This is a genomic window from Sphingomonas hylomeconis (assembly GCF_025370105.1).
Classification (GTDB): domain Bacteria; phylum Pseudomonadota; class Alphaproteobacteria; order Sphingomonadales; family Sphingomonadaceae; genus Sphingomonas; species Sphingomonas hylomeconis.
This window is the reverse complement of sequence record NZ_JANQBK010000008.1, coordinates 112,022-169,692: the sequence shown is the minus strand read 5'-3', so window position 1 is coordinate 169,692 and position 57,671 is coordinate 112,022. Positions and strand designations below refer to the sequence as shown.

Annotated in this window: 42 protein-coding genes and 1 tRNA gene (2 of these 43 running past the window's edge); 28 read left to right on the top strand and 15 right to left on the bottom strand. The window is 67.0% G+C overall.

All coding sequences use genetic code 11. The annotated features are described in order from the left end of the window. Positions 1–83, bottom strand: the beginning of a protein-coding gene (gene nagA / locus NV401_RS11645; RefSeq protein WP_261294593.1) for an N-acetylglucosamine-6-phosphate deacetylase. Its footprint begins 1,078 nt before the window's first position; the window shows 83 of its 1,161 coding nt (coding positions 1–83); the start codon lies at positions 81–83; its stop codon lies beyond the left edge, outside the window. Then, entirely contained in the window at positions 83–1,105 is a 1,023-nt protein-coding gene (locus NV401_RS11640; protein ID WP_261294592.1) for an SIS domain-containing protein, read from the bottom strand. The genes nagA and NV401_RS11640 overlap by 1 nt, the downstream gene beginning before the upstream one ends. Positions 1,106–1,281: 176 nt before the next feature. On the opposite strand from NV401_RS11640, the gene ptsP reads away from it, so the two are divergent. The 3 genes from ptsP to NV401_RS11625 are packed head-to-tail and all read left to right on the top strand — an operon-like array spanning position 1,282 to position 6,359. Then, on the top strand, positions 1,282–3,822 hold the full coding sequence (ptsP, locus tag NV401_RS11635) for a phosphoenolpyruvate--protein phosphotransferase (protein ID WP_261294591.1): 2,541 nt from the start codon (positions 1,282–1,284) through the stop codon (positions 3,820–3,822). 5 nt (positions 3,823–3,827) lie between these two features. Next, on the top strand, positions 3,828–5,534 hold the full coding sequence (nagE, locus tag NV401_RS11630; protein WP_261294652.1) for an N-acetylglucosamine-specific PTS transporter subunit IIBC: 1,707 nt from the start codon (positions 3,828–3,830) through the stop codon (positions 5,532–5,534). Between the two features lie 60 nt (positions 5,535–5,594). Continuing rightward, a complete protein-coding gene (locus NV401_RS11625; RefSeq protein WP_380817347.1) occupies positions 5,595–6,359 on the top strand; it encodes a GntR family transcriptional regulator in 765 nt (254 codons plus the stop codon). 519 nt (positions 6,360–6,878) lie between these two features. Here NV401_RS11625 and NV401_RS11615 read toward each other — a convergent pair. Next, positions 6,879–9,521 (bottom strand): family 20 glycosylhydrolase, encoded by a 2,643-nt coding sequence (locus NV401_RS11615; RefSeq protein WP_261294590.1) that lies wholly within the window; start codon positions 9,519–9,521, stop codon positions 6,879–6,881. Between the two features lie 299 nt (positions 9,522–9,820). Here NV401_RS11615 and NV401_RS11610 point away from each other — a divergent pair, with 299 nt between their 5' ends. From NV401_RS11610 to NV401_RS11590, 5 genes are read left to right on the top strand one after another with little or no spacing between them, the layout of a single operon-like run. After that, positions 9,821–12,721, top strand: a complete 2,901-nt coding sequence (locus tag NV401_RS11610; protein WP_261294589.1) for a TonB-dependent receptor — start codon at positions 9,821–9,823, stop codon at positions 12,719–12,721. A gap of 55 nt (positions 12,722–12,776) precedes the next feature. Continuing rightward, a complete protein-coding gene (locus NV401_RS11605; protein ID WP_261294588.1) occupies positions 12,777–14,384 on the top strand; it encodes a tetratricopeptide repeat-containing sulfotransferase family protein in 1,608 nt (535 codons plus the stop codon). Next, the gene (locus NV401_RS11600) at positions 14,381–14,989 is read left to right on the top strand and encodes an aspartyl/asparaginyl beta-hydroxylase domain-containing protein (protein WP_261294587.1); all 609 of its coding nucleotides are present in this window, start codon (positions 14,381–14,383) and stop codon (positions 14,987–14,989) included. Before NV401_RS11605 ends, NV401_RS11600 begins: the two co-directional genes overlap by 4 nt. 24 nt (positions 14,990–15,013) lie before the next feature. Next, on the top strand, positions 15,014–15,457 hold the full coding sequence (secB, locus tag NV401_RS11595) for a protein-export chaperone SecB (RefSeq protein WP_261294586.1): 444 nt from the start codon (positions 15,014–15,016) through the stop codon (positions 15,455–15,457). Positions 15,458–15,493: 36 nt separating this feature from the next. Next, positions 15,494–16,414, top strand: a complete 921-nt coding sequence (locus NV401_RS11590; protein ID WP_261294585.1) for a sulfotransferase family protein — start codon at positions 15,494–15,496, stop codon at positions 16,412–16,414. A 104-nt stretch (positions 16,415–16,518) separates the two neighbouring features. Here the strand turns inward: NV401_RS11590 and NV401_RS11585 are convergent, their stop codons facing one another. Next, entirely contained in the window at positions 16,519–17,196 is a 678-nt protein-coding gene (locus NV401_RS11585; protein WP_261294584.1) for a nitroreductase, read from the bottom strand. Between the two features lie 268 nt (positions 17,197–17,464). Here NV401_RS11585 and NV401_RS11580 point away from each other — a divergent pair, with 268 nt between their 5' ends. After that, positions 17,465–18,868 (top strand): MFS transporter, encoded by a 1,404-nt coding sequence (locus tag NV401_RS11580; protein WP_261294583.1) that lies wholly within the window; start codon positions 17,465–17,467, stop codon positions 18,866–18,868. Positions 18,869–18,960: 92 nt separating this feature from the next. Further along, on the top strand, positions 18,961–19,659 hold the full coding sequence (locus tag NV401_RS11575; protein ID WP_261294582.1) for a TetR/AcrR family transcriptional regulator: 699 nt from the start codon (positions 18,961–18,963) through the stop codon (positions 19,657–19,659). Here the strand turns inward: NV401_RS11575 and NV401_RS11570 are convergent. Continuing rightward, a complete protein-coding gene (locus NV401_RS11570) occupies positions 19,654–20,544 on the bottom strand; it encodes a TetR/AcrR family transcriptional regulator (RefSeq protein ID WP_261294581.1) in 891 nt (296 codons plus the stop codon). The two genes, NV401_RS11575 and NV401_RS11570, sit on opposite strands and share 6 nt — an antisense overlap. A 219-nt stretch (positions 20,545–20,763) precedes the next feature. Here NV401_RS11570 and NV401_RS11565 point away from each other — a divergent pair, with 219 nt between their 5' ends. From NV401_RS11565 to NV401_RS11540, 6 genes are all read left to right on the top strand, one after another. Continuing rightward, on the top strand, positions 20,764–23,157 hold the full coding sequence (locus NV401_RS11565; protein ID WP_261294580.1) for a TonB-dependent receptor: 2,394 nt from the start codon (positions 20,764–20,766) through the stop codon (positions 23,155–23,157). Continuing rightward, positions 23,154–23,786, top strand: coding sequence for a glutathione S-transferase family protein (locus NV401_RS11560; protein ID WP_261294579.1), 633 nt, complete (start codon positions 23,154–23,156; stop codon positions 23,784–23,786). Before NV401_RS11565 ends, NV401_RS11560 begins: the two co-directional genes overlap by 4 nt. Before the next feature lie 29 nt (positions 23,787–23,815). Continuing rightward, positions 23,816–24,796 (top strand): NADP-dependent oxidoreductase, encoded by a 981-nt coding sequence (locus NV401_RS11555; RefSeq protein WP_261294578.1) that lies wholly within the window; start codon positions 23,816–23,818, stop codon positions 24,794–24,796. A gap of 78 nt (positions 24,797–24,874) precedes the next feature. Further along, complete coding sequence (gene nhaA / locus NV401_RS11550) at positions 24,875–26,059, top strand: Na+/H+ antiporter NhaA (protein ID WP_261294577.1); 1,185 nt, start codon at positions 24,875–24,877, stop codon at positions 26,057–26,059. Between the two features lie 378 nt (positions 26,060–26,437). Further along, entirely contained in the window at positions 26,438–27,361 is a 924-nt protein-coding gene (locus NV401_RS11545; RefSeq protein WP_261294576.1) for a hypothetical protein, read from the top strand. Further along, complete coding sequence (locus NV401_RS11540; protein ID WP_261294575.1) at positions 27,358–28,185, top strand: Stf0 sulfotransferase family protein; 828 nt, start codon at positions 27,358–27,360, stop codon at positions 28,183–28,185. Before NV401_RS11545 ends, NV401_RS11540 begins: the two co-directional genes overlap by 4 nt. Here the strand turns inward: NV401_RS11540 and NV401_RS11535 are convergent. Beyond that, complete coding sequence (locus NV401_RS11535; RefSeq protein WP_261294574.1) at positions 28,182–30,077, bottom strand: asparagine synthetase B family protein; 1,896 nt, start codon at positions 30,075–30,077, stop codon at positions 28,182–28,184. The genes NV401_RS11540 and NV401_RS11535 overlap by 4 nt on opposite strands. Then, a complete protein-coding gene (locus NV401_RS11530; protein WP_261294573.1) occupies positions 30,074–30,343 on the bottom strand; it encodes a PqqD family protein in 270 nt (89 codons plus the stop codon). Before NV401_RS11530 ends, NV401_RS11535 begins: the two co-directional genes overlap by 4 nt. Positions 30,344–30,555: 212 nt before the next feature. Between NV401_RS11530 and NV401_RS11525 the strand changes: the two genes are divergently transcribed. Then, positions 30,556–31,572, top strand: a complete 1,017-nt coding sequence (locus NV401_RS11525; RefSeq protein WP_261294572.1) for a hypothetical protein — start codon at positions 30,556–30,558, stop codon at positions 31,570–31,572. Positions 31,573–31,657: 85 nt separating this feature from the next. Here the strand turns inward: NV401_RS11525 and NV401_RS11520 are convergent, their stop codons facing one another. Both NV401_RS11520 and NV401_RS11515 read right to left on the bottom strand, forming a co-directional pair. Then, entirely contained in the window at positions 31,658–32,860 is a 1,203-nt protein-coding gene (locus NV401_RS11520; protein WP_261294571.1) for an MFS transporter, read from the bottom strand. Between the two features lie 55 nt (positions 32,861–32,915). Continuing rightward, a complete protein-coding gene (locus NV401_RS11515) occupies positions 32,916–35,168 on the bottom strand; it encodes a beta-glucosidase (protein ID WP_261294570.1) in 2,253 nt (750 codons plus the stop codon). A gap of 222 nt (positions 35,169–35,390) precedes the next feature. On the opposite strand from NV401_RS11515, the gene NV401_RS11510 reads away from it, so the two are divergent. From NV401_RS11510 to NV401_RS11485, 6 genes are all read left to right on the top strand, one after another. After that, positions 35,391–38,408: a TonB-dependent receptor gene (locus NV401_RS11510; RefSeq protein ID WP_261294569.1), complete on the top strand. Its 3,018-nt coding sequence runs from the start codon at positions 35,391–35,393 to the stop codon at positions 38,406–38,408. A gap of 101 nt (positions 38,409–38,509) precedes the next feature. Next, positions 38,510–40,069 carry a tryptophan halogenase family protein gene (locus NV401_RS11505; RefSeq protein ID WP_261294568.1) on the top strand — a complete coding sequence of 520 codons (1,560 nt, stop codon included), beginning with the start codon at positions 38,510–38,512 and terminating at the stop codon, positions 40,067–40,069. Continuing rightward, entirely contained in the window at positions 40,069–40,782 is a 714-nt protein-coding gene (locus NV401_RS11500) for a SapC family protein (protein WP_261294567.1), read from the top strand. The genes NV401_RS11505 and NV401_RS11500 overlap by 1 nt, the downstream gene beginning before the upstream one ends. Continuing rightward, positions 40,775–41,803 (top strand): cupin-like domain-containing protein, encoded by a 1,029-nt coding sequence (locus NV401_RS11495; protein WP_261294566.1) that lies wholly within the window; start codon positions 40,775–40,777, stop codon positions 41,801–41,803. The genes NV401_RS11500 and NV401_RS11495 overlap by 8 nt, the downstream gene beginning before the upstream one ends. A gap of 14 nt (positions 41,804–41,817) precedes the next feature. Continuing rightward, positions 41,818–43,302 (top strand): tryptophan halogenase family protein, encoded by a 1,485-nt coding sequence (locus NV401_RS11490; protein WP_261294565.1) that lies wholly within the window; start codon positions 41,818–41,820, stop codon positions 43,300–43,302. 9 nt (positions 43,303–43,311) lie between these two features. Next, a complete protein-coding gene (locus tag NV401_RS11485; RefSeq protein ID WP_261294564.1) occupies positions 43,312–44,367 on the top strand; it encodes a LacI family DNA-binding transcriptional regulator in 1,056 nt (351 codons plus the stop codon). Between the two features lie 16 nt (positions 44,368–44,383). Here the strand turns inward: NV401_RS11485 and NV401_RS11480 are convergent. Next, positions 44,384–44,457, bottom strand: a tRNA-Gly gene (locus NV401_RS11480). A gap of 678 nt (positions 44,458–45,135) precedes the next feature. Here NV401_RS11480 and NV401_RS11475 point away from each other — a divergent pair. The 4 genes from NV401_RS11475 to glpX all read left to right on the top strand — a co-directional run bounded on the left by NV401_RS11475 (position 45,136) and on the right by glpX (position 49,147). Continuing rightward, on the top strand, positions 45,136–46,428 hold the full coding sequence (locus NV401_RS11475; RefSeq protein WP_261294563.1) for a methyltransferase family protein: 1,293 nt from the start codon (positions 45,136–45,138) through the stop codon (positions 46,426–46,428). A 98-nt stretch (positions 46,429–46,526) separates the two neighbouring features. After that, positions 46,527–47,192 (top strand): pyrimidine 5'-nucleotidase, encoded by a 666-nt coding sequence (locus NV401_RS11470; protein WP_261294562.1) that lies wholly within the window; start codon positions 46,527–46,529, stop codon positions 47,190–47,192. Further along, on the top strand, positions 47,189–48,013 hold the full coding sequence (gene dapD / locus NV401_RS11465) for a 2,3,4,5-tetrahydropyridine-2,6-dicarboxylate N-succinyltransferase (RefSeq protein WP_261294561.1): 825 nt from the start codon (positions 47,189–47,191) through the stop codon (positions 48,011–48,013). Before NV401_RS11470 ends, dapD begins: the two co-directional genes overlap by 4 nt. 165 nt (positions 48,014–48,178) lie before the next feature. Next, on the top strand, positions 48,179–49,147 hold the full coding sequence (gene glpX / locus NV401_RS11460) for a class II fructose-bisphosphatase (RefSeq protein WP_261294560.1): 969 nt from the start codon (positions 48,179–48,181) through the stop codon (positions 49,145–49,147). A gap of 135 nt (positions 49,148–49,282) precedes the next feature. On the opposite strand, the gene NV401_RS11455 is transcribed toward glpX, so the two are convergent. The 5 genes from NV401_RS11455 to NV401_RS11435 form a co-directional block, all read right to left on the bottom strand. Then, positions 49,283–50,053 (bottom strand): ABC transporter permease, encoded by a 771-nt coding sequence (locus NV401_RS11455; RefSeq protein ID WP_261294559.1) that lies wholly within the window; start codon positions 50,051–50,053, stop codon positions 49,283–49,285. Continuing rightward, positions 50,050–50,982, bottom strand: a complete 933-nt coding sequence (locus NV401_RS11450) for an ABC transporter ATP-binding protein (RefSeq protein WP_261294558.1) — start codon at positions 50,980–50,982, stop codon at positions 50,050–50,052. The genes NV401_RS11455 and NV401_RS11450 overlap by 4 nt, the downstream gene beginning before the upstream one ends. 197 nt (positions 50,983–51,179) lie before the next feature. Beyond that, the gene (locus NV401_RS11445; RefSeq protein ID WP_261294557.1) at positions 51,180–51,926 is read right to left on the bottom strand and encodes a DsbA family protein; all 747 of its coding nucleotides are present in this window, start codon (positions 51,924–51,926) and stop codon (positions 51,180–51,182) included. Then, positions 51,923–53,275, bottom strand: coding sequence for a M48 family metalloprotease (locus NV401_RS11440; RefSeq protein WP_261294556.1), 1,353 nt, complete (start codon positions 53,273–53,275; stop codon positions 51,923–51,925). The genes NV401_RS11445 and NV401_RS11440 overlap by 4 nt, the downstream gene beginning before the upstream one ends. A 171-nt stretch (positions 53,276–53,446) precedes the next feature. Next, positions 53,447–56,218: an Rne/Rng family ribonuclease gene (locus NV401_RS11435; protein ID WP_261294555.1), complete on the bottom strand. Its 2,772-nt coding sequence runs from the start codon at positions 56,216–56,218 to the stop codon at positions 53,447–53,449. 473 nt (positions 56,219–56,691) lie between these two features. Here NV401_RS11435 and NV401_RS11430 point away from each other — a divergent pair, with 473 nt between their 5' ends. Further along, positions 56,692–57,671 carry the 5' portion of an N-acetylmuramoyl-L-alanine amidase gene (locus NV401_RS11430; RefSeq protein WP_380817358.1) on the top strand. Its footprint extends 274 nt past the window's final position, so only the first 980 of its 1,254 coding nucleotides appear in the window; it begins with the start codon at positions 56,692–56,694; the stop codon falls past the right edge of the window.

The following is a 57,671-nucleotide window of genomic DNA, read 5'->3' as shown; positions in this document are numbered from 1 at the left end:
CCGTCTGCGACCTGCAGCGCATGACCGTCGACGATGCCGTGGTCCGGATGCAGGATCGTACCATTGGTGAGGTACATGCTCATCACACCGTCACCGTCACCTTGCGCAGCAACGGCGGATTGTCGGGGTCCAGCCCGCGGCGCAGCGCCAGATCGTTGGCGGCGCGGTAGAAGGACTGGATCTGCAACAGCGGCTGGACGATCGCCGGCGCGTCGATCACCGGCAGGGCGGTCGCGCCCGCCCGTGCACGGCCGGTGACGAACACGCGGCAGCCCTGGCCGACGGCGATATCCACCAGCGCGTCGATGCTGTCGGCCGCCGCATCGTCCTGCCGGAACACCAGCAACGGCAGGTCCGCATCGAACAGCGCCATCGGGCCGTGCCGGACCTCGGCGGCGCTGAACGCCTCGGCGTGCAGCGCGCAGGTTTCCTTGAACTTGAGCGCCGCCTCCGCCGCCACGGCAAGCCCGGCACCGCGGCCGATGACATAAAGCCCGCGCGCGTCGGCCAGCGCATCGATCAGCGGCGTCCAGTCCAGCGCCCAGGCCTGATCGAGCTGCTGCGGCAGTGCCGCCAGCAGTGACGACGGCAAGGTCGCCGGCGCGAGTACGCTGGTCAGGTGCAGGCCGGCGAACAGGGTCGCGATATAGCTCTTGGTCGCCGCCACGCTGCGCTCGACGCCGGCGTGCAGCGGCACGACGAAATCGGCCATCGCCGCCAGGGGGGAGTCGGCGTCGTTGACCATCGCGATCACCCGCACCTTGTCGCGCTGCATTGCTTCCACGGTGGACAGCAGATCGGTCGATCGCCCGGATTGCGAGATGGCGACGCAGACACCGTCGCCGATCCGCGGCAGCGTTTCGTAGATCGACGCCACCGATGGCGGCAGCGAGGCGACGAGCGTGCCGGCGCGGGTTTCGAGCAGGAACTTCAGATAGCCGGCGGCATGATCGGAACTGCCCCGCGCGCAGGTCACGACGACCGGCGCCGGCGTCTCGGCCAGCGCGGCGGCGATCGCGGCCAGGACGCCGCCATTCTGCGCCAGCTGTTCGGCTACGACCTTCGAGGCGGAGGCCGCCTCCAACCACATCAACGTCCGGCTCATCACGTCCCCTCGCACTGCCAGCCGATGCCGGCAGCCTCATCATCCCCATCGTCCGGCGATATTTGGTCTTGTATCAGCCTTGAATTGGTATTGTAAACGGCTTAATCGCTTCGGCATCCGCATCGACCGCGACAGCGGCGCACGGGCAATGATATTGGGTTTTGGGGGAATTCGCGTTGAGCGCAGCAGCAATCGGACCCGAAATCGAGATACGCGCACCCTTTTCCGGGATGCTGCGCTTGCTGTCCGACGTGCCCGATGCGGCGTTCGCGCAGGGGCTGGTCGGCGAGGGGCTGGCGATCGACCCGCTTGAGGAACGCGTTCGGGCGCCAATCGACGGCGTCATCGTCGGTCTGGCCGCGACCGGCCATTCGGTCACCGTGAAGCATGCGCACGGCATCGAAGTGCTGATCCATGTCGGGATCGATACGGTCGCGCTGGGTGGGCGCGGGTTCGAGCCGCTGGTCGCGATCGGCCAACAGGTGCGCTGCGGCGACGCCCTATTGCGCTTCGACGCGGACACGGTGGGGGCGGGGGCCGCGAGCCTGCTCACGCCGATCCTCATCGTCGGCGGCGCCACGCTTAAGCCGGCGGCGCGCACGCCCGGGCCGATCCGGGCGGGCGACATCCTCTTCTCCGCGATTGCCTCGGCCAGCCCCACGGCCACCGACGCCGCGGGCGTGGCAAGCGACGCATCGCGCTCGACCGCGCATGTGTTCGTCACGCTGACGCTGCCGCACGGGCTGCACGCGCGACCGTCGGCGCGGATTGCCGAGCTCGCCCGCCGGCAGACCGCCACGATCACGCTGTCGTGCGACGGCCGCACCGCCGATGCCGGCAGCACCACCAACCTGATGACGCTCGATGCGCGGCTCGGCGCCGAACTCGAGATTCGCGCGGTGGGCGGGCAGGCGCGTGAATCCGCGCTGGCGATCGCCGATCTGCTCGAAACGCTCGGCGCGGCCGAGGCGCAGCTGGTGGCCCAGGCGGCGACCACCGCCGAGCACCGCCCGGGCCGCCTGCCGCCGCCAGCCGCGGCGGGGCGCATCGCGGGCGTGGTGGCGTCGCCCGGGCTGGCGATGGGCACGATCTTCCGGCTCGATGGCATCGATCAGGCGGTTCCCGAGACCGGCCACGGCGTGGCGCAGGAACGCGCCGCGCTGGATGGGGCGGTGGCGGCACTGTCCGCCGGCCTGGGCGACACGATTGCGCGCGCCACCGGTGCCGCCGTCGACATCGCCGAGGCGCATCTCGCGATCCTGAGCGATGCCGCGCTCGTCGCTGCCGCCGACAGCGCCATCGGCGACGGCGCGAGCGCCGCCGCCGCCTGGCGCCACGCGTCGCGGCGGCAGGAGGCCGAGCTTGCCGCCTCGGCCAACGCGCGCCTGCGCGAGCGCGCGATCGATCTGCGCGATGTCGAGCGGCGCCTGCTCGCCACGCTGTCGGGGGACGATGCCACCGGGGCGTTGTTGCCGCCGCCCGGCGCGATCGTGCTCTGCGACGAACTCGCCCCGTCCTTTCTCATCGGCCTGCCCGAAGGGCTGATCGCGGGCATCTGCACCGCGCGCGGCGGCACCACGTCGCATGCCGCGATCCTCGCGGCGGCGGCCGGCATTCCGATGCTCGTCGCGGCGGGCGACCGCGTGCTCGCGCTGGAGGCCGGGCAGAAGGCCATGCTCGATGCGGACGACGGGTGGCTCGATCCATCGCCCGATGCCGCGCTGCTCGCCTGGTTCGACGCGGAGCAGGCGCGCAGCCGCGATGCGCGCGCGCAACTGCTGCAGGGCGCCGCGCAGGATTGCCGGCTGGCCGATGGCGCACGGATCGAGGTGTTCGCCAATATCGGCTCGGTCGCCGATGCGACCGCGGCGGTCGCGCAGGGCGCGGAAGGCTGCGGTCTGCTGCGCACCGAATTCCTCTTTGCCGAGGCGGCGAGCGCGCCGGACGAGGAAAGCCAGCGTGCCTCCTATGCCGCCATTGCCGCGGCGCTGCAGGGGCGCCCGCTGATCATCCGCACGCTCGACGTCGGCGGGGACAAGCCACTGCCCTATCTCGCCATGCCGGCGGAGGAAAACCCCGCGCTCGGCATGCGCGGCATCCGCGTGTCGCTGCAGGCGCCCGATCTGCTGCGCACGCAACTGCGCGCGATCCTGCGCGGCGTTCCGGCCGAGCAATTGCGCATCATGCTGCCGATGGTCGTCGATGTCGGCGAGATCGAGCAGGTCCGCGCGATCGCGCGCGAGGAATGCGCACGGCTCGGCGATTTTCCGTTCCCGCAGATCGGCATCATGGTCGAGACGCCGGCCGCGGTGCTGCTCGCCGATCAGCTCGCGCAACATGCCGATTTCCTGTCGATCGGCAGCAACGATCTCACGCAATATGTGCTCGCGATGGACCGCGGCAACGCCGCGCTCGTGTCGCGCGTCGATGCGCTGCATCCCGCGGTGATCGCGGCGATTGCGCTGACCGGCGCCGCGGCACGGCGGCACGGCCGCTGGCTCGGCCTGTGCGGCGGCATGGCTTCCGACGCACGCGTCGCGCCGTTGCTCGTCGGGCTGGGCTGTGTCGAGCTGTCGGCCGTGCCGCGCGCCATTCCCGAGATCAAGCGCGTGCTGGCGCGCTGGTCGGCCGACGATTGCCGCGCGCTCGCCGATCGTGCGCGCGGCCTGCAATCGGCCGACGCGGTACGGGCCCTGCTGGTGGAGGAAAGCCGATGAGCATGATGCAGACGATCCAGGAGCGGCTGCAGGTGCTCGGCCGCGCGCTGATGCTGCCGATCGCGGTACTGCCGGTGGCCGGCATCATGCTGCGCATCGGGCAGCCCGATCTGCTCAACCTGCCGTTCGTGGCAGGGGCGGGCGATGCGATCTTTGCGCATCTCGGGCTGTTGTTCGCGATCGGCGTCGGCGTCGGCATCGCGCGCGAGCAGCATGGCGCCGCCGGCCTGGCCGGGGCGGTCGGCTTTCTCGTGCTGATCGAGGGTGCCAAACAATTGATCCAGCTGCCGGCAGACGCGCTGCCGCCAGGGATACTGGATGAAGGGGTGCGGAACACGCTGGCGGCGGCATGGCGCGACAAGGAAATGGCCAAGCTCAGTGTGCCCGCGGGTATCCTGTCGGGCATCGCGGCGGGCACGCTCTACAACCGCTATCATACGCTGCGCCTGCCCGAATATCTTTCCTTCTTCGCCGGTCGACGGCTGGTGCCGATCCTCAGCGGCATGGTCGGGCTCGTCCTCGCCGCCGCGTTCGGGCTCGGCTATCCGATCCTCAAGGCCGGCGTCGACCATCTTAGCTACGGCGTCGCGCAGGCCGGCCCGCTCGGCCTATTCGCATACGGCGCGCTCAATCGTCTGCTGATCGTCACCGGGCTGCACCATATTCTCAACAACATCGCCTGGTTCGTGCTCGGCGATTTCAAGGGCGCGACCGGCGATCTCAACCGCTTCTTCGCCGGGGATCCGGCGGCGGGCGCGTTCATGGCCGGCTTCTTCCCGGTGATGATGTTCGGCCTGCCCGCCGCGTGTCTCGCGATGTGGCGGCAGGCGCGCCCGGATCGCCGCGCCGCGGTCGGCGGCATGTTCCTGTCGCTCGGGCTGACCTCGTTCCTCACCGGGGTGACCGAGCCGATCGAATTCACCTTCATGTTCCTGGCCCCCGCTTTGTACGTGATCCACGCGCTGCTCACGGGGCTGGCGATGGCGGTGCTCGATCTGCTCGGCGTGCGGCTCGGGTTCGGCTTTTCCGCCGGCCTGTTCGATTATCTGCTCAACTACCGGCTGGCGACGCGGCCGCTGCTGCTGCTCCCGATCGGCGCGGTCTATTTCGCGCTCTATTATTTCGCGTTCAGTTTCGCGATCCGGCGCTTCAACCTCCAAACGCCGGGGCGCGAGCCGGTCTCGGCAACGCCCGAGCCGATCGCCGCACCGCTCGGCATCGACGATCGCGGTCGCGCCTTTGTCGAAGCGCTGGGCGGCGATCGCAATCTGGCGGAGGTATCGGCCTGCACCACGCGCCTGCGCCTCGTGCTGCACGATCGTGCCGCGGTGAACGACGCCCGGCTCACCGCGCTCGGATCGCGCGGCTCGATCGCCGTGGGCGAGCGCGGGCTGCAGGTGGTGGTCGGGCCGGCGGCGGATAGCATCGCCGATGCGATCCGCCGCGCCTGGCAGCGCGATGCGGCGGCACCGCCGACGGCTGCGCCCGCGATCGCGCCCACGCCCGCACCCGCACCGGATGCCGTGGATAGCGCGGTCATGGCCGCTCTGTTCGGCGGGCAGGGCAATATCCGTTCGGCGATACCGTGCGGATCGCGCACCATCGTCACCGTCGCCGATGCCGCCCGGGTCGATATGGCGGCGCTGGATCGCGCCTATCCCGGGCGCTATTTCCGCGCGGCGGCGGGGGCCTATCATCTGCTGGCGGGATAAGCGTGCGCCGGCGTAACAATCGCGATTGATCCGGGGGTGGATACGAGGCACTCCGTGCGCATGACGGCGGACCCATCCCCCCCCAAGTTCGAATTCTTCGATCGCATCACGATGACGAGCGGCGATTCACCGGGGCCGCTCTACCTGCAGTTGCAGGACGCCATTCGTCAGCGCATCGAGGACGGCGATCTCAAGCCGCGCGCGACGCTGCCGCCGGAACGCGAAATCTCTGCGCGGCTAGATATTTCGCGCATCACCGTGCGCAAGGCGATATCGGGTCTGGTCGAGGAAGGGCTGCTCGTCCGGCAGCAGGGATCGGGCACCTACGTCGCCTCGCGGATCGACAAGCAATATGCCACGATCACCTCGTTCAGCGAGGATATGGCCGCGTCCGGCCGCACGGTGACGTCGGAATGGGTCGAACGCGGCAGCGGCCGGATCACCAGCGAGGAAGCATTGGTGTTCGGCGAGAGCCTCGGCTCGCGCGTGCTGCGCTTTCACCGCGTGCGCTGCGCCGATGGCGAGGCGATGGCGATCGAGATGACCACCGTGCCGAGCTTCGCTTTGTCGTCGGTGGATGAAGTCGGCGCGTCGCTCTATGCCGCGCTGGAGGCGCACGGCAACCGCCCGGTGCGCGCGCTGCAGCGTCTGCGTGCCGTCTCGTTCGATGCCGCGCAGGCGGAATTGCTCGGCACCGTGGTGGATGCCCCGGCGCTGTACATCGAGCGCCGAGGCTTCAACGTCCGCGATCAGATGATCGAATTCACCAAGAGCTGGTACCGCGGCGATTCCTACGACTTCATCTCCGAGATCAACGGCAGCTGATTTTGGAGGTAGGATCGTGTATCGGCCTGTCGGCTCCCGCCCCATTACAGACCTGATCCTATCGTCACCCCGGGCTTGACCCGGGGTCCCGCTTTTCGGCCTACGCCATCGTATCATCATATCCCGGCCACGCGGGATTGCCACATCCGATCAGCGCGACCTTACATGCACGCCGCCAGCATTTGGGCCGCTTCCTGTGCGATGGCATCGGAAATAGACTGTGCTTGGCTGGCATAAACCAGACGGTGGAGGCGATACTGCCGGCAGAAGTCGGATCCGTCGCCGGCCCGATGCTGCTGAATGCGTGCCGGCGATCCAGCAGTCACGCCGACCTACAGGGCGCCGCGATATCGATCTGCCATGATGTAAAAACACGCGCGAGGATGCGCCATCGCGGCAGAAGATGAGAAGCGGGACCCCGGGGCAAGCCCGGGGTGACGATCAATGAGATGGGCAACTTTCCACCAATAACGCCCGTCCGGCCTTGGCGCCGATAGCGGTCATTTGTGAGTTCAATACTCAGCTCCCGCCGCGCCGCCGTACGATGATCGCGCGGCTGGCGCGGCGGCCATCGGCCGAGCGCGCCCGCACCTCGACATCCGCGTCGACCGTCACCGGCGCGTCATAGCCGCGCCACGCCGCGGTCCCGATCGGGCGCCACTCCACGCGCATGCCGGGCAGCTCGGTGTTCGCTTCGAGCCGCCCGCCGGCGATCCGCGCGCCCGGCGGGGTGATGCGGTAGCGAATGCCGTCGCGGTCGAGCAATGCCATCTGCGCCGCCAGCACCAGGCGCATCCGGGCCCAATCGGCGAGCAGCGCCTTGCCGTCGACCTTGCCGTCGTCATAGGCATAGCTGGTGCCCGGCGCGTAGGACGGCTCCCACGGCGCGCGATGCCAGGCGCGCTCGGCCAGCGCGAGCAGGCGCGGGAACAGCATATAGTCGACCCGCGCGTCGCTGCGCACCGTTTCGCTCCACAGATGCGCCTGTACCCCGGTGAATGCCGCGCCGGCCTGTCGCGGGCGCGGGTCGGCGGCCTTGCCCGGCCGCCCGAGCAGATCGCGCATCACGCTGGCATTGGCCGGCAGATTGTCCGGCAGCAGCGAGAAGACCTTGAGCAGATCGGTGCCGCGTGATGCCCAGTCATAGCCCGGCTCGTCGGGATCGGTCGCCGCCGGGTGGTCGAGATAGGTGATGTCCGGCACCGACACGATCGTGCGCCAGCCGGCATTGGCCTGGCGATGCGCGACCGCCGGCGCATCGTCGAGCAGCATCGCCCAGACATTGCCCTGCACCCCGGCCGGCAGCTTGGCGGGATCGGCATGGCCCATGCCGTCGCTCCAGCCCGCCGCGGTAACGCCGCGCCGGGCGAGGATACCGGCGACGCGCTCGATAAAGTCGGCACCCACGCGGTGGCCGTCGACCACGCCGCCTGGCGCCGCCGCGCGGCAGGCGGGCGATTCCGTCCACGCGCCGGCGGTCTCGTCCGCGCCGATATGATAGGTCCTGAGCGGCGCGCCGGCCGCGACGTGCATCGCCTGCAGCCCGTCCAGCACGGTCTCGACGAAGCGATAGGTGGCCGGCAGGCACGGGTTGAGCGTGTTGTCGTCGTAATTCTGGATGCTGCGATAGCGCGTCGTATCGCCGGGTTCGACCAGCCGGTAGCGTTCCGCCGCGGTGCGATTGCCGCTGCGCATTAGCCGGCGATAGCGCGCCTCCATCGATCGCACCGCCGCGCGGCTGTGGCCCGGCATGTCGAACGACGGGATCACCTCGATATGCCGCGCCTTGGCCGCGCGGAGCAGCGCGATATAGGCGTCGCGGGTCAGGAAGCCGTTCTGCGGTGCGGCGCGATCGGGGCCCGCGCCGAGCTGCGGCAGCAGGCAGCGGTCCTCGGCCGGATCATGGCAGCGAAACCCGCCAATCTCGGTCAGTTCGGGGAGCGCGGGAATCTGCAGCCGCCAGCCCTCGTCGTCGCCGAGATGCAGATGCAGCTTGTTCAGCCGGTAGCGCGCCATCTGGTCGAGCAGCACGGTCAGTTCGCGTGCACCATGAAAATTGCGCGCGACATCGATGTGCAGCCCGCGAAAGTCGTAGCGCGGCGCATCCGCGATGCGGAACCGGCCGATCGTGCCGTTCCCCCGCGCAGTCTCTTGCGCCAGCGCGTTGAGCGCCGCCGCGGCGCCGTCGCCCGTCGCCGCCACGATCGCGATCGCGCGATCGCCGACCGTGATGGCATAGCGTTCGGCGCGGCGGGACAGATCCTGCGGGAGCTCGGCCAGCCGCAGCGCCGGATCGATCGTGATCGTCAGCGACACGCCGCCGCGCCGCTCGCGTGCGCCCGCACCGGCAAGCTGCGTCAGGGCGGCCGCCAGCGGCGCGCGCGTGATGCCGCGCAACGCCAGCGTCACGCCGCCGCTTAGGTCCACGGCTGCGCCGGGCACGGCCGTCTCGAATGCCGGCGTGGGCAGGATCGCGGTCGGGCGCGCCGACACCGCCGGCGCGCTCGCCGCGTCCCAGCTGGCGTAGCGCTGGAAGGCACGCGCCGGGCTCAGCCACTGCGTCCGGTCGGGCGCGCTGCCCTGCGCCAGGCGCCGTTCGTCGGTCATCGCCGCGGCGAACGGCAGTGTTTCCAGGCCGGTCTCAGGATCGATCACCGCGCGGGTGGCGCGCACCGTCAGCGCCGCGCCGGCGGGCGTCACGACGTAATAATTGGGCATGACATAGGAGGTGGAGAAGAAATTCCCGCGCCCGGTCAGCGTGATCACATGGCGTGATCCGGGCGTCAGGCGGGCGCCGGGCTTCAGCCGCAATTCGTGCAGGTCGCCATTGACGAAGCGATCTTGGAAGACGTCGCTGTCGAACCCGATCAGGCGCGTGACGAACCCGTAATAGAGTCGCATCCCGGCCTGTTCGGAGCTGGCCGGAAGATCGCGCGGCAGGGTCAGCGTGAGCTGCGCGGTAAAGCAATCGGCGAACGTCGGCGGACAGGACGGCGGATTGTTGTCGATCATTGCAAAACGCACGCCGAGCGTATCGGCAAAGCGCTGCCATGCGGCGGCCGCGGGAGCGGGCGGCGGCGCGGGCGGTGCGGCCGTACCGATCAGCAGCAGCCCGAGCGGGGCGGCGAGATACCGGAGGCTGGATCGACGGTATCGCGGCATGGCGATCTCCCAACATTGATCTGAAGCTGAAAATGGACCTTCTTTGGTACCACGATGCGGATTGCTCCAGCACCTGTCAACGCTGGATAGGGCGCGATGCCGACGCTATGCCAAGTGAGCGGACGGCGTATCTGGGCGGAGTTAGACCGCTAGCTACCCTGCATCCTCGCCCTGCGGCCCGCCTTGCGGTCACCCTGTGCAAAAATGTCACAAATCGGCATGACGTAAAATGGCGCTATATATATGTTGCATTTTGGTAGCTCTTTGGCACTATCCCTCGAAAGAACGAGGGGGACATCATGGCACTGCATCTTCACCGCAAGCTGGCGCTACGGCTCGGCGCGTCGCTGGTAGCGATCACCGCGGTCCAGTTTTCGGCGGCGGCGCACGCGCAGGGCGCGACGGCGGTGCCCGCTGGTGTCGACGGCGCAGCGCCAGGGCAGGAGCCGGCCGAGCAGGATGACAAGGGCCTGACCGACATCGTCGTCACCGCGCAGCGTCGCGAGGAAAATCTCCAGGACGTGCCGGTCACGATCAGCCATGTCAGCGGTGCGCAGATGCGCGCGCAGGGCGCCGATACGCTGAAAGATATCCAGCAGCTGGTCACCGGCATCTCGATCCGCGAGAATAACGATCAGCGCAATGTCGGCTTCCTGATCCGCGGCGTGGGCTCGAACCAGTCGTTCATCGGCATCGAGCCGAGCGCGGCGATCAACGTCGATGGCGAGGTGCAGTCGCGCAACTCCAGCCTGTTCGGCGACATCAACGATCTCGAATCGATCGAAGTGCTCAAGGGGCCGCAGGGCACGCTGTTCGGCAAGAATTCGGTCGCCGGCGCGATGCTCGTGCGCACCAATCGCCCCAAGCTGGGGCGGCGCGAAGGCCGCTACGACATGAACCTCGAAGAGGGCGAGGGCCAGCTGTTCGGCGGCGTCAACGCCTCGATCATGCTCAATCAGCCGCTCAGCGACAGCTCGGCGCTGCGCCTCAACGCGTACGGCAAGAAACAGCAGGGCTGGGTGCCGAACGTCATCAAGGACGGCGACAATGGCGGCGAAAGCTCGGGCTATGGCGGGCGCGTTCAGTATCTCAAGGAATTCGACGGCACGTCGCGCCTGCTGGCGCGCGCCGATTATGCGGATCTGAATTTCGGCCCCGGTATCCGCGTGTTCCTGCGGCGCGACGATTTCGTGATCGGCGACGCGTTCGGGCAGATCCCGCAATCGGTGGTCGACGGGCTCAACCTGACGCCCGAACAGCAGGCGAACCTGCTCAAGACGCGGCTGCACGAACTGTCGAACACGCCGGCCGGCCCGAACAACAATCGCACCTCGGCGTCGCCGGGCCGCGACAATGGCGGCCAGAAATCGTACGGCACCTCGCTCGAATGGAGCAAGGATCTCGCCAACGGGTATAATCTGACGACCACGCTGCATGCGCGCGAGACGGATCTCTATACCAACGATTCCGGGATCGGCGTGGCGGTCGATATCTTCCCGCTCAATTTCGCCGGCACGGTCGACAGCACGACCTTCCAGCATGAATTGCGGATCGCCTCGCCGATCGGCGAGACGATCGATTTCGTCGCCGGCACCTATTATCAATATTCGCGCGTCGAACGCGATCAGCGCACGCTTGCCTGCCAGGAGCCGGGCCTGGCGACGTCGACGGTCGATGCCAATTTCAACCTGCTCGATTGCGCCGGCTATGCGTTCGGCTTCGACGAGGTGAATCCCGCCGTCACCGGTGTCGGCGTGCAGAACGGCCTGTCCGATCTGATCTACAACCGCGAATATCGCAACAACGTGATCACCACGCACAACGCGGCGCTGTTCGGCCAGGGCAACGTGCATCTGCATGAGAAGCTCACGCTGGTGCTGGGCGGCCGCCTGACGCACGAGAATCAGAACTACAAGATCGACGTGCGCGACGATGGCGTGACCAATATCGATACGCGCCCGACCCTGCTGTGGATCAACGATCCGGAGGGCAACCGCATCACGATCGATGGCCGGCGCATCTTCGTCCGGAACCCGTTCTTCGGGCAGCCGACGCTCGATCCGGCCGCCAACCTCGACATCCGCTCACCCGCGACGCCGTTCACGACGATCGGCAAGTCCGCGTCCGATTGGGCGTTCAGCTACAAGGCCGCCCTGCTGTTCCAGCCGACCCGCGACCTGACCTTCTTCGCCAACCTGTCGTCCGGCTATAAGGGCGCGGCCTGGCATTCCGACAGCGACATCACCCAGGCGCGGCTCGACAGCAAATATCCGATCTCGCCCGAACGCTCGCGCAACTTCGAGCTCGGCGCGCGCAGCGAATGGTTCGATCGCCGGCTGCGTGTCAACTTCACCTACTTCAAGACCGACTTCCATCATTACCAGGAGCGGCTGCGGCTGCTCGATTACGATCTGTTCCCGATCGTCAATGGCGGGCTGCAGAACATCGCCAACGACCCGACCGCCAGTGGCCAGCCGATCAACCGCTTCGACATCATCGACGCGGGCACGCTGAAGACCAAGGGCTTCGATGCCGAGGCGGATTGGCGCGTGACCAACTTCCTGTCGCTGCACGGTGCCTGGAGCCATGTCGATGCGCGCTTCGCCGACACCGACGTGACGATTCCCTGCTTCGGGGCGGCGACCAATTGTTCGGACGTGATCAATTACGGCGAATTCTTCGATTATACTTTCCCGCGGCGCGGCCGCTTCTTCCAGCTCGACGGGGCACGGCTGGCCAATGCGCCGGTCGATACCGTGGTCGGTGACGCGACGGTATCGTTCAAAGTGGCCGGCATGCCGACGTTCATCCGCTGGAACTACCGCTACCGCTCGGCCGAGTTCACCAACCACGGTGGCGAAGCGAACAATAACGAGAACACGACGGTGCCCGGCGTCGGGATCCACAATCTGTTTCTGGGCACGAGCACCGCGGATGATCGCTTCACGTTCGGCCTGTCGGTCAAGAACCTGTTTTCCAAGCATTATTATGTCCTGAAAACCGATTATGGCGATGGCCTGGGCAGCCGCGCGGTCGGTGGCGATCTGGCGGTCGTGCCGGAGCTGGTCGGGGTGGCGCAGGCCTATCCCACCTATGGCGCGACGCCGGACGGCCGCTTCTTCCGCCAGGCGGCGGTGCAGGCAAACGTGCCGCGCGATTTCGATCGCTATGTCGGGCTCACCTTCTCGGCGAAGTTCTGACGGGCGCGGCATCGGGCACTGGCGGGGGCGGGGTGACGCTCCTATGACGCGGTCGATGACGATCGATGTTCCGACGCTCGGCGCGGCGCGGCTGCGGCGCGGACTGGCCCGCGTCGCCGCGCTGCGCGCGCAGGATCCGCGCGCGGCGCTGGCCGAGCTACACCGGATCCAGGATACCGGCGGCACCGGGCTCGACCTTGCGCGGCTCGAGGCGGCGCTGCTGCTCGATCTGGGGTGCGGCACGTTCGCCGCGGCGGTGGCGGGCCGGGCCGGGGCGCAACACGGCCGGTCGATCAAGCTCGAACTGCTGCAGCTGCGCGGCCATATGGCGGCCTTCGCGCGCAAGCAGGCGATCCCGCTCGTCACGGCGCTGGCCGCGCGCACCGACCTCGACCGTGCGGCCCGGCACGAGATCGCGCGCGCCGCGCATGAGCTCGGCATGTTCGAGATCGCCCGCACTGGCTATGCCGTGCTGCTTGTGGACGATCCAGACGACGCCGCGGTGCACGTCAATCTCGGGCACATCCATCAGAAAAGCGGCGAGATGGCCGAGGCCGAGGTCTGTTTCCGGCGCGCGCTGGCGATCAACCCCGTGTCCGGCCACGGCATCCGCCTGCTCGCTTATGTCCGGCGGCAGCACGATGCGCGCGAGATCGCCGCGCTCGTGGCGCAGGCCTTGCCCGCGCTCGCACCGGATGGCGAGCAGGCGGCGGCGGCGCATTTCGCGCTCGGCAAGGCGCTCGAGGATGTGCGGGATTATGCTGGGGCATTCGAGCAGTTCGCATCGGGATGCGCGATCATGCGCGGGCTGATGCCTTATGCGCACGACGCCAGCGCGCGCGCCTTCGCGCTGACCGCGGATTTCTTCCGCGACCGCGCCGTGCCTGCCGCGCAGCAGGGCGGTGCACCGGCCCCGTTGTTCATCGTCGGCCTGCCAAGAACGGGCAGCACGCTGCTCGATCGCATGCTCGGCTGCCATGCCGATGTCAGATCGATGGGCGAACTCGGCAACTTCAAGGAAGCAATGAAGGTCGCCACCGGCTATGCCGGCGGCCCCGGCTTCCACGAGCATTTCTATGCCCAGCAGGGGCGACCCGTGGATGTCGCGGCGATCGGTCATCTGTACCGCACGACCGCCGCGCCGGACGATTTCGCCGGGGCGTGGTTCACCGACAAATATCACATGAACTTCCTCGATCTCGGGCTGATCGCGGAGGCTTTGCCCGAGGCGCGCTTCATCCATACCGTGCGCGATCCGCTCGATACGGTGCTGGCCAACTACAAGCAGATGTTCTCGCTCGGCTTTCACCATTTCTCCTACGATCTGGAGGAAGCCGCGCATTATTATCTGTCGTACCGCGCGCTGATGGATCACTGGCAGCAACGGCTGCCGGGGCGGATCATGACCGTGGCGTATCGCGAGCTCGTCAGCGCACCGGAGGCGACGATGCGCGGCGTGCTGTCGTTCCTCGGGCTCGAATGGGATCCGGCCTGCCTCGCGCCCGAGCGCAACACCGCGCCGGTCGACACCGCGAGCCTCGCGCAGGTGCGCCAGCCGATCTACACATCGGCGCTCGATCATGCCGCGCGCTATGGCGACGCGCTGGCGCCGGCGCGTGCGGTGCTGGCCGCGGCAGGTCTGGTCGGAGGGAGTGAAGGATGAACTTCGCAGGCGAAATCGCGTCGCTCGGCGAGATCGATATCGCGCCGCTCCAGGCTGCGGTCGCGGCGCTGGACGAGGCGCGCTGGCATGACGACGAGACGCGCCAGAAACTGTTCGAGGCGCATGCCAGCACCAACACGATCAAGTTGGTCTTCGATGCCGATTATCGTCACCACGCGCCGACGGTGCATCCGGCGTTCGGCGAATTCGCACCCGTAATAGATCCGATCCTGCACACGGTGCGCGCGCATTATGCCCGCACGCTGCGCCAGCGGCGCTGGATCGCGCGGCACGGCGCGGGCTATTTCGTCCGCGTGATCCTGACGCGGCTTCAGCCCGGCGGGCAAATCACGCCGCATGCCGATGGCGGCTATTCGCTGTCACGCTGCCACCGCATCCATGTGCCGGTGCACAGCAACGACGATTGCCGGTTCCAGGTCGGCGACACACAGGTGGCGATGAAGCCGGGCGCGATCTGGGAGATCAACAACCGGCTGGTGCACGCCGTGTCCAACGAGGGGGCGACCGCGCGCGTGCATCTGATCCTCGATTTCGTCCAGCCGGGCGAATCCGTGCTCGACCGCGACGGCACGCTCGTCGCCTGATCCCCTCACGACAGGAATGCGCTCATGAACCCGCCCCCCGCCACCTTTTCGATCCTGCGTATCTACATCAAGGATTTCTCGTTCGAGGCGCCGGGCGGGCATCACAGCTTCACCAGCGCCTGGGCGCCCGACATCTCGCTCGACACCGATGTGGCGGCCAGCCAGGTGGCGGAGGATACGTTCGAGGTGGCGACGCGCATCACCGTCACGGCGGAGAATGCCGGCGCGACCGCCTATCTCGCCGAAGCCGTGCAGGCCGGCCTGTTCAAGGTCGCCGGCTACGAGGCGGCGATGAAGGACCGCATCCTGCACGCGGTCTGCCCCAATGCGCTGTTTCCGTATCTGCGCGAGGCGCTGGACAGCATGATCGTCAAGGCGAGCTTTCCGGCGCTGATGCTCGATCCGATCGATTGGGACGCGCTGTATGCGGATCTGATGCGCAAGAGCGGCCAGGCATTGTCGCGCTAGGTGGCGAGCGCCGCGGCAGAGGGGGCGCGGATCGGCATGATCGCGCGCCGATACGAGCAGCGCCTGAGCGATGCGGAGCTGCTCGCGCGTCTGTCGAATATGACGATGATCCTGTCGGCGCCGCGCTCGGGCAGCACCTTGCTGTTCGATCTGCTTGCCCGAACGCCGGGCGCGCTGACGATCGGCGGCGAATCGCACGTCGTCTATCGCCAGTTTCCGCAGCTGGCGGCGGAAAATGCCGCCTTCGATTCGGGCATGCTCGATGCCCGCCATGCCGATCCGGCGACGATCCGGCAGTTCCGCTGCGCGTTCCTGGCGATGCTGCGCGATGATACGGGCCGGCTGCTGTACGATCTGCCCGATCGCCAGGCCGTGGGCCGCCCGATCATCGAGAAGACGCCGCGCAATGCGCTGGCATTGCCCTTCCTGGAGGCGGTGTTTCCCGCCGCGCGCTTCGTCTTCCTGTATCGCCACCCCGCCGACGTCATCGCCAGCCTGATTGAGGGATGGGAGACGGGGCTTCGGACCGGCCAGTTCGTGACATACCGCCACCTGCCGGGCTGGGACCGCGCGGCCTGGTGCTTCGCCCTGCCGCGCGGCTGGCGCACCCTGCGCGGGCGATCGCTGGCCGAGATCGCTGCCTTTCAATGGGATGCGTGCAACCGCGCAATCGTCGATCGCGTGCGCGCGGCGCCGGATGCGGCGCAGGCGATCAGCTATGCCGAACTGGTCGCCGATCCTGCAGCGACGATGTCGCGGCTCGGCGCGTGGCTGGGTCTGGGTGCCGCCGGCGAGCGCTGGCGCGCTAAGCCCCTGCCGATATCGGCGTCGACCGTGTCGCCCCCCGCGCCGGACAAGTGGCTGGCGCGCCGGCAGGAAGTATCCGCCGTGCTGGAGCCGATGATGCCACTCTGGCACGAGATCGAGGCCTGGCGACGCGCCACCCTGGCGGGGTGACCCCCGCTACCGCAAGGGCCGGCGACACGGCGCGCAACGGGCTGATGCCGGAGGCGGCGCGCGTTCGCCTTCGCGGCGGCGCAGCGCCCGGCGTTCGAAGCCCCTCAGTCGTCGAACCCGATGAACACCGCGGCTTCGTCGACCGACCGGCGTTCGGACACGACAGCATTGGCCGAGAAATCGTGATCGGGCCAGCCGAGCGCGATGCTCTTCATGATCACCTGGTCGCCGGGGATGCGGGCATGTTCACGCACCACGGGGGATTGCATGATGCCCTGGCTGTTGATCACCGTGCCGAGCCCGCGCGACCAGGCAGCATTGACGAGCGCTGTCGCGACCGCGCCACAGTCGAACGCGGTATCGTCGCTGTCGGCCAGATCGCGATCATAGGTGATGATGACGCAGACCGGCGCGTCGAACTGCCGGAAGCCGCGCATCACCCAATTCTGCCGCGCATCCGCGTCGTCGCGCGCGATGTTCATTGCCGCAAACAGCTGCTTGGCGACCCCGATCTGCCGCTCGCGGTGCGCGCCGCCGAACGCGATGCCGGTCCGGAACTCGCGCGATTGCGGCACGCCGGCGATCATCCGCTCGCTATTGCCCGCGCGGATCGCATCGAGCGCCGGACCGCTGACGACATGGAAATGGTAGGGCTGGGTGTTCATCGAGGATGGCGCGCGCATGGCAAGCGTCAGCACCTCCGCGATCAGCGCGCGCGGGACGGGGGCGGGGGTATAGCCGCGGATGCTGCGGCGGCCCAGGATGACATCGTCGAAGTGCATGTTGGTCGCCATGAAATTGCAGGGGCTGGGGCGGCGCGTACCCGCGGGGCGGCAAGATCGACGCCCCGGCGGTGACCGCCGTTCGGGGATAATGGCCGCGTGTCGGGGCGCGCGTCAACGGTCGGCGGCTGATCCGTCGCTATCGCGCCGCCGGCAGATGCCGCGCGACCGATGCCGCCATGCTTGACAAGCGCCCCGCAATACGAACTACATATCGCACCAATAGCGGGGACGATTTGTCGATCCCCACATTTTAGGGGAGACGTCCGTGGCGAACGAGGAAGCTGCTCTCGGTCCGGCAGTCGCCGCCGACGCGCCGGAGACATACCCGTCGGCCGCCTATGGCTGGTTCGTGGTGTTCGTGCTCACCGTCGCCTATGTCTTCTCGTTCCTCGATCGCCAGATCCTCAGCCTGCTGGTCGAGCCGATGAAGCGCGACCTTCATTTGAGCGATACGCAGATCAGCCTGTTGCAGGGTCTCGCCTTCGCCCTGTGTAACGTGCTGGTCGGGTTGCCGCTCGGCCGGCTGGTCGATTCGCACCGCCGCACCTGGCTGGTGGCAGGCGGCATCGCGTTCTGGAGCCTCGCCACCGCCGCCTGCGGGCTGGTGCGTGGCTATGGCGCGCTGCTCGTGCTGCGGATGGGCGTGGGCGCGGGCGAAGCCGTGCTGACGCCGGCGGCGAATTCGCTGATCGGCGATCACTTCCCGCCGCACAAAGTGGGGCTGCCCTTGGCGGTGTACAGTATCGGCATCTATATCGGCGGCGGGCTGGCGCTGGTGATCGGCGCCACGATCATTGCCGGCACGCTGCAGTCCGGCCCGATGCTGCTGCCGCTGATCGGCGAGATCCGGCCTTGGCAGACGGTGTTTCTGATCATCGGCCTGCCGGGGTTGCTGGTGGCGCTGGTCGCCCTGTGCCTGCGCGAGCCCCGCCGGACCGGGGCGGTGCATTCGGTGATCGCGGCGGACGGCTCCGAGGTCGCCGCCGCGCTGCCGTTGCGCGATGTGCTCGCCTATCTGCGCGAGAACAAGCGCGCCTTCCTCGCGATCAACCTGTTCATGGGGTTTTCGGCGGTCGCCGGATACGGCGTGGCGGCCTGGATCCCGTCGATGTTCATCCGGCGCTACGGCTGGAGCGCGGTCGAGATCGGCCATATCTACGGGCTGTTGCTGCTGACCTTCGGAACCGCCGGCGTGCTGTGCGGCGGCTGGCTCGGCGACGTGATGACCCGGCGGCATGGCGCGGCGGGCCGGCTGCGCGCCGCCTTGTGGGTCAAGCTCGTCACCATTCCGTTGATCTTCGCCTATACCCTGTCGCCCGATGGCACACTGGCGCTGCTGCCGCTCGCCGGGGCGGTGTTCCTGCCGACCTTCCTCAACGGCCTCAGCCCGGCGATCATCCAGCAGATGGTGCCGAATCAGATGCGCGGCACGGCGATCTCGATCGCGCTGCTGGTCATCAACCTGCTCGGGCTGGGGCTCGGGCCGACGCTGATCGCGCTGATGACGGACCGCGTGTTCCACGATCCGGCGATGATACATCTGGCGATCCTGACCGTCAGCGTCGCGATGCTGCTGCTGTCGCTGACCTGCCTGCTGATCGGTTATCGGCCCTATGTCGCGCTGGTCGATCGATTGCAGCGGCGGGCGGCGGTGCCGGCGGCGGGGTGACGGACCGTCCCCGCCCGGCCTGTACCCCCGACCTGTACCCCGGCCTGTACCCCGGCCTGTACGTTGCCGAAACCAGGCGATAGGATCGCGCGATGAATGAGCGATCCTCGGCAGGGCGCGGCGCGGCGACGGGCCCGGAGACCGGCAGGGCGGCAACCAGCGATCGGCAGCCGCGCGTCAATCGCGACGAACGCTGCGCCGATCTGCTGCATCACGCCGCGCGCGAGGTCCTGGCGCAGGGCGGCTTTCCGGTCTCGTTCGATCGGCTGGCGCGCGCGGCTGCGGTCAGCAAGGCGCTGATCTACAATTATTTTCCAACCCAATACGCCCTGGGAAACGCCTTGCTGGGCGACGCGATCGGCGGGGTCGACCGCGATGCGCTGCGGGCTGCCGCGGCCGATCCGGATCTGTCCGCGGCGGCGCGGCGCTGCGCTCTGCTCTATTTCGATCTCGTCAGCGTGCGCGGGCCGCTGCTGCATGTCCTGCTCGCCGATGCCTATCTCGCGCGCGGGCCGGATCGGGCGATCTTCGGCCGCATCGCATTGGTCCTGCTGCCGCTGGTGCGGCGGTTGCGGGCAGCGTTGGACATCTCGTCGCGCGAGGCGAATGTCGTGCTGCAATTGCTGCTCACCCTGCCGGAGGAAGCCGGCCGCAAGGTGTTCAAGGGGGAGGCGGATGCCGCGCTGGCGCGGCGCCTGTGCGCCGAGACGGTGGAGGCCAGCCTGGCGGCGCTCAACGGCCAGGCGCCCCCGCATCTTGCCGATCTGTCGGCCGCCGCCGACTTCCTATGATCGCGTACCGTGTCGGTCGATCATGCGCGCGGTGCCGCCGCCGGTCGCCGGCATGACCAGTCGTTCGGCGGTGGCGAGATCGATCTTGCCGCGCGCGAGCAATCGACCGCCGCGCAGCGACAGGGCGGTCAGCATCGCGCCGACCAGCGCGCTGACCTGCGGCGGCACCTTGTACGCCTCGCTATAGACGCCGCCCAGCACCTTGCGATTGGCCGTACGCCGGTCCTCATGCGCGTCGCGTAGGATCGCGCGCACCTCCGCCACAGCGAGCAATTGCTGCAACACTTCGCCGCGCTGCGCGACCTGGCGCAGATAGGCCAGGGTGGTCAGCGTGTAGCGCATCTGCGGATCGGTGCATTGGCGACCGGCCGCCAGGCGCGCCTTGTTCATCTCGACCAGCTCGGCGCGGGCGATCTCGGCGAGCAATTCGGCGCTGCTGCGAAAATAATTGTAGGTCTGCGCCTCGCTCATGCCGAGTTCGCGCGCGATCCGCTTCATCGATACGGCGTGTGCGCCCTCGGCGCGCACCAGCCGATCGGCCTCGTCCACGATCTGTTGGCGGCGTTCCTCACGCGTCATGCGGCGGCGCGGGCGGCGCGAGCGCGCGCGCGCCGGGGCAATGACCACCTGGACGTTGCTGCCGGGCGGCGCGGCGGGCAGCGGAACCTGCGGCTCGTCCTTGCCGGCATAGACTTTGGCCCAATAGCCGCGCGTGGGATAGGGCACGAGCAGGCGATCGCAGATCTTGGCCAGCCCGTTACCGGACAGGCCGAGCTCCAGCGCGATCGCAGTCATCGGTTGCGACCAGACCAGATCATAGAGTTCGTCTCGCGACAGCGTCCGGGGGGCGTCTGTAGGACGCGGGGCGGCTTCGGGATCTGGCACTATGCATAGATCAACCATGTCGGGATTATCTTGGCAAGCGCACATGGTCTATTGACGACTCGTCCAATTAGAATCTATCCCGTAACCATCGCACCAATAGAGCTCGAATGAGCCGAGTGCGTCGGGAGAGGATTGGCGGCCTGGGCAAGTGTGCCCGGCCGGCTTCTTCCTCCCGTCCATGTGCCGGCATCGCCGGCATCGTCACCGGGGAGGGTTTGGATGACCGTACGTTCGACGATCGCATCGCTGCTGACGGGAGCCGCCGCCTTGGCGATGCCGTCCACCGTGGCCGCACAGACGGCGCCGGTCGGGCAGGAAGAGGCGGCACAGGCTGCGACCACCACGCCCGATTCCGCGACGGCGGTGGCCACCACCGACGATGCCGAGATCATCGTCACCGCGCAGCGCCGCGCCGAAAACGTCCAGCGCGTTCCGGTCGCGATCACCGCGGTGCGGGGCGATGCCCTGCAGCGGTTGAACATCACCAGTCCGCAGCAGCTGACGCTGATCGATCCCAGCGTGAAGTACAAGCAGAGCACCAGTGCCGGGAATTCCGGTTTCCTGATTCGCGGCATCGGCACGAGCAGCTTTTCCGCGGGGATCGAGCAGAGCATTTCCACCGTCGTCGACGGCGTGGTGCTGGGCGATCCCTCGACCATCTCGACGCTGGTGGATATCGAGCGCGTCGAGATCCTGCGTGGGCCGCAGGACATGTTGTTCGGCAAGAACGCCTCGGCCGGGCTGGTGTCGTTCACCACCGTCCGCCCGAAGATCGGCGTGACCGAAGTGACCGGGCATGGCGAGGTCGGCACGCAGGGGCATCTGGTCGGCACGGTGGTTGGCAACGTGCCCATCTCCGACACGGCGGCGCTGCGCGTGTTCGGCTTCTATAAGGAGCGCGACGGGGTGGTCACCAACCGCAATCCGGCACAGCCACGCGACGTCGACGGCCAGCTCAATTATGGCGGCGGGGTCAAATTGCTGTGGAAGCCGACCGACACGCTCAGCCTGTTCCTGTCCGGCGACTATTCCGAAGTCGGGCGGTTCTGCTGCTCGATGGTGTGGGCGAAGGTCGCGCCGGGCTACGCGCCCGCGGTCACGCTGGCGCAATACGGCATTACCCCTTCATCGACCAACCGCGAGGTCGCGATCGGCGGCCGTTCGTTCGGCTATGCCCATCGCGGCGGCGCCTCGCTCGAGGTCAATTACGAGATGGGCGATTATGCGCTGACGTCGCTCAGCGCCTATCGCCAGTCGTATCGCGAATCCTTCTATGATGGCGACAATACCACGGTGAACTATGTCGACCGCAACGGCGGGTCGAATGCGCTTCGCCAGTTCAGCCAGGAATTGCGCCTGACCTCGCCGACCGGTGGCCTGATCGATTATGTCGCCGGCCTGTTCCTGTTCGATCAGAATGCCGAGGGCTATATCGACCAGCAGGGGCGGCTCGAATGGATCGTGCCGGCCTCGAACGGCACGGTCATCCGCGTCGTGCCGAGCCAGCCGGTGGGGACGCTGTTCGACGGCAATCTGACCAACAAGGTCCATTCGCGCAGCTATGCCGGCTTCGCCCAGGCCAATCTCCACGCGACGGAGAACCTGACCTTTCTGTTCGGCGGGCGGCTTACGCACGATGTGCTCGATTTGAACTACAGGCGCGGCACGGTACCGGGCGCGGTGCCGATCCCGGGCGGTGTCACGCTGTCGCTGCAGCAGGGCATCAAGAACACCAATTTCTCGTTCCGCATCGGCGCGCAATATAGCCCGACCAGCGACGTGATGACCTATGCGACCGTGTCGCGCGGCTATAAGGGGCCGGGCTTCAGCGGGCTGACGGTATCGAACGCCTCGCAGGATCAGAGCGTCGCGCCGGAAATCCCGACCAATTACGAGATCGGCGTCCGCGCATCGTTGCTCGAACGCAAGCTGACCCTGAACGCCACCTTGTTCAAGACGCATGTGCGCGATTTCCAGGCGCAGGTCGCCGATCTGTCGAGCGCCAGCTATGCCAATCGCATCACCAATGCAGGGTCGCTCAACAGCAAGGGCGTGGAATTCAGCGTCATCGCGCGCCCGATCCCGGCACTGACGCTGAGTGGCGGCGGCTCCTATGTCGATGCGCGCTACGGCGACTTTAACGGCGTGCAATGCTATTTCGGCCAGCCCAAGGTCGCGCAGGGCGGCCCCTGCACCGCGCCGCCGGCCAATCCGACCTCGATCGACGGCTTCTTCAACGCTGCCGGCCTGCGGCTCGCGGCGGCGCCCAAGTTCAGCTACAATCTCGTCGCCGATTACCAGCAGCCGATCGGCGATTCCCTCCGCGGCTCGGTGCAGTTCAATTTCAGCGGGCAGTCCGACGTCAATTATTCCGCCAATGGCGATCCCGGCACGATCCAGAAGGCGTTCGGCTTGCTCGGCGGCAATATCGGCATCGGCGCGGCCGACAGCCGCTGGCGCGTCGGCGTGTTCGCGATCAACCTGCTCGACAAACGCTGGGCGGCGCAGAAGAATCCCAGCCCGACGACGACGCTCAATCCCGGCGGCTATCTGCAATATTACAGCCCGGATGCGGTCCGCACGATCGGCCTCAGCGTGGATTTCAAGCTGTGACCGCGCCCGCCACGATGACATTGTACAGCGCCCCGATGCCCGCCCCCAACCCGCGCCGGGTGCGCATCTTCGCCGCGGAGAAGGGCATCGTCTTGCCGGAAGTGCTGCTCGATCTGCGCGCGCGCGAGCATAAATCGGCCGAGCATCTGGCGCGCAATTCGCTCGGTCAGGTGCCGGTGCTGGAGCTCGAAGACGGCACGATGATCTCGGAGACGATCTCGATCTGCCGCTATCTCGATGCACGCTATCCCGAGCCGCCGATGTTCGGGCGGACGCCGATCGAGATAGCGCTGATCGACATGTGGGTTCGGCGCATCGAGATCCAGCTGGGCGAACCGACGCGGATGTTCTGGCGCCATGCGCATCCGGCGACCGCGGCGCTGATCGCGCAGCATACCGTGTTCGGGGAATCGAACCGCGCGATCATCGCCCGCGCGATGGACTGGCTCGAGCGTGACCTGGATGACGGCCGCGCGTTCATCGTTGGTGATAGCTACACGATGGCCGACATCGCGGCGCTTACGATGCTCGATTTCGCCGAACTGATCGGGCTCGCGCCGATCGGGGATCGCAAGGCGGTCGCCAGCTGGCATGATCGCGTCTCGCAGCGCCCCAGCGCGGCGGCATAATACCCATCTGCCAGACCGGAGAGCGCCACATGCAAAGCCGCCAGATCCATCTCGTCCGCCGCCCCAGCGGCGTCCCCGTCGCCGAGGACTTCGCGCTGGTCGAGCGCGCCTTGCCCGAGCCTGAAGCCGGCGAGGTCGAGGTCGAGGGGCTCTTGCTGTCGGTCGATCCCTATATGCGGCCGCGCCTGAACAGCGATCAGCCGCTCGACGAAGCGATGCTCGGTACCGGGATCGGGCGCGTGGTCCGATCGCGGGACGCCGGGATCGCGGAAGGCACGCTGGTGCGCCACGGCGCCGGCATGCGCGACCGGTTCGTCGTCGCCGCGGCGGCGCTGCGCCCGCTGGTGCGTGATCCCGATGTGCCGCTCAGCGTCTATATGCATGCCTTGGGGGCGACCGGGCTCACCGCTTATGGCGGGCTGTTCGAGATCGGCGCGTTGCAGGACGGCGAACAGGTCGTCGTCTCCACGGCTGGCGGTGCGGTGGGATCGGTGGCGGCGCAGATCGCCAAGCTCAAGGGCTGTCATGTCGTCGGCATCACCGGCAGCGACGACAAGGTCGCCTGGCTGCGCGAACAGGCCGGGATCGACACTGCGATCAATTACCGCACGCAGGATCTGGCCGCGGCGCTGGCCGAAGCGACCCCCGCGGGCATCGACGTCTATTCCGAAAATGTCGGCGGCGCGCATCTCGACGCGGTACTGCCGCGCATGAACGTGCGCGGGCGCATTCCGCTCTGCGGCATGATTTCGACCTATAATGGCGCGGGCGAGGGCGTGCGCAACCTGTCCGAGATGATCTACCGCCGGGTCCGGATGCAGGGCTTCGTCTCGACCGATCTGGTGCCGCTCACCGAGCGGTTCGTCGCCGATATGACCGGCTGGCTGAAGGCGGGGCACGTCAAGTATCAGGAGACGATCCTCGACGGGTTCGATCGCGCCCCCGAGGCGCTGATCGGCCTGTTCGACGGCCGCAACGCGGGCAAGATGCTGGTCAGGCTAGCGGATTGAGCTGACGTCCAGCGGATCGCGCCCGGCGCCGGGCGCCACGTGGTGGTCACGGTCAACGCCGCGCGCTAGGTAAGCGCCATGCTGGCTCCACGACTTCTGCTCCGCCCCTTCTCGATGATGCGCGCGTTCCTCGCCACCGAGGCGGCGGGCGGGATCGTGCTGATCGCCGCCGCGGCCGCCGCGATGCTCGTCGCCAATTCTCCCCTGGCCGCCGAGTATTTCGACACGTTGCACACGATGCTCGGCGGTCTGAGCCTGGCGCATTGGATCAACGACGGTCTCATGGCGCTGTTCTTCCTGGTCGTGGGGCTGGAGATCAAGCGCGAGGTGCTCGACGGGCAGTTGGCGCGCTGGTCGGATCGGCTGCTGCCGGGCGTGGCGGCGTGTGCCGGGGTCGTGGTGCCCGCGCTGATCTACGTCGCGATCAACCGGGGGGATCCTGCCGGCTTGCGGGGCTGGGCGATTCCCGCCGCCACCGACATCGCGTTCGCGCTCGGCGTGCTCGCCTTGCTCGGGTCGCGCGTGCCGTCGTCGCTGAAGATCTTCCTTACCGCGGTGGCGATCATCGACGATCTGATTGCGGTGCTGATCATCGCCTTGTTCTACACCGCCGAGCTGAACCTCGCGGCGCTGGCCGGGGCCGGCGGCGGGCTGCTGGTGCTGGCCTTGTTCAATCGCCGCGGCGTCAACGCGCTGTGGCCCTATCTGCTGGTCGGCGCGGTCGTCTGGGCGTTCACGCTGCAGTCGGGAATCCACGCCACGCTTGCCGGGGTGGCGGTGGCGATGACCATCCCGATGATCCGGACGCCGGGCCGGCCCGATGCCGAACATGCACCGCTGATCCGCCTCGAACACGGCCTCCATCCTTGGATCGCGTTCGCGATCGTGCCGATCTTCGGCTTTGCCAATGCCGGGGTGGCCTTGGGTGGCTTTTCGCCCGCCGAGTTGCTCGCGCCGGTGCCGCTGGGCGTGGCGCTCGGGCTGCTCATCGGCAAGCAGGTCGGCATCTTCAGTGCGGTCTGGCTGCTGGTGCGGATGGGCTGGGCGGCGCGGCCGCGGCATGCCAGCTGGGTGCAAGTCTATGGCGTGTCCTTGCTGTGCGGGATCGGCTTTACGATGAGCCTGTTCATCGGCGGGCTCGCGCTGGGCGATGGATCGCACCAGAACGACGCCGCCAAGCTCGGCATTTTGCTCGGCTCGATCGCCTCGGCGGTGGCCGGCTTCGCCGTGCTCCGCGTCGGAGCGACACCGCGTCGGGCGTGAGCCCGTGCCCGTATACTTGTCCCTCAGCATCCCAAGTCGCCTGCCATGTGCGATGGCGGCACTATAGCATTGAGGAGGGAAGCGTCCCCGCTGCCACAAGGGCAAGTATAAGTCTCAGGATGCTGCCTATTAATCGATGAACTCTGAAAGCTTTTACAGCAGCGGTCAGTATGCTAGTGGGTAGGGCCTTCATGTATTGAGACGGGGGCGATCGATGGGACGGGATGGCGAAGGTCCGGAAGCGAAGGCTGCTTCGGTGGGGGCGCGAGAGACTTGGGTGATGCCGGAGATCGAGTCGTTCGATGCGGTCGCCGTCACGGAGAACACCAGCACTAATCTGGGCGATTTCCTTAATAGCGCCAGCTAAAACGTCGCGCCTTGCGCTATTATTTCGGCGGGCTGCGGCTCGATGCGGCGGTGCCGCTGGACGGCTTGCGTCAAGCGCCGCCGGGGGCTGCCGCGTATCGCGCGGCCTTCACCATAGACGTCACGCACGGTGCGATGCCGCTGGCCGACACGATCCTGTATCGCTGGGTCGGGCGCTACGGCCTGACATTGGGCAGGTCGGCCGGCGAGTGGCTGTTCGCCTCCGCGCTGGATGGCGCGTTCCTGATCGATCCCGAACAGGCCCGGATCCGCTGTATCGTGGCCGATCCGGCCGGCCGAGCGTGGCGCGACGTGCTGGTCCGCCGCGTGTTGCCGCGGGTCGCGATCCTGGCCGGCGCCGCTGCGCTCCATGCCGCGGCGGTCGCCAGCGACGCGCGCGCCATATTGCTGCTGGGCGCGTCCGGGGCCGGCAAGTCGACGCTCTGCGCGATGCTCGGCACGGCTGGCTGGGACGTGCTGAGCGAGGATATCTCGCTGCTATGGGAGGCGGGTGCGCCTCACGTCGCGCCCGCCACCACCGGGACATGCCTGTGGGATGACAGTCGCGCAGCGCTCGGCCTCGCGGCGGCGCGCTGCACGCCGCTCGCCGGCTATGACGGCAAATCCCATTGCCAGGCGGATCAGCAGGGCGGCGTCGCCCCCGTGCCGCTCGCCGCGCTGGTCTTCGTGCAGCGCGCACCGGACGCGGCAGCCCACATGCTGCAACGGCTACGCGCCGCCGAGGCGCTGATCCGCGCGGCGCAGCAGCGGGTGCGCTTCAACCCCGGCGATGACAGTGGCCGCGAAGCGCTCGACCTGTTCGCGCGGCTGCGCGCGATCGTGCGCGTCACGCCCTGTTACCGCCTGACCTATCGCGGCGATTATGCGGCGCTGGGAACAGTCGAGCCGGTGCTGCGCGGGCTGCTGCGCGCATGACCGGAGCCACGCCCTATGATCTGACCACCGCGGCGCACGATTATCGCGCCTGGGAGGGGCCGCCGCGGCGGACCGTATTGCTTTGCACGCATCCGCGCTCGGGCAGTACGTTGTTGGGCGAGGCGCTGTATTTCGCCGGCGGGCTGGGCTGCCCGCTGGAATATTTCCACCCCGGCTTCCGCCCCGGCCTGGCCGAGCGCTGGGCGACACCCACGCTGGCCGAGTATATCCGGGCCGCGCACCGCTGGCGTACCGATCCGAGCGGCACGTTCGCGGTCAAGCTGTTCTGGCGCGATATCGAGCAGATGGCGGCAGAACGCGATCCCGATCGGTTCGCCGCGTCGGGGCTGTCGCCGCCCGATCAAGTGCCGCCCGAGACCTATCGCGCGATCGCGGCGCTGCTGGCCGATATAGTGCCCAACCCGCGCTTCGTGCACCTGCAGCGCAACGATCGGGTGCGTCTGGCGATATCGGGGATGACCGCGATGCAAACCGGGATCTGGCGCGTCATCCCCGCCGCCGGCGCGCGCGCACCGCGCGGCCCGGTCGCCTATGATGCCGACCGGATCGATCGCTACATCGCCACGACCGACGCGTGCCACGCGCATTGGCGCAATTTCTTCGCCGCGATCGGCGCCGAGCCGCACGGCGTTAGCTATGAGGCGCTCAAGCGGGATTATCAGGCGACGGTCGCCGGCACGCTTGCCTGGCTGGGCAGCACGGCGGCGGTCCCGGCGGCGCGGATGCGTCGACAATCGGGAATGGCGGACGAAGCGCTCGTGCTGCGCTATCTCCGCGAGCGCGGTGGTGGCGCAGGCCGCTAAACGCCGATCGCGTGATCCAGCCACAGATCCATCGCCACCACGAACCATAAGGGGGCCAGCCGGGTGGTGCCGAGCGGGGTGGTCGATCCGCTGTCGCGCCATGCCTTGGCGGGGGCGAACAGCGCGTCGATCCGGTCGCCATCGATCCAGCCTAGCCGGGCGAGCGTCATGGTGCGCGGCGGCCGGCGGCGGAAATAATCCGCCAGTACATCCACCGTGCTGTTCAGGAAAAGCGCCTTGTCCTGCCGTTGCCGCACCGCTTCGGGCAGCGTGCCGCGCATCGCCTCGCGTAGCAGATATTTCCGCTCCCCCTTGTGGCGCAGCATCGGTCCCGACGCGCCCATCAGAAAGGTGGTCAGGCGCAGATCGTGGAACGGATGGCGCATCTCGACGCCGTGCGCCTCGGCGAAGGCGAGCAGCGGCTCATAGCCGACGTAGCGGCGCGCATGCGCGAACACGGCATAACGCTGCTTCTGCGCGAAGCCGTGCGGGGCGAATGGCGGTTTCGTGTCGTGCCAGCGTTGGGCGAGCCCGATCCGCGCGGCCCATTCCGGCCGGATCCATTCGGGCATCGGCGTGTCGAACACCAAGGCGGGGGTGAGGAATTTGGCGCGATAGGCTGGGCTGACGATCGGGGCGAGCGCGCGGAAGGCGGTGCGTTGCAACCGCCTGTAGCGCGGCTCGGCCGGGAACTGGCCGAGCGCCTCGCGCAGCAGGCCGAGCAGATCGCCACGCAGCAGCATGTCGGGCAGGTGGCCAAGCCCGCCGCCGAGCCATTCGTCGCCGCCTTCGCCGGTCAGCAGCACGCGTTCGCCCGCTGCCTGCTGGGCGCGAATCCCGGCGGTGGTGCCATCCGTCAGACTGGGGCGCAGCGGCAGTTGCAGCGTCTCCGCGCACCATCGCCCGGCGGCGTCGAGGTCATAGGCTTCGCGCCCGACGATACGCGCAGCGATCCCGCAATGTGCTTCGACCGCGCTGCTCCACCGCGTCTCGTCCTGCGCTTCGCCGGGGAAACGGGCGGATATCGCACCGATCTGCCGGTCCACCTGCCCCGCACGGTGCAGTTCGGTGAGGCGTGCGACCACGCTCGACGAATCCAGGCCACCGGAAAGATGCGCGCCGACTCCGGTGTTGCTGCGCATCGTCGCGCTCAGCGCCTGATCGAACAGCGCGTTGAACCGGTCGACATGGTCCGCTTCGGACAGTCGCCGGTGATCCGCGAACGGCCCGACATGCCATTGCCAGTGCGCGACCCGGCCGCGTTCGAGGCGCAGCGCCGCACCTTGCCCAAGCCGTTGGATCTGCGCCCACACCGTTTCGTCATGCGTCATGAAGCGGGCGGCGATCATTTCGCCGATCGCGGCCTCGTTGAGGCGCCGATCAAGCCCCAGCCCGACGATCAGCGCGCGGGGTTCGGTGGCGAAACCGAACGTGCGCCCGTCGAACGTCCATAGGAACGGCCGCCACCCCATCGGCGATCGTGCGCATAACAGCCGTTGCGCGTGCGGCTGCCAGATCGTCAGCGCCCAATCGCCGACCAAGGCCTGCAGGAAATCCTCGCCGCGGCGCTCGAACAGCGCGAGCGCCAGCGTGGCATCGGGGGCGTCGCGCAAGGCCTGGCCGGGGGCGCCAAGCAGGCCGAGCAGATCGGCACGATTGTCCAGCCGGCCATCGAATGCGATCACCGCGCCCGATGCGCCGGTCAACGGCTGACGCTCGCCGACCGCTTCGGGGGTGGTCGCGTGGTGGAAGCGGATCAGGCCCGCCGGGCCGGCGTGCCAGATGCTCCGGCCGTCGAAACCGCGCGGCGCGGCGGCGGCGGCGATGCGCGCGAGCGTCGTCGCGGGCATCGCGCGCCCATCGACATGCACCGCGCCGGCGATCGCGCTCATCCGGCGTCGCCGCGTCGTTCGATCAACCCCTTGGCGAGTGCCTGATCGATGAATGCCGCGACATCGGCAGCGATATGGTCGGGCGGCGCAGCATAAAGGCCGGCGAGCCGCGCGACGATCATGGCCGGGCTCAATCCGTCCGCAATGCCCCGCCAGATCGCCGCTGCGGGAGGATTGAGCGCGTGATAGCGGCCGTCGCGCGGGTCGAACAGCGCGAGCTCTCCGTCAAGGTCGTTCCAGTCGATCGAAGAACAGATGAACAGCAAAGTCGTATGGCTCGCCTATGAGTTGGATATGGCCAATGAGTATCGGCGCGCTCGCTGTATAGATAGCTTTCTGACTGCAATTCGTCTGTCGAATTAATGATTAGGTGTAGTAGATCGCACAATCTTCTTTTGCCTAATGGCCCATAATATGCATGTATGGCGTGCGTTCGCCAAGGGGCTTGTTGGCGATACATGAGCGAAGGGGGAGGGGCATGATAAGGATCGATACACGCTTCGTGATTGCCGGGCTGGCCGTGCTGACCAGCGGCCTCGCCGCCACGCCGGCGGGCGCCCAGGCGACGCGCACATGGGTCTCGGGTGTCGGCGACGATGCCAATCCGTGCAGTCGCACCGCACCGTGCAAGACATTTGCCGGCGCGATCTCGAAGACCGCGGCGGGCGGCGAGATCAATTGCATCGATCCCGGCGGCTTCGGTGCGGTCACCGTGACCAAGGCGGTCACCTTCCTGTGCGATACCACGGAGGCCGGCGTGCTGGTGGCGGGCACCAATGGGTTCACGATCAACGCCGGTGACGCCGATGTCGTGACGATCAGCGGCATCGACATTTTCGGGCCGACCGGATCGCCGGGGTTGAACGGCGTGCGCTTCATCAACGGCGCAGGACTCAATATCCGCAATACGACGATCAAGGGGTTCAACGCGCAGGGTGTCTCGTTCGAGGTGGGGACGGGCGACACCGCGTTCCTCAACCTCGATAATGTGATCATCACCGGCAATGGTGCGACGGCCGACGCGAGCAGCGGTGGCGTGCGCATCGCGCCGGCCACCGGGGCGACCGCCAATGTCGTGCTCAATCATGTTCGTATCCAGGACAGCAAGAATGTCGGGCTGCGTCTCGATCTGACCGGGACGACGAGCACGAAGATCAGCGTTCAGGCCAATGGCGGCGTGATCACGAACAGCGGCATCGGGCTCTTCGCCAAGGCGCTGCCCGGGACGGGCACGGTGGAAGTGGCCATGGTCGATGCGCTGATCGCGGGGAACGGCTCGCTCGGCGTCGCCGGCAATGGCAGCGGGGTGACCGGGCGGTTCGCCAACAATACGATCACCGCCAATGGCGCAGCCTCGGCCGCGGCTGCGACCGGCGTCAGCGCCGGCAACGGATCGGTCCTGGCGAGCTATGGAAACAATCACCTCGACGGTAATCTCAACAGCGCCGGCGCCGTTGCCAATGGCGCCTTTACGGGCACGATCCCGCCGCACTGAGCCGATCTGCGACCTGGCCGGTCCGCCCGTTGTCGCCACGGCAACTGGGCGGGCTGACCGCGGGTGCGGCCGATCGGCAATGGGGTCAGCGCCGTTGGCGTACCAGCATGGTGATCAGCCCGCCGCTTACGGTCAGTACCGCCAATACGATCATCAGCGGCGCGAAATCGCTCGGGGTCGCCAGCAGCCAGGTCAGTAGCGGGCCGAGGATGGCGGGCAGCGTGTTGGTCAGGTTGAGCAGCCCCAGATCGCGGCCGCGGCGGCGGGGATCGGGCAGCAACTGCATGGCAAAGCCGGTGTGCAGCGCGAGATAGACCTGCGAGCCCGCGACATAGATGCCGAACGCGATTGCCGCCGCCGGCCAGCTTGCCGCCAGCGCCATGCCGGCCAGCCCGAGCGCGGCGACCAGCGCGGCGCCGAGCAGCACCGGTTTGCGCCGCCCGGTGAGATCCGACACGCGCCCGAGCAGGATGGCGAGCGGCAGCGGCACGATGAAGGCGATGGTCATCAGGCTGCCGATATGCGGTGCAAGCGCGATCGGCCCATGGCCCGGCGCGATGCTTTCGATGTAATAAAGCAGGTATAGCGACAGGACGTTGCCGGCGACCTGCATCAACAGCCGGCCCGCCCAGGCCGCGGCCAGATCGCGACGCGCGGGTGCGGGCGGCAGAGCGTCGGATGCGCCTGGGTCGGGCTTTCGCGTCGGGCGTGTTAGCACGATAGGCAGCACGCAGCCGGCAAGCGTCAGCCAGACGAGCGCGAGGCGCATCGCCTCGCCCAGCGCAGTCAGGCTGAGCAGCACGGCCGACACTGCCGCGGCGAGCGGGCTCCCCAGCGCGAGCAATCCCCCCGCCAGTCCTTTGCGGTCATCCGGCACCTCTTCGGCCATCATCGCGAACAAGGGGGCCAATACGGCGTTGATCGCGATCTGGAACGCAGCGATGCTCAGCACGATGGCGAGCGGCGTGACCGCCGCGGCGATTGCGGCAAAGGCCATGCCGGTCCCCACCAGCCCGGCGGTGACCCAGATGCGCCGCCCGCCGCCTGCGGCGACCGATCGATCGCTGAGCCAGCCGAACAGGATATTGGCCAGGCTCGCCGCGGCCGCGCCGGCGAGGACGGTCGCGGTGAGCACGCCGATCCGCGCCTCGCCGGCGAGCAATTCTACCTTGATCGGCAGCAGCAGCGTGAGGAGCGGGAGATAGCCGACCACGCCCCCCGCGGCAGCCAGCGCGTAGAGTGGCAGCGCACGACTGGCGCGGGGGGCGAGGGGAACGGGCGACGACATCCGCTGTCGCTGTGGCCCCTCGCTGGCCGCCGGGCAACTCCCGGCGTGCGCCGGCTCAGGGCTGCATCGTCGCCGCGTCCAGCGCGACCATCTTGGTCAGCGTGCGATCGGTCGCGTCGCGCGCCAGCGCGACCCGGTACTGGCCGCCGGTGATCCGCCAGCCCGGCAGCCGCGTGTCGTAATCGGCCAGGATGCGCGGTTCGGCGGTCAGCGTGATGCGGCGCGTTTCACCCGGTTTCAGCGTCACGCGGGTGAAGGCGGCGAGGCGCATCGGCGTGTCCGATCCGGCCCGCGCGACATAGATTTGCGGTACGTCTGCGCCCGCGCGCTTGCCGGTATTGATCACTTCGAACGAAACGGACAGCGTCTTGCCGCCGGTGACTGCAAAATTGCGATAGGCGAAGTTGGTGTAGCTGAGCCCGTGCCCGAACGGGAAGAGCGGCGCGCGGCGCTTCTTTTCATACCAGCGATAGCCGACATCGGCGCCCTCGACATAGTCGATCGGGAAGCTCTTGAGCTGGTAATTCGAGGCGTTGGCGGGATTGGCGGCGGCTTGCGCCTCGAGGCTGGTCAGCGTGTCGATCCCGACCGGTGCGGGGCGCGGCGCCTGCGTGGCGCTGGCCGGGAAGGTGATCGGCAGACGGCCCGATGGATTGACCTTGCCGGTCAGCAGATTGGCGATCGCCTCGCCGCCGCGCTGCCCGGGATACCAGGCCTGCAGCACCGCCGGCACTTGTGCCAGCCAGGGCATCGTCACCGGGCCGCCGGTTTCGAGCACGGCCACGGTTTTCGGCTGCGCCGCGGCGACCGCCGCGATCAGCGTATCCTGGCGATCGGGCAGCGACAGATCGGCGACATCCTGCGCCTCGGTGGTCCACTGCGTGGCGAACACGATCGCGATGTCGGCGTTGCGCGCCGCTGCCGCCGCCGCGGCGACGTCCGTGCCATCGACGAACGTGACCTGCGCCTGTGGCAGCGCCGCCTTGATCGCCTTGAGCGGCGAGGAGGCGTGATAGGTATAGCGCGCGAACGACATCGCCGCGCCCGAGGTCAGCGGGATTTCGATCGGCGCACCGCCGACCGAGCGCACCTGGCTCGATCCGCCGCCCGACAGGACGCCGACATCCGCGCGCCCGCCGATCAGCACGATCCGCTTGGCGGAGCGCGCCAGCGGCAACAGTCGGCCCTCGTTCTTGAGCAGCACGATGCCCGCTTCCGCGGTGCGCTGCGCGACCAAAGCGTTCTTCGCGTAGGGAATGGCGGCAGGCTTGGCCGGCATCGGCGTGTCATATGCGCCGGTCTGGATCAGCCCGGTCAGATAGCGCGCGACCATGTCGTCGAGCCGCGCGGCCGAGACGGCGCCGGACGTGACCGCGGCCTCGAGCGGCGCGGAGAAATAGGGCGCCTTGTCGAGTTCCTGCCCGGATTGCTGATCGAGCCCGGCATTGGCCGCCTTGGCGGTCGAATGCACACCGCCCCAATCGCTCATCACCCAGCCGGGATAGCGCCAGTCGCGCTTGAGCACGCGGTTGAGCAGAAAATCGTTCTCGCACGCCCAATCGCCATTCACCTTGTTATAGGCGCACATCACGGAAGCGGGTTTTCCCGTCTCAATCGCGATCTGGAACGCGAGCAGATCGCTCATCCGCAGATCCGCCTCGCCGATCCGCGCATCGGCGACCATCCGGCCGGTTTCCTGCGCATTGAGCGCAAAATGCTTGATCGTGGAGACGATGCGGTTGGATTGCACGCCGACGATATGCTGCCCCGCCAGCCGCCCGGCGAGCAGCGGATCTTCGCCGAGATATTCGAAATTGCGCCCGTTCCACGGATCGCGCGTCAGGTTGACGCCGCCGGCCAGCAGGACGTTGAAGCGCTTGGCGCGCGCCTCGCTACCGATCATCGCGCCGCCGGCGCGGGCGATCGCCGGATCGAAGCTGGCGGCGGTGGCGAGTGCCGAGGGAAGCGCAGTCGCCACATCGCCCTTGCGCTGCTCGACCTGATTGGCGACGCCGAGCGAGGCATCGCTCTCGCGCACCAGCGGCACGCCCAGACGCGGAATACCGTCGATATGGCCGGCGGCCATGATCAGCTCATTCTTGGTCTTGCCGACCGCGAAGGGCGGGAACAGGCCGTGGACCAGCGCAATCTTCTCTGCCAGCGTCATCCGCGCAACGATCGAATCGGCGCGGGCACGGGCGTCGTCGCGCACGGTCGACGTGCGCGGCGCACCGGCGCGTGCGGCGGGCACAACGGTCAGCGCGAGCATTGACGATATGGCAAGCGCCGCGCGGAATTTCGTCGACATATATCCTCCCTGTGCCGTCTTTGCGGCCGTGTCGCGTATTGGCGATGCGTTAAGCTAGCGCGTTGCCGCTAGCATCGGCAGCAGTAAGAGCATAGATTGGGAACGTTCACAATATTGTCGTGCAGCCCGCCAAACTGTTGACAAGATCGCGGAAACGCAGCAAGTGAACGTTCTCAATGAGGTGCGGGGGCAACCGCACGTAGTGTAATGGGGAGGACAATCATGCGCGGCTTTACGGCTAGGACGCTCTCGAAACTCGTACTATCGGCGTCCACGCTGGCGCTTGCCGGCCTGCCGCAACTCGCCGTCGCGCAGGATGCCGCCGCGACGATGGGTAATCCCGGCCCCTCCGACATTCCCCCGGCGCCCGCCGACGGCGAGACTGCCGACGGCGATATCGTCGTCACCGGCATCCGCGCCAGCTTGCGGCAGGCGGTCGACATCAAGCGCGACGGCCAGGGCGTGATCGATGCGATCTCGGCCGAAGACATCGGCAAGTTCCCCGATACCAATCTCGCCGAATCGCTGCAGCGCATCACCGGCGTGTCGATCGATCGCTCGAACGGCGAAGGCTCCACCGTGACGGTGCGCGGCTTCGGCCCGGAATATAACCTGGTGACATTGAACGGCCGGCAGATGCCGACCGCGACGCTCGGCGACGGCGCCAGCGCGCCGGCCTCGCGCTCGTTCGATTTCGCCAACCTCGCGTCCGAGGGCGTCGCTGCGGTCGAGGTCTACAAGACTGGCCGCGCCGCCGTGCCGTCGGGCGGGATCGGCTCGACGATCAACATCCGCACGCCGCGCCCGCTCGATCGGCCCGGCCTGCGCGGCAGCATCGCGGCCAAGGGCGTCGTCGATACGTCGCAGAACGGCAAGAATCAGGTCACGCCCGAAGTTTCGGGCATCTTCAGCGCGACGATGGGCGCCAGCGATCAGTTCGGCATTCTGCTGTCCGGCGTGTATCAGAAGCGCAATGCGAGCGTGAACACCGGCTCGGTCGGGTTCGGCAACTCGTTCCTTGGCACGGAGAACGATTGGGGCACGCTCGGGCCGGAGGGGCCCAACGTGATCAACCGTCCGGGTCCGAACGACGTTTACGAAGTGCCGCAGAGTGCGGCGTACAACCTCACCGACATCAAGCGCGAGCGCATCAACGGCCAACTGGTGCTGCAGGCGCGGCCGACCGACTCGCTCACCGCGACGGTCGATTTCACCTATTCGCGCAACAAGATCGAAGCGCGCGACAGCAGCGTGGGCGTCTGGTTCAACTTCGGCGATACCTCGACGTCATGGACCGACGGTCCGGTCGCGGGCCCGGTATTCTACACCGAGCGGTTCGGGCCGGGTAAGGACCTGTCGTACAGCGGATCGCTGACCGCCAACGTGACCGAGAACAAATCGCTGGGCGGCAATCTGAAGTGGGAAGCGCCGGGCGGCGTCACCGTGTCGCTCGATGCGCACCATTCGACCGCGGAATCGAAGCCGACCAACAAATACGGCAGCAGCACCTCGGTCGGCTCCGCAATCTTCGGGGTCGCGTCGCAGACGGTGGATTTCACCAAGGACCTGCCGGTCATTTCCTATGTCATGCAGCCAGGCATCAACGCACTGAACCCTGCGCTGATCAACGCGACCGGCAACTCGTTCCGAAACGCCTATTTCCGCGACGAGATCAACCAGGTCCAGCTGAGCGGCCGGTACGATCACGACGGTGATTTCCTAGACTCGATCGACGTCGGTTTCTCGTATGTCGATAACAAGGTGCGCTCGGCCTACGGCTTCACCCAGAACGATACCTGGGGCGGCGTCGGCACGCCGGCAGACCTGCCCGACGACCTGTTCGAGCTCGTCAGCCTGCCGGACAAATTTGATGGAGTGAGCGGTGCGGATTCGGGAATTATCCCGGCTTATTATCGTTTCAACTTCGAACGGATGGTCGACCTGCTCGACAGCAAGTTCAAGATTTGCGGCGGTGACGGCAATTGCCTGGCCAATTACGAGACCGATCGCCGCATCCGAGAAAAGACAATCTCTCCGTTTGTTCAGGTGAATACAAAGTTCGATCTGTTTGGCCGCACTGCACATATTATCGGCGGTGTTCGCTACGACCAAACGACGATCAGTTCGCGCTCGCTGACCCCGGTCCCAACCGGCACGGCGTGGGTTGCGGCGGGCGAATTCAACATCCTCTACGGCACGGACAGCACCTTCCTGACTAATAAGGGCAGCTACCAAAACTGGTTGCCGGCGATCGATTTGGACTTTCAGCCGATCCAGAACGTCAAGCTGCGCGCGTCGTATAGCCATACGATCACGCGCGCCGATTATAGCAGCCTGCAAGGCGGCCTGACGCTTAGCCGTCAGTTCGGCATCGCCGGCGGCGGTGGTCTGCAGGGGAACCCTAACCTCGTGCCATTCCTGTCCAAGAATATCGATCTTTCTGCGGAGTGGTATTACAGCGATACGAGCTACATCTCGGCCGGTTATTTCCGCAAGAAAGTGTCGAATTTCATCAACTCGCAGGAAGTCGAGCGCTCGGCGTTTGAATTGCGCAATCCGGGTGATGGGCCACGCTTCCGTGCCGCGCAGGCGGCGCTCGGCGGTACGACCGACGTGTCGCGTATCCGCGACTATATCCTGCGCAACTATCCCGCCTCGGTGGAAGTCGCGCGCGATGCGCAGGGTGCCCCGGTACTCGACGTGAACGGTTATTATACCGGGCGCATCTTCGGGTTGGCGGAGGACGGGCTGGTCGACTTCCGCGTCGGCACCCCGTTCAATTCGGACCAGAAGGCGACGATCGACGGCTTCGAATTCGCCATTCAGCATAGTTTCTGGAACACGGGGTTCGGGGCGATCCTGAACTATACGATCGTCAACGGGGATGCGAAGTTCAACAATGCGTTGAACCCGAATGTCGGTCAGTTTGCGCTGGCAGGTCTCAGCGACAGCGCGAACGCGGTGCTCTATTACGACAAGAACGGCCTGCAGGCACGTGTGGCGTACAACTGGCGCGATGAATTCTATGCCGGCGGTAACCCGAACCCGACCTATGTCGAGAAATACGGTCAGGTTGATGCCAGCGCGAGCTATGAGTTCATCAAGGGCCTGACCGGTTTCGTTGAGGGTATCAACCTGACCGGACAGGGCCGCCGCGGGCACCGCCGCTCGGACAATTTCGTCACCTTCGCGCAGCCGGGCGACGCGCGTTATTCGGCCGGCTTGCGCTTCAGCTTCTGAGGCGGGACGTCGGATCGGGATGAATGGCCACCTCCATCGCTTGGGGGTGGCTTTTTCACGCTGCCGGCGGCAGGCCTGATTTGGCATCGAGGGGCGCGCGGATGGGACAGCCAGTTTCCGATATCGTGATCGTCGGCGGCGGCACCGCCGGCTGGCTGGCGGCGTGCCTGATCGCTGCGCGCGCCGACCCCAAAGCGCGGCAGCCGATCACCGTCACGTTGATCGAATCGCCCGACGTCGCGACGATTGGCGTCGGTGAGGGCACCTGGCCGACGATGCGCCGCACGCTGCAGCGGATCGGCATTTCGGAAACCGAATTCCTGCTCGCCTGCGATGCCTCGTTCAAGCAGGGCTCGCGCTTCGTCGGCTGGCGCGACGGCGGCGCGGACGACGCCTATCTGCACCCGTTCGGTCCACCGATCGACGGCGATCCGCGCGACGTTGTCTCGGCATGGCGCGATCTGGCCGGTCTGGATCGTTTCGCCGATACCGTCACCGCGCAGGCGCAGGCGTGCGCCCGCGATCTCGCGCCGCGCGCCCGCGCCATGCCCGATTATACCGGCGCGTTGAACTACGCCTATCATCTCGATGCGGGCAAACTCGCAGCCTTGCTGATGCGTCATGCGACCGAGCGGCTGGGCGTGCGGCACGTGCGCGATCATGTCGTGACGGTTGAAGCGCGCGCCGATGGCGATATCGCTGCGGTGGCGACGCGCGACCATGGCGCGATCGACGGCGATCTGTTTCTCGATTGCACCGGGCATGCCGCGTTGCTGATCGGGCAGCATTACGGCGTCGGGCTGATCGATCGCGGCGGCGAGTTGTTCAACGATGCGGCGCTGGCCGTGCAGGTGCCGGTGGCGCGCGACAGCGCGATCGCGTCCCAGACCAATGCCACTGCGCATGCCGCCGGCTGGATCTGGGATATCGGCCTACCCACGCGGCGCGGCGTCGGCTGTGTCTATTCCTCGGCACATATGAGCGATGCGGAGGCGCGGATGACGCTCGATGCCTATCTCCGCCGCTCCGCGCCCGATACGGCAATCGACCAGCTGTCGATCCGCCAATTGCGTTTCCGCTCCGCCCATCGCGAGACGTTCTGGCACCGAAACTGCCTCGCGATCGGCCAGGCGGCCGGCTTCCTCGAGCCGCTCGAAGCCTCGGCCATCGTGATGATCGAACTGTCGCTGGAGGCGTTGCTGGACGGTTTTCCGGCGACCCGCGCGGTGCTGCCGATCCATGCCGCGCGGTTCAATACGCTGTTCCGCTATCGCTGGGACCGGATCGTCGAGTTCCTCAAGCTGCACTACGTGCTCAGCGTGCGTGACGATCCCTATTGGCGCGATCATCGTAACGCCGCCTCGATTCCGCCGCGCCTCGCCGACCTGCTGGCGTTGTGGCAACACCAACCGCCGTCACGCGCCGATCTGTTCGCGGCGGAAGAGGTGTTCCCGGCGGCCAGTTACCTTTATGTCCTGTACGGCATGGGTTTCCCCGCTCCCCCCGATGGCGTGATATCGAGCGACACACGGGCGCAGGCCACCGCCGCACTGCGCCAGGTTTCGCAGCGCGGCCGCGCGCTCGCGGCCAGCCTGCCGACCAACCGTGCCTATCTCGATGCGCTCCGCGCACACCACGCCAAACTGGAAACCGCCGCCTGATGTCCGATCACCAGATCCTCACCGCCGAAACCCACGCTGCCGTTCGGGTGCGTACCGATTGCGCTGCGGAGCTCGGCGATGCGGTGATGTGTTGCCTCACCGTGCCGGCCGAATTTCGCCAGGTGCAGGAACATTATCCGATCCTGTTTCGCCAGGATGCCGAACGCACCGGCTTCACCGCGCTGGCCATGTTCGGCTTCGTCGACGGCGAGAATCTGTTCCTGGGTGAGCACGGCTGGGATGCGCGCTATCGCCCGCTCGCCCTTGCGATCCAGCCGTTCCTGATCGGTCGCACGGCGGCGGGCGGGGACCGTCAGCAGGTGCATATCGACATGGCCAGCCCGCGGATCGGCGGCGGCGAAGGTGTCCAATTGTTCGATGAGGTCGGCCGCCCGACGCCGTATCTCGAGGCGATCGCCGAGCGGCTCGGGGAACTCGACGAAGGCTATCGCGCTGCGCCCGACTTCTTCGCCGCGCTGGAGCGGTACGATTTGCTCGAGCCGCTGACGCTGGAGATCACGCTCGACGACGGATCGATCAACCGACTGGTCGGGTTCCACGTCATCGACGAGCAACAGCTGCGCAGCCTGGACGCGGGCGCGATCGCCGATCTGCACCAGGCGGGCCATCTGATGCCGATCTTCATGGCGGTCGCCTCGCTCGGCCATCTCGGCGATCTGGTCGCGCGCAAGAACCGTCTGGTGCATGGCTGAGCCAGCGGACATCCTGGCCGGCCTGGCGCAGGTGCCCGAGATCGCGGTGGCCGACGCCGCCGATCTCGACGCCCGGCTGCTGAACGCGACGACGCCGTTCGTCGTGCGCGGGCTGGTCGCCGACTGGCCGATGGTGCAGGCGGGCCGCCGTTCCGCCGGGGACGCGCGTGACTATATAGCCGCGCATGCGCGCGACGTGCCGTTTACCGTCTCGGTCGGCGCGCCGGGCACCGACGGGCGCTTGTTCTATGACGATGCCATGCAGATGAATTTCCGCATGGCGCGTGCCAAGCTGCCGGACATTTTCTCCAAGATCGCGCGTATGGAGGGGCAGCCGGACGCGCCGCCGGTCTATCTCGCATCGATCGACCTGCATGCGTTTTTTGCCGGCCTGCACGAGGCCAACCAGGTCGATCTGGGCACGCGCACGCCACTCGCCAGCATCTGGATCGGCACCAAAACGCGGATCGCGGCGCATAACGACGTGCCGGACAATCTCGCCTGCGTCGCTGTCGGGCGCCGCCGGTTCACGCTGTTCCCGCGCGAGCAATTCCGCAATCTGTACCTGGGACCGCTCGATCACACGCCCGCCGGTCGCCCGATCAGTATGGTCGATTTCCACGCCCCCGATCTCGCACGGCATCCGCGCTTCGCCGATGCGGTGGCGCACGGGCAGGTCGCCGAGCTGGAGGCCGGTGATGCGCTGTATATCCCGGCCTTGTGGTGGCATCACGTCGAGGGGCTCGCCGACTTCAACGTGCTGGTCAATTATTGGTGGCGCGATAGTCCGCGCTGGCTCGGCCAGCCGCAGGACGCGCTCAATCATGCCCTGCTCGCCATCCGCGATCTGCCCGCCGACCAGAAGGCGCATTGGCGCGATCTGTTCGATCATTACGTATTCAGCAACAACGATGACGTGGTAGCGCATATTCCGGAGCCTGCGCGCAGCGTGCTCGCGCCGCTGACGCCGGAGAGCGCCGGCCGGCTGCGCGCATTCCTGCTCCGGCAGTTGAGCAAATGACAGTGGAGAAGAGCATGCGCCGCATCGTCGTAGCCGGAGGCGGCACCGCCGGCTGGATGGCGGCCGCCGCGATCGCGCGCACGATGGGGCGGGCGGCCGAGGTGACATTAGTTGAGTCCGACGCGATCGGCACGATCGGCGTGGGAGAATCGACGATCCCGCCGTTGGTCAACTACAACCGCCTGCTCGGCATCAACGAAGCCGATTTCATGCGCGCGACGCAGGCGACGTTCAAACTCGGCATCCTGTTCGACGGCTGGAAGGACGGCCATGACCGCTATTTCCATTCGTTCGGCCTGACCGGCAAGGATCATTGGGCGGCAGGTTTCCAGCACTTCTGGTTGCACGGGCTGGAGCGCGGCCATCAGCAGCCGTACGACGATTACTGCCTCGAGCTGACCGCCGCACTGCAATCCAAGTTCGCGCATCTGCCCGACAACGCGATGAACTATGCCTACCAGCTTGATTCCACGCTCTACGCCAAGTTCCTGCGCAACATGGCGGAAGCCGACGGGACGACGCGGATCGAGGGCAGGATCGCGCGCGTCGAGCTGGACGGCGAGCGTGGCGACATCGCCGCTCTGGTGCTCGATTCGGGCGCGCGGATCGAGGGCGACCTGTTCCTCGATTGCACCGGCTTCCGCGCGCTGCTGATCGAGGGTGCGCTGCATGCGGGCTATGACGATTGGACGCATTATCTGCCGTGCGATTCCGCAATCGCTGTGCAGACCGAGAATGTCCGACCGGCGGTGCCCTATACCCGCGCGATGGCGCATGATGCCGGCTGGCAATGGCGCATCCCGCTACAGCACCGCACCGGCAACGGCATCGTCTATTGCAGCCGCTATCTTTCGCACGACGAAGCGCAGGCGCGCCTGCTCGGCAATATCGAGGGCGAGGCGCTGACCGAACCCAACCGCCTGCGTTTCGTGACCGGCGCCCGGCGCAAGCAATGGCACCGCAACTGCATCGCGATCGGCCTCTCCGGCGGGTTCATGGAGCCGCTCGAATCGACCAGCATCCATCTGATCCAGCGTGCCGTGCTGCGCTTGTTGCGGATGTTGCCGTCGGGCGCGATCAGCGAACGCGATGTGGCCGAATTCAACGACCAACAGCATACCGACATGCTGCAGATCCGCGATTTCCTGATCCTTCATTATAAAGCGACCGAGCGCGGCGACAGCGCCTTCTGGCGCCAGTGCCGCGACATGGAGATCCCCGACACGCTCGCGCAGAAGATTGAGCTGTTCCGCGATACCGGCCGGGTGTTCCGCAAGAACGAGGAACTGTTCGCGGAGAATAGCTGGGTGCAGGTGATGCTGGGGCAGGGGATCATCCCCGGATCGCACCACCCGATCGCCGCCAAGCTCGGCGACGAGGAACTGGATCGTCTGCTCGGCACGCTGCGCGGGCGCGTCCGCGATACCGTTGCCGGCCTGCCCGCACATGGTGCCTATGTCGCGCATTATTGCGGTGCCGACGCGCCGCGCGCCGCCTGAGCTTCGACCATGGCAAGACGGCGTCAATCCGTAACCATCAAGCACGTCGCCGCCGATGCCGGCGTGTCGCTGCAGACCGTCAGCCGCGTGATCAACAAGGAGCCGAACGTGCGGCCCGAGATGATGCTGCGCGTGCAGGAATCGATCACGCGGCTCGGTTATGTGCCGTCGATCGCCGCGCAACGTATGGGCGGATCGCGTTCCTACATCATCCTCTCGCTCAACGACCGCGATCGCACGATCGCCGACTGGCGCGAGCGGCAGGGCGCGGACTGGGTGGGGCAGATGCTGCTGGGCGGCATGCTGACCTGTGCCGAGCACGGCTATCGGCTGATCATCGAACTGGTCGACACGCATAGCGACCATATCGAGCGCGAACTGCTCGGCGCGATCGCCGCGCTGCAACCCGATGGCGTGATCCTCACCCCGCCGCATTCGGCCAACCCGCTGATTACCGAGCTGCTAGCCGAGCACCGGATCAGCTTTGCACGGATCGGCTCGCTCAAGCCCGGTCCCGGCTTTGCGCTGACAATGGACGACGAGCGCGCCGCGCGCCTCGCCACCGAACATCTGCTGGATCTGGGCCATGAGCGGATCGGGTTTATCGCCGGCCCGGCGGATTATGAACTGAGTGGGTGGCGCGTCGATGGCTGGCGCCAGGCGATGGCGACGGCCGGATATGCCACCGCCGGGCTGCTCGCGCAGGGTGATTTCGGCTATGAATCAGGGCGCGATGCAGCGGTGGCGCTGCTCGACGCGGTGGCTCCGCCGAGCGCGATCATCGCCAGCAATGACCGCATGGCGCTGGCCGCACTGGACGTCGCGCGTACCCGTGGGCTCGATGTGCCGGCTGATCTCTCGCTGATCAGTTTCGACGATACGCCGATGGTGCATTTCACCCATCCGCCGCTGGCCGCGATCGCCCAGCCGATCGCCGAAGTCACCGCGCGTGCAGTGGAACTGATCATCGCCGATCAGATGGGTCGCGAAACGCCGGACGGACCGACCATCGTCCCGGCCTCCTTGGTGCTGCGTCAGTCCACCGCCCCACCGCGGCGGAGCTGAGCGCAAACCAGGGCAGTGGAGCGGGTAGCGGGAATCGAACCCGCGTATTCAGCTTGGAAGGCTGCTGCTCTACCATTGAGCTATACCCGCATCATGCAGCGTCACGACGATCGGTGCGCCGAAGCGCAGGCGTGGCCGTGCCGCAAGCGACCTGCCATGGCAGCGCCGTGAGCGTCAATAGGCTGCGGCGCGGATGCGGTTGGGGCGCGCTATTTTCGTCCGGTAAGGTCCCGGCTTGAGGCAAGGCCCGTGCTGGCGCCGAAGCAGGACAGCAGAGCTCACTCGCGGGACTGCGCGCCCAACGCTGGCGACCAAGCGCCATTGCGAGCCGCAACGTGGTGAGGAATAGATGGGATTGGCCGTGAACCGGTCAACGCAGACGCAATAGATGCAGGCACCGCGTGGGGGAGAGCGCCGTGGCGTCGCGCTCCATCCCCCACACTGCATCGCGCCGGTGCCGGTCTGACCGGCTGGCTCCACTCCTCGAACTCTTATTTTGTTTGTTCGGCGTGACGACAGCGTTCTTGCTCTACCGTAAGTGCAGGCCAAAAAAAAGGGGGTCGGCTCCGAAAAGCCGACCCCTTGAAAGTTTTAGGAGAGGATGCCTGAAAGGCACCGTCTTTGTGCACTGCAGCACGACTTGCCGCAAGTGCGTAGCGCGCGATCGCAATTGCATAAACTGCAATCGAGAGGCGCTGGGGTTGCTCCTGGTGCTGCGCGGCAAGACGGGTGGCAGATGCTTTACGGCTTGCTTACCAGATCAGGGCTATGCTGCCCGCGATGTATCAGGATCGCACTCTCGCACGCGCAGCCCGGGCGGCTGACCCGCGCCCCGCTTCCGCCGTCAGCACCGGGACGGGGCTGGCCGGCCTTGCGGGTCTGCTGATCTGGGTCGGCATCGCGCGCTGGTTCGGGATGGACGGGACCTATGCGGCACTGGCCAGCCTCGCGGCCTGCGGCGTGCCGATGCTGGCATGGGCAGTGCTGGTCGATCGCGTGCACCGCCGCCCGACGACGGGGATGGACTGGGCGAATGCCAAGCCGTGGCGCGATACGCTCGATATCAGCCTGACCAAGCTTGCCGGCCTGTGTGTCACCTGGGGCGCGATCGCGCTGATCTACGCAACGGGGCGCTTCTATTGGGAAGGCAATTTCCAGTTCGCCATGTGGTGCCTGCAGACCGTCGCGCCGCTGCTGTTTGCCGTCTCGATCCCCTATATCATCCTGCTCGATCGCCACGCGACCGCGCCAAGGGACGATTGCTGGTCGTTCGGCGCGTGGCTGATGGGGCTGGCCGGCGATGCGGACAGCGCGGCGATCCACAATCATCTGCGCAGCTGGGGCGTGAAGGCGTTCTTCCTGCCGTTCATGCTGGCGATCGTCCCACCCGGGTTCGGCGAGTTCATCCGCACCGATACCGGCCGGCTGCTGTCCGATCCGGTCGCGCTATCGACTTGGCTGATCACCTTCATGTTCATGATCGACGTCGCCTTCGCCACGGTCGGCTATATCCTCGCACTGAAGCCGCTCGATTCGCATATCCGCAGCGCCTCGCCTTTTGCCGCGGGCTGGACGGCGGCGCTGATCTGCTATCCACCGTTCATCCTGATGAATCCGGGCGGGCCGCTCGATTATCATCCCGGCACGGCCGAATGGTCGTTCTGGTTTGCCGGCCATCCACTGATCCTGAGCGTGTTCGGCGCGGTGCTGGTCGGGCTGACCGCGATCTATGCCTGGGCGACGGTCACGTTCGGCTTTCGCTTCTCCAACCTCACCAACCGCGGGATCCTGACCAACGGCCCCTATGCCTGGTCGCGGCATCCGGCCTATCTGTCGAAAAACCTGTTCTGGCTGATTTCGGTGCTCCCATTCCTGAGCACCGGCAGCCTGACCGACGCGGCGCGCGCGACGATCCTGATGGGGGTCGTGGCCGGCGTCTATTACTGGCGCGCACGCACCGAGGAACGGCATCTCGGGCTCGATCCGGCCTATGTCGAGTATAGTGCGTGGATGGAGCGCAACGCGCCGGTGCCGCGCTTCTTCCGCTGGTTGCGGAGCTGACGCGGCGGCTGAGCGCAAGACGTGCCGGCCGCCGAGATGCGGCGCGGTGCGCGGGTTGAGGTTGCCCCCCACGCCCGCGCTGCTTAGAGCCACGGCACATGGACCCCCGGCTCGCCCATATCCGCACCTGGATCTTCGATCTCGACAATACGCTGTATCCGGCGAGCGCGCGTCTGTTCGACGGGGTCGATGCCAAAATGGGCGCGTACATCTCCGAGCGCCTGGGCGTCGATCTGGCCGAGGCGCGGCGCATCCAGAAGGGCTATTTCCACGCGCATGGCACGACGCTCGCCGGGCTGATGGCCGATCACGACGTCGATCCGCATGAGTTCCTCGCCTTCGTCCACGATATCGAGATGGACGCGCTGGAGGAGAATGCCCCGCTCGCCGCGGCGATCGCCAAGCTGCCGGGGCGCAAGATCGTCTTTACCAACGCCGATACGCCCTATGCCACCACTGTGCTCGGCCGCCTGGGGCTGAGCGACAGTTTCGAGGCGATCCACGATATCCACGCGATGAACCTCGCGCCCAAGCCGCAGGCCTCGGCCTATGCCGGGCTGTGCGCCGCATTCGATCTCGATCCGCAGGCCTCGCTGTTCGCCGAGGACATGGCGCGCAATCTGAAGCCGGCCAAGGCGATCGGCATGACCACCCTGTGGGTCGATAACGGCTCCGAACAGACACCCGACGAGACTCACGAGCACGTCGATTTCATCACCCATGACATCCGCCACTGGCTGGAAGACATATTGGAGGCCGCATGAGCGACAATCTGCAGAAGACGATCGATACCGCATGGGAGGATCGCGCCGATCTCGGCTTCGCCACGGTCGGCGCGGTGCGCAGCGCGGTGGACGAGGCACTGGAGCTGCTCGATTCCGGGCAGGCGCGCGTCGCCGAGCCGGATGGGCAGGGCGGCTGGACGGTCAATCAGTGGCTCAAAAAGGCGGTCCTGCTGTCGTTCCGGCTGAACGACAACGAAGTGATCCAGGGGCCGGGCGGATCGACCTGGTTCGACAAGGTGCCGAGCAAGTTCGAGGGCTGGGATGAGGCGCGCTATCGCGCCGCGGGCTTCCGCAGCGTGCCGGGCAGCATCGTGCGGCGCGGCGCCTATATCGCCAAGGGCGCGGTGCTGATGCCGAGCTTCGTCAATATCGGCGGCTATGTCGGCGAGAATTCGATGATCGACGCCTGGGCGACGGTCGGCAGCTGCGCGCAGATCGGCCGGAACGTGCATATTTCGGGCGGCGCCGGGATCGGCGGGGTGCTCGAGCCGCTGCAGGCGGATCCGGTGATCATCGGCGACGGTGCGTTCATCGGCGCGCGCAGCGAAGTGGCCGAGGGCGTGCGCGTCGGCGAGGGCGCGGTGCTGTCGATGGGCGTGTATCTCGGGGCCAGCACCAAGATCATCGATCGCGCGACCGGCGAGACGTTCCGTGGCGAGGTGCCGCCTTTTGCGGTGGTCGTGCCGGGCTCGATCGGCGGCGGGGACGGCAAGCCGGCGCTGTACTGCGCGGTGATCGTCAAGCGCGTCGATGCGCAGACGCGCTCCAAGACCAGCATCAACGAATTGCTGCGGGATTGATCTTTCTCCCCTCCCGCTTGCGGGAGGGGCTGGGGGAGGGGCTGCATGCAGGGGTCAAGGACCCGCTGGCATGCCCTCCCCTGACCCCTCCCGGAAGCGGGAGGGGGACCGGTCTCGACATTGTCACAGGCCATGCTTAGGCCCAACCCAAACAAGGGAATTCTCATGACCACTGCCGCCAGCCAGGTACTCGACCGCGTCCTCGTCCTCGAAATGGTGCGCGTCACCGAAGCGGCGGCGGTCGCTGCGTCCAAACTGGTCGGCCGCGGCGACGAAAAGGCCGCCGATGCCGCCGCCGTCGAGGCGATGCGCGAGGCGCTCAACTCGCTGTACATGGACGGCACCGTGGTGATCGGCGAAGGCGAGCGCGACGAGGCGCCGATGCTGTTCATCGGCGAAAAGGTCGGCTCGGCGATCGGCAAGGGGCCGAAGATCGACATCGCGCTCGATCCGCTCGAAGGCACGACGATCTGTGCGACCGCCGGCCCGAACAGCCTGGCGGTGCTGGCGATCGCCGAACAGGGCGGGCTGCTCAACGCACCCGACGTGTATATGGACAAAATCGCCGTCGGCCCGGGCTATCCCGAAGGGATCATCGATCTCGATCGCACGCCGACCGAGAATATCCGCGCCGTCGCCGCGGCCAAGGGCGTGGAGCCCAGCGAGATCATCGCCTGCGTGCTCGATCGCCCGCGGCACGAGGCGCTGATCGCCGAACTGCGCGCACTCGGCGTCGGCATCATGCTGATCGGTGACGGCGACGTCGCCGGGGTGATCGCGACGACCAATCCCGATACGACGATCGACATCTATATGGGCTCGGGCGGTGCGCCGGAGGGCGTGCTGGCGGCCGCAGCGCTGCGTTGCGTCGGTGGGCAATTCAAGGGCCGGTTGCTGTTCCGCAACGACGACGAGCGCGGCCGCGCGGCCAAGTGGGGCGTGACCGATCTCGACAAGCAATACGACCTGACCGAGCTGGCCAAGGGCGACTGCATCTTCGCCGCGACCGGCGTGACCGACGGATCGCTGCTCGAAGGCGTGAAGCGCAAGGGCGGCACGATGACGACGGAGAGCGTGGTGATGCGTGCGTCGAGCGGCACGGTGCGCTGGGTGAAGGGCGAACATCGGATTTAAAACACTCCTCCCCGGCACGGGGAGGTGGCAGGCGCAGCCTGACGGAGGGGGTGGGCCGGCAACGCAGCAGTTGGCGCTCGCGGTGGCCGCCCTCCACCACTCGGCTGAAAACGCCCTCCCCGTGCCGGGGAGGAGTTATTCCTTCATCCGATACCCGGTCTTGAAGATCCAGGCGATCACGCCGAGGCACGCCAGCAGGAAGGCGAAGGTGAAGGCAAGGCTCGCGCCGACCCCGACATCGCCCTGGCCGAAGAAGCTCCAGCGGAAGCCGCTGACCAGATAGACGACCGGATTGAACAGGCTGACCGTGCGCCACACCGGCGGCAGCATGTCGATCGAGTAGAACGCGCCGCCAAGGAAGGTGAGCGGCGTGATCAGCAGCGCCGGCACGAAGTTCAGCTGTTCGAAGCCCTTGGCCCAGACGCCGATGATGAAGCCGAACAGGCTGAACGCGATGCTGGTCAGCACGAGGAAAGCGAGCATCATAAGCGGGTGCTTGATCGGCAGATCGACGAACAGCATTGCGGTGGCGAGAATGATCAGGCCGAGGATCACCGATTTGGTCGCCGCGGCGCCGACATAGCCGAGCACCATCTCCATCGCCGATACGGGGGCCGAGAGCAGTTCGTAGATCGTGCCGGTGAATTTGGGGAAGTAGATGCCGATCGAGGCGTTGGAAATGCTCTGCGTGAGCAGCGAGAGCATGATCAGCCCGGGCACGATGAAGCTGCCATAGCCGACCCCGTCGACCGATTGCATGCGGCTGCCGATCGCCCCGCCGAACACGACGAAATAGAGCGAGGTGGTGATCACCGGCGTCGCCACGCTCTGCCACAGCGTGCGCAGCGCGCGCGCCATTTCGAAGCGATAGATGGCCCATACGCCGTGCGCATTGAAACCGGTCATGCCGCGTCCTTCCGGCCGACCAGGTCGACGAAAATGTCTTCGAGCGAGCTGCGATGCGTCTCGAGATCGGTGAAGTCGATGTCGAGTTCGCGCAGCTTGGCGAGCAGCGCGGGGATGCCGTCGCGATCGCCATCGGCGACGAAGCTGTGCCGCAGGCTATGGCCTTCATCGGCCAGTTCGACGTCCCAATTGGCGAGTGCCGCCGGGACCGCGCGCAACGGTTCGCGCAGCGATACCAGCACCTCACGCTTGCCGAGCCGCTTCATCAGTTCGGTCTTGCGCTCCACCAATACCAGCTTGCCCTTGTCGATCACGCCGACGCGGTCGGCCATCTCCTCGGCCTCTTCGATATAGTGCGTGGTCAGGATGATCGTCACGCCGCGTGTCCGCAGGCGGTGGATCAGCTTCCACATATCGCGCCGGAGCGACACGTCGACGCCGGCGGTGGGTTCGTCGAGGAACAGGATATCGGGTTCGTGGGCAAGCGCCTTGGCGATCAGCACCCGGCGCTTCATGCCGCCGGACAGTTCCATGATCTTGGCATGGCGCTTGTCCCACAGCGACAGGTCGCGCAGCACCTGCTCGATATAGGCGTCGTGCCCCGAGCGTCCGAACAGGCGACGGCTGAACTTGACGGTGGCGAGTACCGTTTCGAACATGTCGACCGACAATTCCTGCGGCACCAGCCCGACCAGGCGGCGCGCGGCGCGGAAGTCTTTGATCGCGTCATGGCCCATCACATCGATCGTGCCGCCGGAGGGCGTGACGATGCCGCAGATGATGCTGATCAGCGTGGTCTTGCCGGCGCCGTTGGGGCCGAGCAGGGCGAATATCTCGCCCTTTTCGATCTCGAGGTCGATCGGTGACAGTGCGGTGGTGCCGGAATCGTACGTCTTCGAGACGCCGGCGACGGTGAGAATGGCTGGCAAGCTGGAGATCCCCCTGGGTGGAGGGGAGATGGGGGCGGGGGCGGTGCGGTGCAACCGTGCGGTACGCTATTCCGTCATCCTGTCGAACGTCAGGATCCATCGTGCCTCATGCTCGATCGTCCGAGAGGAGGAATGGATCCTGACGTTCGTCAGGATGACGGCAGTGTGTGGGGGCGGGGGCGCGACACATGCGCGTCTCAGCTCTGCGCGCGCGCTTCCTTCACGGCTTTCTCCAGCTCCTCCAGCGGCAGCGCGGCGGACACCACCTTGGTGCCGATCACCCAGCTCGGCGTGCCCGTCAGCCCCAGCGTTTGCGCGACGCGGCGGTTGGCGGCGATCTCCGCTTCGGCCTTGGGCGTCATTGCCGCGGCCTTGGCCAGGTCCAGCCCGGCCGTCTTCGCCGCCTGCTGCATCGTCTGTTCGGATACCGGCCCCGCGGCATAGAGCGCGTCGTGAAACGGCTTGAACTTGCCCTGTGCGGCGGCGGCCAGGCTGAGCCGCGCCGCCGTCACGCTCTGTTCGCTCAGGATCGGGAATTCCTTGAACACCACGCGCACATTGGGATCGCGCCGCACCAGCTCGGCGATCACCGGCAGGCTGGAGCGGCAATAGCCGCAATTATAGTCGAAATATTCGACCAGCGTGACGTCGCCCTTGGGGTTGCCGATCCAGGCATCGCCGAACGGCTCGAGGATCTGCGCACGATTGGCGGCGATCGACTTGCCGGTCTCGCGCTGCTGCAGCAGCCGCATCGCTTCGGGAATGATCTCCGGGTGCGCCAGCACGTAATCGCGCACCGTCGCCTCGATCCGGGCCTTGTCGGCGCCCTGCAGCGCGTTCGGCGCGGCGCGCTGCGCGGCCCACAGGATGATGCCGCCGAGCAAGGTCGCGACGAGCATCAGCCCGACGAGCTTCAGCGAGGATCGGGTTTCGGCATATATCATCGTTTGCGATACTTTTTGGGGTTGTCGTCCATGTCGTTCTGCGCGGTCATGGCGATGTCCTGCGCCCTGATCCAGTCCGCCGTGTTGGGCGTGAGGCCGGCCATCGCGCCGCGCGCGCTGTACGCCGCGGTGCGTGAATCACCATTCTGGCTGGCGCGCTCGGCAGTGGCGAGCAGCGCGCGGGGTTCGTCGCCGATCCGTTCGTAGACCGTGCCGAGCTGATACCAGGCGAACGGGTTCTGATCGTCGCGCTGCACCGCCTGGCGCAGCACGCGCACCGCTTCGGGATAATTCTTGGCATCGTCGGTGGCGATCAGCGCATGGCCGAAGGTGGTGGCGATCAGCGGCGCATTGTTCGACCGCTCGGTCGCCTCGCGCAGCGGCGCGATCGCCTCGGCCGGTTTGCCCGCCTCGAGCAGGATCTGGCCCTGTATCTCGAGAAAATACGGATCGTGCGGATCGGCCTTGATCAGCGCGGCGGCCTCGGCATCGGCTTTGTCGGGATAGCCCGATTTGTGCCACGCATAGGCGCGGGCATAATGCGCGTAGACGCTCTGATTGTCCTCCGGATAGACGTTGAGCGTGGTCTTGGCATCGGCGACGAAGCCGTTCAGCTTGGCCTTCACGCGCTTGAAGCGCTCCTCCAGCGCGACGTCCGGCTTGGCGTTCCACGACTTGCCGGCCATCAGGTCGTTGCGCAGATTTTCGATCCGCTGGCCGCTCAGCGGGTGGCTCTGCGCGAACGGATCGATGTTCTTGAGGCCGTAGGCATATTCCTGGCTCTGCAGCTTCTTGAAGAAGGACAGCATGCCGCGCCCGCTGACGCCGGAATCGTTGAGATATTTGGCGCCGGCGGCATCCGCAGTGGATTCCTGCACGCGGCTGAAGGCGAGGAACTTGCCCATGCCGGCAGCCTGGCCGAGCCCCATGATCGCCATCCCGGCATCGCCGGCCCCGGCCACCGCGGCGGCCAGACCGACGACCATGCTGAGCAGCGTGATGCCCAGTGCCGGCTTGCTGCCGACATCCTGCAGCACGACATGGCCATCGGCGATATGGCCGAGTTCGTGCGCGATCACGCCCTGCACTTCATTGGCATTGTCGGCCGCCGCAAGCAGCCCGGAATGGACATAGACGGTCTGCCCGCCGGCGACGAAGGCGTTGATCGAATCGTCGTTGATCAGCACGACGCGGACGTTCGCCGGCGACAGGCCGGCGGCGACGATCAGCGGCCGCGACATGGTGGCGAACATTGCCTCCGTCTCGGCATCGCGCAGGATCGACTGTGCGGCGGCAGGCTGCGCCAGAAGCAGGAGGGAGGCGGCGATCCCGGTAACGAGACGTTTCATGCCGGACATATCGAGTAGTTTTCCGGTGCTGGCAATTGACGGGAGCGCTTTGCCTTAGCCGGCGCGGCTGAACGGGTGGTGAAGCGGCACTTGTCCCACGGCAGAACGGAGCATGCACGAAAAAGGCCCCCTCCCGCGGCGGGAGGGGGCCTTGTTCAGCCGTTCAGGCGGTTATGCGCCGAACGTGCGCTGCCACCAGCCGCGACGCGGGCTGCCGGCTTCGCCCGGATCGGCATCGACCTCACGTTCGGCCGGCATGTCCGCTTGCTCGACTTCCACCGCCGGCGCGACCGGGGCGGCGGCCGCCGCCTTGGGCGTGCGGGGCTTGGCCGCCGGCTTCGGCGCGCGGATGGCAACCGGTGCCTCGGCTTCGGCTTCCACTTCCGCTTTCTTGCGTGGCGCGCGACGCTTCTTGGGCATGGGCTCTTCCGAAACCGGCACGTCCATCAGCGCCGGGCTGTCGACCACCGCCGTCTCTACGGCTGGCGTCTCGGCCTCCACATCCGCCTTCTTGCGACGGCTACGCTTGGGCTTGGCAGGCGCTTCGGCCTCCGGCTCGGCCACGGGTGCGGCCTCGACGACCGGTTCGGCGTCGACGACCGGGGCGGCGACCACGGGCGCGGCATCGGCACCGCGCGCACGCGGACGACGACGACCCTTTTTGGGCGCTTCCTCGGCGTCGGCAACCGGCTCGGGCGCCTCGACCGCGACCGGCGCGTCGCCCATCGCCTCGACATCGCCGGTTTCGGTCGTCTCGCCGTTACCCTCGGCGCGATCGCCTTCGTTGCGGCGGCCGCCACGACGCCCGCGACGCCCGCGACGACGACGGCCTTCGCCCTCTTCGCTCACCGGCTGCTCGCCGACGAACTCGGCATCACCCTCGACCGCGGACTCTTCGCCGTCGAGTTCGCCCTCGACCGGCTCGTCGGCCGACGCCTCGTCGCCCTCGCGCGCTTCCTCGCCCTCGGGGCGATTGCGCCCGCGGCGACCGCGACGGCGGCGACGCTTGCGCCCGCCCTCATCATCGGCGGCGCGTTCGGTGCGCTCGCGCGGTTCGCGCGGCGCCCGCGGCTCGGCGGCCTCTTCGGTCTCCTCGTCGTCCTCGACCTCGTCGAACTCTTCCTCGACTTCCTCGAGATAGTCCTCGTCATTCTCGACGATCGGCGCGGCGAAGCGCGGTGCGTAGGCAGGGGGCGGGCCGGCCACTTCGACCGACATGCGCGCGCCTTCCTGCTCGCCATCCGGCGTCACTTCGATCGTCACGCCGTAGCGCTCCTCGATCTCGGCGAGATCCCCGCGCTTGCGGTTGAGCAGGAAGAAGGCAGCCTCGGCGCTGGCATGCAGCGTGAGGATCGACCCGCGGCCCTGCGCCGCTTCGTCCTCGATCAGCCGCAGCGCGGAGACGCCCGACGACGAGGCGGTGCGGACCAGACCGGTGCCCTCGCAATGCGGGCACTGGCGCGTGGAGGCTTCGAGCACGCCGGTGCGCAGGCGCTGGCGGCTCATTTCCATCAGCCCGAAGCTGGAGATGCGACCGACCTGGATGCGCGCGCGATCGTTCTTGAGCGCGTCCTTCATCGCCTTCTCGACCTTGCGGACGTTCGAGCTGTTATCCATGTCGATGAAATCGATCACGACCAGGCCGGCCATGTCGCGCAGGCGCAACTGGCGCGCGATTTCCTGCGCGGCTTCGAGGTTGGTCGCGGTCGCCGTCTGCTCGATGCTGTGCTCGCGGGTCGAGCGGCCGGAGTTGATGTCGATCGACACCAAGGCTTCGGTCGGGTTGATCACCAGGTAACCGCCGGATTTCAGCTGTACCACGGGGTGATACATGGCGGAGAGCTGCTCCTCGACGCGCGCGCGCTGATACAGCGGCACGGCATCGGAATAATGCTTCACCTTGCGCGCATGGCTCGGCATCAGCAGCTTCATGAATTCGCGGGCCTGCTGATAGCCCTCGACGCCCTCGACGATCACTTCGTCGATATCCTTGTTGTAGATATCGCGGATCGCGCGCTTGAGCAGGTCGCTGTCGCCGTAGACCAGCGCCGGCGCCGAAGACTCGAGCGTCTTCTCGCGGATCCCGTCCCACAGGCGGGCGAGATAATCGAAGTCGCGCTTGATCTCCTGCCGCGTGCGCTGCAGCCCGGCGGTGCGCACGATGCAGCCCATCGACGGGGGCAGCTTCATGTCGGCCATGATCGACTTCAGGCGCTTGCGATCGCCGGCATTGCTGATCTTGCGGCTGATCCCGCCGCCATGCGACGTGTTGGGCATCAGCACGCAATAGCGGCCGGCGAGCGACAGATAGCTGGTCAGCGCGGCGCCCTTGTTGCCGCGTTCTTCCTTGACGACCTGGACGAGCAGCACCTGGCGGCGGCGGATCACGTCCTGGATCTTGTAGCGATGGCGCAGATTGGTGCGGCGCTCGCGCAGATCCTCGGCCGCTTCGTCATTGGCACCGCGCTTGCGGCGACGGCCGCGCGGTTCGGCGGCGCCTTCGGGCTCTACGCCGCCATCGTCCTCGAACCGCTCGACGCTGTCTTCGTCGATCTCGTCGTCATGCTCGCCGCCCGAGACGTACCCGTCCTCGTCGTCGTGCAGGTCGTCTTCATCGTCGTCGTGCTGCGCGCGCAGCGCCATTTCCTCGGCGGCATGCTCCGCTTCTTCGCGCAGCAGCGCGTCGCGGTCTTCCTTGGGGATCTGGTAATAATCGGGGTGGATTTCGCTGAACGCGAGGAAGCCGTGGCGATTGCCGCCATAATCGACGAACGCCGCCTGCAGCGACGGTTCGACCCGGGTAACCTTGGCGAGATAGATATTACCCTTGAGCTGCTTGTGCTCAGAGGATTCGAAATCAAATTCCTCGATTCGATTTCCGTTGACGACGGCAACCCGGGTCTCTTCCCGGTGGCGTGCGTCGATCAGCATACGCATTGTCATGTATTATTCTCCGGACGCGCGGTCCGGTGCCTGGGGCTCCCCGCGCGCGATTGTGATGCGGCGGCGCAGGGGGCGGTGTGCCGCCCGATTGCGTGCCGTCGATGGACAACATTGCCTCTGTACGCGGTGCACGCCCCGGCATCTGGCCCTGGGCGCCTGCCACGTCCGCACGCCCGCCGGCAAAAGCCGGTCGGCGCGGAGGGCAGGGGGAATGCATCATGCGTACGTCAACCTGGATCGGCCACGCACCTGAAGCGGCGCGGGCCATGTGGACCTGCGGGCAGAATGCCTTGGCCGGTGCTGTTTCATTGCTAGCACCGGACTTGGCGCGCAGCAACTGGCACGTTCCTGCCGGCCAGACGGCAACCAATTGCCGAACGGACTGTTAACCTAGCTACTTCACCGTACGGGAAGGCGGCGGCCCGTATCCAACAGTCTTGTTGTTGGATTAACTCGTATGGGACCCCCCGCCCATGGTTTTTAGCTGGACCGCGCCTGTATCGGCGCGGCAATACCGCCGCGTGTCATTGCTCTTCGCTTTGTTGGCCTGCTGGTTCTCCGGCGTTCCTGCGCTTGCGGCGACGATCGAACGCGTCGAGGTCAAACAGGATCGCATCGTCGTCCATTTCGACGAACAGGTCATCGGCGCCTCCGCGTTCGTGCTCGCCGGCCCCAACCGTCTTGCGCTCGACCTGGCCGGCGCGACGCCCGGCGGCCGCAGCAATGCCGGCGGCGTGGCGAATGCCGTGCGGCAAGGCACACATGGCAGCGATGGCGCGCGGCTGGTGTTCGATCTGTCGCGCCCGGTGGTGATCACCGAGGGCAACTTCGCCACCGACGGACGCGAATTGACGCTGGAACTCCGCAGCGTCGACGATGCCCGGTTCGCACGTGCCGTATCGGGCGGGCGGATGCGCTTCCTGCCGCCGTTCGGCGCGACCGCCATCCCGCGTCGCAAATACGAAGTGACGATCGCGGTGCCCAAGCCCAGCCGCAAGCTGAAGCTGCCGGTCGTTTATGGCGACGACGATAGCCGCCCGCTGGTGGTGATCGACGCCGGGCATGGCGGGATCGATCCCGGTGCGATCGCGCCGACCGACCAGTTGCGCGAGAAGGACGTGACGCTGCGTATCGCCAAGGCGATCCGCGACGAGCTGCTGCGCTCGGGCCGCGTGCGCGTTGCGCTGACCCGCGAGGACGACCGCTTTCTCGTGCTGCAGGAGCGCTACGGCATCGCGCGCAAGCTGAAGGCCAATCTGTTCATCTCGATCCATTGCGACAGCGTCGGCTCGGGCATGGCCTCGGGCGCGTCGGTCTACACCCTGTCCGAAGTCGCCTCTGACAAGGAATCGGCGCGGCTGGCGGCGCGCGAGAACAAGGCAGACATTATCGGCGGGATCGATCTCGGCGGCACCACCACTGACATCTCCTCGATCCTGATCGATCTCACGCA

Coding starts and splice junctions, on each gene's coding strand:
- NV401_RS11485 (WP_261294564.1), top strand. CDS start 43,312: ATGGCAAGACGGCGTCAATCCGTAACCATCAAGCACGTCGCCGCCGAT.
- NV401_RS11600 (WP_261294587.1), top strand. CDS start 14,381: ATGAACTTCGCAGGCGAAATCGCGTCGCTCGGCGAGATCGATATCGCG.
- NV401_RS11615 (WP_261294590.1), bottom strand. CDS start 9,521: ATGCCGCGATACCGTCGATCCAGCCTCCGGTATCTCGCCGCCCCGCTC.
- NV401_RS11445 (WP_261294557.1), bottom strand. CDS start 51,926: ATGATATATGCCGAAACCCGATCCTCGCTGAAGCTCGTCGGGCTGATG.
- NV401_RS11510 (WP_261294569.1), top strand. CDS start 35,391: ATGCGCGGCTTTACGGCTAGGACGCTCTCGAAACTCGTACTATCGGCG.
- NV401_RS11610 (WP_261294589.1), top strand. CDS start 9,821: ATGGCACTGCATCTTCACCGCAAGCTGGCGCTACGGCTCGGCGCGTCG.
- NV401_RS11490 (WP_261294565.1), top strand. CDS start 41,818: ATGCGCCGCATCGTCGTAGCCGGAGGCGGCACCGCCGGCTGGATGGCG.
- NV401_RS11470 (WP_261294562.1), top strand. CDS start 46,527: ATGGACCCCCGGCTCGCCCATATCCGCACCTGGATCTTCGATCTCGAC.
- NV401_RS11475 (WP_261294563.1), top strand. CDS start 45,136: ATGCTGCCCGCGATGTATCAGGATCGCACTCTCGCACGCGCAGCCCGG.
- nhaA (WP_261294577.1), top strand. CDS start 24,875: ATGCTGGCTCCACGACTTCTGCTCCGCCCCTTCTCGATGATGCGCGCG.
- NV401_RS11500 (WP_261294567.1), top strand. CDS start 40,069: ATGTCCGATCACCAGATCCTCACCGCCGAAACCCACGCTGCCGTTCGG.
- dapD (WP_261294561.1), top strand. CDS start 47,189: ATGAGCGACAATCTGCAGAAGACGATCGATACCGCATGGGAGGATCGC.
- NV401_RS11440 (WP_261294556.1), bottom strand. CDS start 53,275: ATGAAACGTCTCGTTACCGGGATCGCCGCCTCCCTCCTGCTTCTGGCG.
- NV401_RS11605 (WP_261294588.1), top strand. CDS start 12,777: ATGACGATCGATGTTCCGACGCTCGGCGCGGCGCGGCTGCGGCGCGGA.
- NV401_RS11515 (WP_261294570.1), bottom strand. CDS start 35,168: ATGTCGACGAAATTCCGCGCGGCGCTTGCCATATCGTCAATGCTCGCG.
- NV401_RS11435 (WP_261294555.1), bottom strand. CDS start 56,218: ATGACAATGCGTATGCTGATCGACGCACGCCACCGGGAAGAGACCCGG.
- secB (WP_261294586.1), top strand. CDS start 15,014: ATGAACCCGCCCCCCGCCACCTTTTCGATCCTGCGTATCTACATCAAG.
- NV401_RS11575 (WP_261294582.1), top strand. CDS start 18,961: ATGAATGAGCGATCCTCGGCAGGGCGCGGCGCGGCGACGGGCCCGGAG.
- NV401_RS11640 (WP_261294592.1), bottom strand. CDS start 1,105: ATGAGCCGGACGTTGATGTGGTTGGAGGCGGCCTCCGCCTCGAAGGTC.
- NV401_RS11625 (WP_380817347.1), top strand. CDS start 5,595: ATGACGGCGGACCCATCCCCCCCCAAGTTCGAATTCTTCGATCGCATC.
- NV401_RS11590 (WP_261294585.1), top strand. CDS start 15,494: ATGATCGCGCGCCGATACGAGCAGCGCCTGAGCGATGCGGAGCTGCTC.
- NV401_RS11555 (WP_261294578.1), top strand. CDS start 23,816: ATGCAAAGCCGCCAGATCCATCTCGTCCGCCGCCCCAGCGGCGTCCCC.
- nagE (WP_261294652.1), top strand. CDS start 3,828: ATGCAGACGATCCAGGAGCGGCTGCAGGTGCTCGGCCGCGCGCTGATG.
- NV401_RS11520 (WP_261294571.1), bottom strand. CDS start 32,860: ATGTCGTCGCCCGTTCCCCTCGCCCCCCGCGCCAGTCGTGCGCTGCCA.
- NV401_RS11540 (WP_261294575.1), top strand. CDS start 27,358: ATGACCGGAGCCACGCCCTATGATCTGACCACCGCGGCGCACGATTAT.
- glpX (WP_261294560.1), top strand. CDS start 48,179: ATGACCACTGCCGCCAGCCAGGTACTCGACCGCGTCCTCGTCCTCGAA.
- NV401_RS11565 (WP_261294580.1), top strand. CDS start 20,764: ATGACCGTACGTTCGACGATCGCATCGCTGCTGACGGGAGCCGCCGCC.
- NV401_RS11525 (WP_261294572.1), top strand. CDS start 30,556: ATGATAAGGATCGATACACGCTTCGTGATTGCCGGGCTGGCCGTGCTG.
- NV401_RS11505 (WP_261294568.1), top strand. CDS start 38,510: ATGGGACAGCCAGTTTCCGATATCGTGATCGTCGGCGGCGGCACCGCC.
- NV401_RS11535 (WP_261294574.1), bottom strand. CDS start 30,077: ATGAGCGCGATCGCCGGCGCGGTGCATGTCGATGGGCGCGCGATGCCC.
- NV401_RS11495 (WP_261294566.1), top strand. CDS start 40,775: ATGGCTGAGCCAGCGGACATCCTGGCCGGCCTGGCGCAGGTGCCCGAG.
- NV401_RS11585 (WP_261294584.1), bottom strand. CDS start 17,196: ATGCACTTCGACGATGTCATCCTGGGCCGCCGCAGCATCCGCGGCTAT.
- NV401_RS11455 (WP_261294559.1), bottom strand. CDS start 50,053: ATGACCGGTTTCAATGCGCACGGCGTATGGGCCATCTATCGCTTCGAA.